General features: G+C 33.9%; 53 protein-coding genes and 4 pseudogenes. 15 read left to right on the forward strand and 42 right to left on the reverse strand.

Annotation, left to right across the window (positions count from 1 at the left end; translation table 11 throughout):
* Positions 1–294 precede the first annotated feature (294 nt).
* From DS031_RS17580 to DS031_RS17635, 11 genes and pseudogenes are all read right to left on the reverse strand, one after another.
* Positions 295–897, reverse strand: a complete 603-nt coding sequence (locus DS031_RS17580) for a MerR family transcriptional regulator (protein WP_113807372.1) — start codon at positions 895–897, stop codon at positions 295–297.
* Between the two features lie 243 nt (positions 898–1,140).
* Positions 1,141–2,100: a class II fructose-bisphosphatase gene (glpX, locus tag DS031_RS17585; protein ID WP_113807373.1), complete on the reverse strand. Its 960-nt coding sequence runs from the start codon at positions 2,098–2,100 to the stop codon at positions 1,141–1,143.
* 182 nt (positions 2,101–2,282) lie between these two features.
* A complete protein-coding gene (dhaL, locus tag DS031_RS17590) occupies positions 2,283–2,930 on the reverse strand; it encodes a dihydroxyacetone kinase subunit DhaL (RefSeq protein WP_113807374.1) in 648 nt (215 codons plus the stop codon).
* A 31-nt stretch (positions 2,931–2,961) separates the two neighbouring features.
* A complete protein-coding gene (locus DS031_RS17595; RefSeq protein ID WP_113807442.1) occupies positions 2,962–3,963 on the reverse strand; it encodes a dihydroxyacetone kinase subunit DhaK in 1,002 nt (333 codons plus the stop codon).
* 52 nt (positions 3,964–4,015) lie between these two features.
* The gene (locus DS031_RS17600; protein WP_245947519.1) at positions 4,016–5,044 is read right to left on the reverse strand and encodes an ABC transporter permease; all 1,029 of its coding nucleotides are present in this window, start codon (positions 5,042–5,044) and stop codon (positions 4,016–4,018) included.
* Positions 5,045–5,047: 3 nt separating this feature from the next.
* Positions 5,048–6,541, reverse strand: coding sequence for a sugar ABC transporter ATP-binding protein (locus DS031_RS17605; protein ID WP_113807375.1), 1,494 nt, complete (start codon positions 6,539–6,541; stop codon positions 5,048–5,050).
* Between the two features lie 65 nt (positions 6,542–6,606).
* Complete coding sequence (locus DS031_RS17610) at positions 6,607–7,632, reverse strand: substrate-binding domain-containing protein (RefSeq protein ID WP_113807376.1); 1,026 nt, start codon at positions 7,630–7,632, stop codon at positions 6,607–6,609.
* Between the two features lie 130 nt (positions 7,633–7,762).
* Positions 7,763–8,785 (reverse strand): LacI family DNA-binding transcriptional regulator, encoded by a 1,023-nt coding sequence (locus tag DS031_RS17615; RefSeq protein WP_342767264.1) that lies wholly within the window; start codon positions 8,783–8,785, stop codon positions 7,763–7,765.
* Between the two features lie 486 nt (positions 8,786–9,271).
* Positions 9,272–9,441, reverse strand: a pseudogene (locus DS031_RS24280) (IS6 family transposase); the annotation flags it as partial.
* A 207-nt stretch (positions 9,442–9,648) separates the two neighbouring features.
* Positions 9,649–10,989, reverse strand: a complete 1,341-nt coding sequence (locus DS031_RS17630; protein WP_113807378.1) for a GntP family permease — start codon at positions 10,987–10,989, stop codon at positions 9,649–9,651.
* A gap of 27 nt (positions 10,990–11,016) precedes the next feature.
* A complete protein-coding gene (locus tag DS031_RS17635) occupies positions 11,017–12,171 on the reverse strand; it encodes a glycerate kinase family protein (RefSeq protein WP_113807379.1) in 1,155 nt (384 codons plus the stop codon).
* 164 nt (positions 12,172–12,335) lie between these two features.
* Here DS031_RS17635 and DS031_RS17640 point away from each other — a divergent pair, with 164 nt between their 5' ends.
* Entirely contained in the window at positions 12,336–13,442 is a 1,107-nt protein-coding gene (locus DS031_RS17640; RefSeq protein ID WP_113807380.1) for a CdaR family transcriptional regulator, read from the forward strand.
* A gap of 116 nt (positions 13,443–13,558) precedes the next feature.
* On the opposite strand, the gene DS031_RS23810 is transcribed toward DS031_RS17640, so the two are convergent.
* The 8 genes and pseudogenes from DS031_RS23810 to hxlA form a co-directional block, all read right to left on the reverse strand.
* Positions 13,559–13,720, reverse strand: coding sequence for a hypothetical protein (locus DS031_RS23810; protein WP_181833220.1), 162 nt, complete (start codon positions 13,718–13,720; stop codon positions 13,559–13,561).
* 92 nt (positions 13,721–13,812) lie between these two features.
* Complete coding sequence (locus DS031_RS17645; protein WP_181833221.1) at positions 13,813–14,514, reverse strand: SDR family oxidoreductase; 702 nt, start codon at positions 14,512–14,514, stop codon at positions 13,813–13,815.
* Between the two features lie 55 nt (positions 14,515–14,569).
* A complete protein-coding gene (locus DS031_RS17650; RefSeq protein ID WP_113807382.1) occupies positions 14,570–15,490 on the reverse strand; it encodes an aldo/keto reductase in 921 nt (306 codons plus the stop codon).
* A 46-nt stretch (positions 15,491–15,536) separates the two neighbouring features.
* Positions 15,537–16,544 (reverse strand): LacI family DNA-binding transcriptional regulator, encoded by a 1,008-nt coding sequence (locus tag DS031_RS17655; protein WP_113807383.1) that lies wholly within the window; start codon positions 16,542–16,544, stop codon positions 15,537–15,539.
* A 14-nt stretch (positions 16,545–16,558) separates the two neighbouring features.
* Complete coding sequence (locus tag DS031_RS17660) at positions 16,559–17,773, reverse strand: Gfo/Idh/MocA family protein (protein WP_113807384.1); 1,215 nt, start codon at positions 17,771–17,773, stop codon at positions 16,559–16,561.
* 525 nt (positions 17,774–18,298) lie between these two features.
* A pseudogene (locus DS031_RS17665) lies at positions 18,299–18,517 on the reverse strand (SDR family NAD(P)-dependent oxidoreductase); the annotation flags it as partial.
* An 87-nt stretch (positions 18,518–18,604) separates the two neighbouring features.
* Positions 18,605–19,162, reverse strand: coding sequence for a 6-phospho-3-hexuloisomerase (hxlB, locus tag DS031_RS17670; RefSeq protein WP_113807386.1), 558 nt, complete (start codon positions 19,160–19,162; stop codon positions 18,605–18,607).
* Positions 19,159–19,806, reverse strand: a complete 648-nt coding sequence (gene hxlA / locus DS031_RS17675) for a 3-hexulose-6-phosphate synthase (protein ID WP_113807387.1) — start codon at positions 19,804–19,806, stop codon at positions 19,159–19,161. The genes hxlB and hxlA overlap by 4 nt, the downstream gene beginning before the upstream one ends.
* Positions 19,807–20,031: 225 nt before the next feature.
* On the opposite strand from hxlA, the pseudogene hxlR reads away from it, so the two are divergent.
* Positions 20,032–20,393 (forward strand): annotated as a pseudogene (hxlR, locus tag DS031_RS17680) (transcriptional activator HxlR).
* Between the two features lie 258 nt (positions 20,394–20,651).
* Here hxlR and DS031_RS17685 read toward each other — a convergent pair.
* The 6 genes and pseudogenes from DS031_RS17685 to DS031_RS17710 all read right to left on the reverse strand — a co-directional run bounded on the left by DS031_RS17685 (position 20,652) and on the right by DS031_RS17710 (position 26,268).
* The gene (locus DS031_RS17685; RefSeq protein ID WP_342767265.1) at positions 20,652–20,846 is read right to left on the reverse strand and encodes a YIEGIA domain-containing protein; all 195 of its coding nucleotides are present in this window, start codon (positions 20,844–20,846) and stop codon (positions 20,652–20,654) included.
* A 559-nt stretch (positions 20,847–21,405) separates the two neighbouring features.
* Positions 21,406–23,979 (reverse strand): heavy metal translocating P-type ATPase, encoded by a 2,574-nt coding sequence (locus DS031_RS17690; protein WP_113807389.1) that lies wholly within the window; start codon positions 23,977–23,979, stop codon positions 21,406–21,408.
* Between the two features lie 13 nt (positions 23,980–23,992).
* Complete coding sequence (locus DS031_RS17695) at positions 23,993–24,313, reverse strand: ArsR/SmtB family transcription factor (protein ID WP_113807390.1); 321 nt, start codon at positions 24,311–24,313, stop codon at positions 23,993–23,995.
* A gap of 530 nt (positions 24,314–24,843) precedes the next feature.
* Positions 24,844–25,110: an HU family DNA-binding protein gene (locus tag DS031_RS17700; RefSeq protein WP_113807391.1), complete on the reverse strand. Its 267-nt coding sequence runs from the start codon at positions 25,108–25,110 to the stop codon at positions 24,844–24,846.
* A 292-nt stretch (positions 25,111–25,402) separates the two neighbouring features.
* Positions 25,403–25,555 (reverse strand): annotated as a pseudogene (locus tag DS031_RS17705) (helix-turn-helix domain-containing protein); the annotation flags it as partial.
* 119 nt (positions 25,556–25,674) lie between these two features.
* The gene (locus DS031_RS17710; protein WP_113807392.1) at positions 25,675–26,268 is read right to left on the reverse strand and encodes a recombinase family protein; all 594 of its coding nucleotides are present in this window, start codon (positions 26,266–26,268) and stop codon (positions 25,675–25,677) included.
* Between the two features lie 488 nt (positions 26,269–26,756).
* Between DS031_RS17710 and DS031_RS17715 the strand changes: the two genes are divergently transcribed.
* Complete coding sequence (locus tag DS031_RS17715; protein ID WP_113807393.1) at positions 26,757–26,945, forward strand: hypothetical protein; 189 nt, start codon at positions 26,757–26,759, stop codon at positions 26,943–26,945.
* 518 nt (positions 26,946–27,463) lie between these two features.
* Here DS031_RS17715 and DS031_RS17720 read toward each other — a convergent pair.
* From DS031_RS17720 to DS031_RS17740, 5 genes are all read right to left on the reverse strand, one after another.
* The gene (locus tag DS031_RS17720; RefSeq protein WP_113807394.1) at positions 27,464–30,568 is read right to left on the reverse strand and encodes an AAA family ATPase; all 3,105 of its coding nucleotides are present in this window, start codon (positions 30,566–30,568) and stop codon (positions 27,464–27,466) included.
* Positions 30,565–31,101: an ABC-three component system middle component 1 gene (locus DS031_RS17725; RefSeq protein ID WP_113807395.1), complete on the reverse strand. Its 537-nt coding sequence runs from the start codon at positions 31,099–31,101 to the stop codon at positions 30,565–30,567. Before DS031_RS17725 ends, DS031_RS17720 begins: the two co-directional genes overlap by 4 nt.
* Entirely contained in the window at positions 31,091–32,422 is a 1,332-nt protein-coding gene (locus DS031_RS17730; protein ID WP_113807396.1) for an ABC-three component system protein, read from the reverse strand. The genes DS031_RS17725 and DS031_RS17730 overlap by 11 nt, the downstream gene beginning before the upstream one ends.
* Complete coding sequence (locus DS031_RS17735) at positions 32,422–33,486, reverse strand: ComEC/Rec2 family competence protein (RefSeq protein ID WP_113807397.1); 1,065 nt, start codon at positions 33,484–33,486, stop codon at positions 32,422–32,424. The genes DS031_RS17730 and DS031_RS17735 overlap by 1 nt, the downstream gene beginning before the upstream one ends.
* Before the next feature lie 401 nt (positions 33,487–33,887).
* On the reverse strand, positions 33,888–34,088 hold the full coding sequence (locus tag DS031_RS17740) for a hypothetical protein (protein WP_113807398.1): 201 nt from the start codon (positions 34,086–34,088) through the stop codon (positions 33,888–33,890).
* Positions 34,089–34,715: 627 nt separating this feature from the next.
* Here DS031_RS17740 and DS031_RS17745 point away from each other — a divergent pair.
* Together DS031_RS17745 and DS031_RS17750 are read left to right on the forward strand one after the other, a co-directional pair.
* A complete protein-coding gene (locus DS031_RS17745) occupies positions 34,716–35,144 on the forward strand; it encodes a hypothetical protein (protein ID WP_142675793.1) in 429 nt (142 codons plus the stop codon).
* A complete protein-coding gene (locus DS031_RS17750) occupies positions 35,137–36,738 on the forward strand; it encodes a restriction endonuclease (protein ID WP_113807400.1) in 1,602 nt (533 codons plus the stop codon). Before DS031_RS17745 ends, DS031_RS17750 begins: the two co-directional genes overlap by 8 nt.
* 64 nt (positions 36,739–36,802) lie before the next feature.
* Here the strand turns inward: DS031_RS17750 and DS031_RS17755 are convergent, their stop codons facing one another.
* Positions 36,803–37,225 (reverse strand): very short patch repair endonuclease, encoded by a 423-nt coding sequence (locus DS031_RS17755; protein WP_113807401.1) that lies wholly within the window; start codon positions 37,223–37,225, stop codon positions 36,803–36,805.
* 213 nt (positions 37,226–37,438) lie between these two features.
* Here DS031_RS17755 and DS031_RS17760 point away from each other — a divergent pair, with 213 nt between their 5' ends.
* On the forward strand, positions 37,439–38,608 hold the full coding sequence (locus tag DS031_RS17760) for a DNA cytosine methyltransferase (protein WP_113807402.1): 1,170 nt from the start codon (positions 37,439–37,441) through the stop codon (positions 38,606–38,608).
* A gap of 92 nt (positions 38,609–38,700) precedes the next feature.
* Here DS031_RS17760 and DS031_RS17765 read toward each other — a convergent pair whose 3' ends face one another.
* The 7 genes from DS031_RS17765 to DS031_RS17795 all read right to left on the reverse strand — a co-directional run bounded on the left by DS031_RS17765 (position 38,701) and on the right by DS031_RS17795 (position 46,479).
* Entirely contained in the window at positions 38,701–38,922 is a 222-nt protein-coding gene (locus DS031_RS17765) for a hypothetical protein (RefSeq protein ID WP_113807403.1), read from the reverse strand.
* Between the two features lie 726 nt (positions 38,923–39,648).
* Positions 39,649–40,128 (reverse strand): hypothetical protein, encoded by a 480-nt coding sequence (locus DS031_RS17770; protein ID WP_113807404.1) that lies wholly within the window; start codon positions 40,126–40,128, stop codon positions 39,649–39,651.
* Positions 40,129–40,357: 229 nt separating this feature from the next.
* Complete coding sequence (locus tag DS031_RS17775) at positions 40,358–41,248, reverse strand: hypothetical protein (protein ID WP_113807405.1); 891 nt, start codon at positions 41,246–41,248, stop codon at positions 40,358–40,360.
* A gap of 138 nt (positions 41,249–41,386) precedes the next feature.
* A complete protein-coding gene (locus DS031_RS24730) occupies positions 41,387–41,491 on the reverse strand; it encodes a helix-turn-helix domain-containing protein (RefSeq protein ID WP_113807406.1) in 105 nt (34 codons plus the stop codon).
* Between the two features lie 310 nt (positions 41,492–41,801).
* A complete protein-coding gene (locus DS031_RS17785) occupies positions 41,802–42,167 on the reverse strand; it encodes a hypothetical protein (protein ID WP_113807407.1) in 366 nt (121 codons plus the stop codon).
* Between the two features lie 43 nt (positions 42,168–42,210).
* On the reverse strand, positions 42,211–44,439 hold the full coding sequence (locus tag DS031_RS17790) for a VirD4-like conjugal transfer protein, CD1115 family (protein ID WP_113807408.1): 2,229 nt from the start codon (positions 44,437–44,439) through the stop codon (positions 42,211–42,213).
* A 15-nt stretch (positions 44,440–44,454) separates the two neighbouring features.
* Positions 44,455–46,479: a MobA/MobL family protein gene (locus DS031_RS17795; RefSeq protein ID WP_113807409.1), complete on the reverse strand. Its 2,025-nt coding sequence runs from the start codon at positions 46,477–46,479 to the stop codon at positions 44,455–44,457.
* 226 nt (positions 46,480–46,705) lie between these two features.
* Between DS031_RS17795 and DS031_RS17800 the strand changes: the two genes are divergently transcribed.
* From DS031_RS17800 to DS031_RS17825, 6 genes are read left to right on the forward strand one after another with little or no spacing between them, the layout of a single operon-like run.
* On the forward strand, positions 46,706–47,008 hold the full coding sequence (locus tag DS031_RS17800; RefSeq protein WP_113807410.1) for a hypothetical protein: 303 nt from the start codon (positions 46,706–46,708) through the stop codon (positions 47,006–47,008).
* Between the two features lie 30 nt (positions 47,009–47,038).
* Complete coding sequence (locus tag DS031_RS17805) at positions 47,039–47,299, forward strand: hypothetical protein (protein WP_245947523.1); 261 nt, start codon at positions 47,039–47,041, stop codon at positions 47,297–47,299.
* Between the two features lie 22 nt (positions 47,300–47,321).
* Complete coding sequence (locus DS031_RS17810; protein ID WP_113807411.1) at positions 47,322–48,545, forward strand: hypothetical protein; 1,224 nt, start codon at positions 47,322–47,324, stop codon at positions 48,543–48,545.
* 26 nt (positions 48,546–48,571) lie between these two features.
* A complete protein-coding gene (locus DS031_RS17815; protein ID WP_113807412.1) occupies positions 48,572–48,934 on the forward strand; it encodes a hypothetical protein in 363 nt (120 codons plus the stop codon).
* Between the two features lie 16 nt (positions 48,935–48,950).
* A complete protein-coding gene (locus tag DS031_RS17820; protein WP_113807413.1) occupies positions 48,951–49,190 on the forward strand; it encodes a hypothetical protein in 240 nt (79 codons plus the stop codon).
* The gene (locus DS031_RS17825) at positions 49,187–50,449 is read left to right on the forward strand and encodes a conjugal transfer protein TrbL family protein (RefSeq protein WP_113807414.1); all 1,263 of its coding nucleotides are present in this window, start codon (positions 49,187–49,189) and stop codon (positions 50,447–50,449) included. The genes DS031_RS17820 and DS031_RS17825 overlap by 4 nt, the downstream gene beginning before the upstream one ends.
* A 42-nt stretch (positions 50,450–50,491) precedes the next feature.
* Here the strand turns inward: DS031_RS17825 and DS031_RS17830 are convergent, their stop codons facing one another.
* Positions 50,492–51,028: a MerR family transcriptional regulator gene (locus DS031_RS17830; protein ID WP_245947525.1), complete on the reverse strand. Its 537-nt coding sequence runs from the start codon at positions 51,026–51,028 to the stop codon at positions 50,492–50,494.
* A gap of 282 nt (positions 51,029–51,310) precedes the next feature.
* On the opposite strand from DS031_RS17830, the gene DS031_RS17835 reads away from it, so the two are divergent.
* Both DS031_RS17835 and DS031_RS17840 read left to right on the forward strand, forming a co-directional pair.
* Positions 51,311–52,399, forward strand: a complete 1,089-nt coding sequence (locus DS031_RS17835) for a ParM/StbA family protein (protein ID WP_113807415.1) — start codon at positions 51,311–51,313, stop codon at positions 52,397–52,399.
* 5 nt (positions 52,400–52,404) lie between these two features.
* Positions 52,405–52,701 carry a hypothetical protein gene (locus DS031_RS17840; RefSeq protein WP_113807416.1) on the forward strand — a complete coding sequence of 99 codons (297 nt, stop codon included), beginning with the start codon at positions 52,405–52,407 and terminating at the stop codon, positions 52,699–52,701.
* Between the two features lie 516 nt (positions 52,702–53,217).
* Here the strand turns inward: DS031_RS17840 and DS031_RS17845 are convergent.
* From DS031_RS17845 to DS031_RS17855, 3 genes are all read right to left on the reverse strand, one after another.
* Positions 53,218–53,940, reverse strand: coding sequence for a hypothetical protein (locus tag DS031_RS17845; RefSeq protein ID WP_113807417.1), 723 nt, complete (start codon positions 53,938–53,940; stop codon positions 53,218–53,220).
* A gap of 415 nt (positions 53,941–54,355) precedes the next feature.
* On the reverse strand, positions 54,356–55,069 hold the full coding sequence (locus tag DS031_RS17850) for a hypothetical protein (protein ID WP_113807418.1): 714 nt from the start codon (positions 55,067–55,069) through the stop codon (positions 54,356–54,358).
* 273 nt (positions 55,070–55,342) lie between these two features.
* The gene (locus tag DS031_RS17855) at positions 55,343–56,494 is read right to left on the reverse strand and encodes a hypothetical protein (protein WP_113807419.1); all 1,152 of its coding nucleotides are present in this window, start codon (positions 56,492–56,494) and stop codon (positions 55,343–55,345) included.
* 367 nt (positions 56,495–56,861) lie between these two features.
* Between DS031_RS17855 and DS031_RS17860 the strand changes: the two genes are divergently transcribed.
* Positions 56,862–57,488, forward strand: a complete 627-nt coding sequence (locus DS031_RS17860) for a hypothetical protein (RefSeq protein ID WP_113807420.1) — start codon at positions 56,862–56,864, stop codon at positions 57,486–57,488.
* The last annotated feature ends 183 nt before the right edge of the window (positions 57,489–57,671 follow it).

Raw genomic sequence — 57,671 nt, forward strand, 5'->3', positions numbered from 1 at the left:
GACTAATTGGAGATCCATCAAACAATTTTAAAATTCTCCTTTTATCGGACAAACAGCCTCCATGTAAAGTGGAGGCTGTTTGTTATTCATCATTCAATATGTCAAACTAAACAAAACAATCAGGTTCAAAATGTTAAATTAAAAATTATATTTCGGAATATTAAAAAGCTAAACCCTTGTTTTGATAAGTGTTTGGATGCTTTCTGATGGAATTGATAAGTTTAACAAAGTAGCCTTTTTGTTAAACTCATCCCAACATTAAGATGAAACTCTATATACTATCATTGTTGTATATTATCTCATACCGTTTCGAAGGTCCTGTTGAATAACTTCGATCATACGTGCAGCGACTTTCTCCTCAATCAAACTGTAATCCTCATGGAGTGCTAAACGCTGGCCTTTATAGGGGAAGTATCCGTGTAAATAATACACACGCTTTTTCCGACCTTTTTCAACGTCTTGAAAAAATTGATCAAGGATTTTTTTCTGGTAAAGCCGGTCATACCTTCGCGCCTTCAACAGGTCGGTCACCGTTTGTTTTCCAATCTCCACATAGTCCTCAAAAATAAATTTTTGAACAAGCTCCCACCACAGTTGAGCACGGGCTTCTTCTTTGGCCTCTTCCAAGGCTTTTTCATCTACTTTCTCATTTACTACTTTTATTGTATATAAATCATTTGAGTTCCCTGCAGCATGAATGACATCTATCAATCCTGGAGCTTTTGAAATCAAAAATGAACGCAGATCCTCTTCTTCAATACGCCAACCATCGCGACGCTTTTTAGGAGGGATTCCTTTTAACCTGCCTTGGCGCAGCCACCTGCGAATAACCTCAATGTTATCGGTAATTCCATAACGCTGTAAGACTTGAAAAGCTTCCTCAACCGTATAAGGCATCGCTCTTCTCCTTTCTTTAATACTACGAATGTTGTATATATCCATTATACTACTTTAGTAGTATATGTCCAATGAAAAATGCCAGCACAAGCTGGCATAATAAATCAGATTAACATAATAACCATTTTGTTTAACTCATGAATTCAATTTTTCTTTTCATTAATCCCAGTAAAGATTAGAACCGATTAATCATTTCTTTTTTCCATTATCCATTATATTAAAAGAGGTCATATTATTGCTTAACTATACTTTCTCTGCTAGTTCCACCTTATCATGAGTTGATTCTATAAAATAGGCACGTCCAGCATTTCCGTACGTAAATAAAGAGTGTGTACTCACTTTATCCTTATTTTTATTTCTGACCCCTCTAAGTAATGCCCCTTCTGTTATACCAGTTGCTGAAAAGAAACACTGGTTAGACTTTACAAGATCGTCCATTTTTAATGAAACTTCTGGATTGGAAATTCCCATTTTCAAACATCTATTATATTCATCATCATTATTTGGCAACAGTTGTCCTTGAAGTTCTCCTCCTAGACACTTTAAAGCCACTGCAGAAACAACACCTTCAGGTGCCCCTCCAATTCCTACAAACATATCAATTCCGGTTCCTTCTATCGCAGTCGCAATTGCACAAGTTACGTCAACATCACTAAATAAACAAATACGAGCACCTGCTTCCTGTACTTCCTTGATGATTTTTTTATGTCTTTCTCTATCTTGAACCATTACTGTAAGGTCTGAAACTTTTTTCCCGTTAGCTTCTGCCACAATTTTCATATTTTCTAAAAGAGGAGCATCTATATTGATTTTTCCGGCTGCATTCCTTCCTACTGCAATTTTTTTCATATACATATCAGGTGCATGTAAAAGACTTCCTCTAGACGCAGCTGCAATAACTGATATGGAATTCCCCTGACCACTTGCAATTAAATTTGTTCCATCTAATGGATCCACTGCTATATCTAATTTAGGACCATTTTTCGTCCCGACCTCTTCACCAATATATAACATTGGAGCTTCATCTAATTCTCCTTCTCCTATAACAACAACAGCATTTATATCAAGAGCATTTAACCTTGAACGCATCGCCGTAGTAGCTGCAGCATCTGCCTCATTTTTCTGTCCCCGTCCAACCCATGGCATTGACGCAACGGCTGCATATTCTGTAACACTTAAAAAATCAAATAGCAAATGATCCATAATAACCTCTCCCTTTTTCAAAATAACTAATAAAGAAAACCCTTGTTGACTTTACTTTAAGGATATTAATAAGGAAATTGATCATGGAGATTTTCTCTAACCAATCAATTAATTACTCCTTTATCCGTCGTGTAATCTAACAAGGGTTGACAAATATTAAATAATAAAATAATTATTAACTTTTACTTTACTAATGTATTGATATAATCTGAAAATCCTCTAAAAAACAATGCACCGACAGTTGCACCAGGATCTTGATGCCCAATGGATTTCTCTAAATAACGTCCAGCTCTTCCATGTTGTGATTGCATTTGTTTAGTATTAGTCATTCCTTCTTCAGCTGCTTTATAAGCTTCTGTAATCGCTTCCTCTAAAGAACTTCCATTTTTATTTGCATTTTCAATAGCTGCATATGCCGGATGGAGAGAATCAAGTATTGTTTTATCACCTACTTCAGCTTTTCCTCGTTCTCTAATACCATCGACCATTGCCTTTACAGCAGTTGATAAATCTTCAAGTGTTAGCTCTGTTTTACCTTGTGATATTTTACCAGATCTCATAAGCGCAGTTGCAACCAATGTTCCCATTGTGGAAGCAGCAGCATTTGCCATTTCTAATCCACTTTGCATAAGTAATACGCCAATATCTTCCTCAGGTACATTTGGCAAATGATTTTTTATTGCTTTAAACCCTTTAGACATCGTTAGCCCTATATCACCATCCCCCAAAGCACCGTCCAACTTACATAAATAATCTTTATTTTCATCCATGATTTCACTAATTTTTGAAAGTATGTTTTTAATATCATCAATCGTTAACACCGTTTTCATTGACAACCACTCCTATATAATAATTTTTTATTTAATTTTGAGAAAAAAATGGCGTATCAAATGGCGCATCAAGTAATTCTTGAAGTTCATCATCCAACTTTAAAATAGAGACTGAAAGTCCTACCATTTCTAAAGAAGTTGCAAATTCACCAATATAACGGCTGTATACATGAATCCCTTTTTCTTCTAAGAGTTTGTGAACTTTTCGATACACGATGTATAATTCTTCAAGTGGTGTTGCACCTAATCCATTTATTAAAACAGAAACATCATTACCTGCAGAAACTGGCATATCTGCTAAAATAGAATTTACAAGTGTTTCAGCAATTGAATCAGCCGATTCTAATTCTCCTGTCTTGACCCCAGGCTCCCCATGAATACCCATACCAATCTCCATTTTACCTTCTTCTATATGAAATGTCGGACGACCAACAGCAGGTAATGTACAAGGTGATAATGCAACACCCATTGTTCGAATGGACTTATTTGCTTTTTCAGCAATCCTTTTTACTTCTTCTAAACTCGCACCAGTTTCAGCTTTTGCCCCTGCTAATTTATACATATAAAACATTCCTGCAACACCGCGACGTTTCTCTTCCTGTCCTTTAGGCATCGAAGCGACATCATCAGTTGAAACAACACTTTCTACTTGTATCCCTTCCATATCGGCTAATTCCGAAGCCATATCAAAATTCATCACATCTCCACCATAATTACCAAATAAATTTAATACCCCTTTACCACTATTAACAGCACGAATTACATCAAGCATTTGTTGAGAACTAGGAGATTGAAAGATATCTCCTACTGCAACCCCATCAAGCATTCCCTTCCCAACATACCCTAGAAACAAAGGTAAATGGCCTGATCCTCCTCCAGTAACAATACCAACTTTATCCTTAACAGGTGCATCAACGCGAATAAGTGACCGGTTATCTTTACGAATACTCTTAAGCTTGTTTGAATGTGCTAAAAGTAACCCTTCAAGCATTTCATCAACAACATTTTCCGGATTGTTCATAATTTTTTTCATTGTATAAGTTTGTTCTGACATAAAATCTCCTCCTAGTACTAATTAAATATTTTTATTTCTTGTTTCCATAAGAATCAATTAACGCTGCTAAAAGAATAACAGCCCCCATAATCAGTCCCTGATAATGAGCAGAAATATTCATTAAATTCATTCCTGTATTAATTACATTAATTAAAAGTACGCCAATCACCGTACCAAAGATAGTTCCACGTCCACCCATTAAACTTGAGCCACCGATAACAACAGCAGCAATCGCCATTAACTCTAAATTTGTTCCGGCTAATGGTGAACCTGATCCTAGCCTAGCAGTCATCAGAATGCCAGCGATTCCCGATAAAAGACCCGCAATGATATATACCATCATTTCAATACGCTTGACATTAATACCAGATAATTCAGCTGCTTTCTTGTTGTTTCCAATTGCATACACTTGTCTCCCAAAGAGTGTATATTGTAAAACATAGTGACCAATAATAAAAACAATAATCGGAATTATTATCATTATCGGAATACCAATAACTTCACCTGTACGTAAGAATTTGAAAAACGCATTATCATAAATAGAAATTGTTTGCGCATCTGTATAGACTAGTGCAACTGATCTTGCTGCCGCCATCATACCCAAAGTGACAATAAAAGGAGCCATTTTAAATTTTGTAATAAAAAATCCGTTAATCCCACCACTTAGTGCCCCTATTACTACACCAGCTAATAAAACAATTACTAACGGAAAACCATTGCTTACCAATCCCGCTACAATAACACTTGAAAGTCCCAACACCGAACCTACCCCAAGATCAATTCCTGCTGTAATAATAACGTAAGTCATACCAATTGCAACTACACCCATGATCGCACTTTGAAGAAAGATATTTTTAATATTCTCAATATCTAAAAAACGTTCTGTTGTAAGTGATAAAATCGCACAAACAATAACCAATGCTAGTAATACTTTGTTTTTTAACAAAGCTTGTAATGCACTTTTTCCAACACTCATTCCACTTAAATTTCTCCCAACTGATCGTTCACTTACGACTTCGACCTGATCAGTATAAATATGCGCCTCTTTTTTTCTTTCCATCCGTCACACTCCTTTCGTTGAAGCAATCATAATTTTTTCAGAAGTTGCTTCTTCTTTCTTAAAGTCCCCCGTAATTTTCCCATGTGCCATAACAATCACACGGTCACTTAAACCTAAAACCTCTGGTAGCTCAGAAGAGACAATAATAATTGAAGTACCACTTGTCGCTAATTCATTAATAATTTTATAGATTTCTTTTTTTGCTCGGATATCAATTCCTCTTGTCGGCTCGTCTAATATTAAAATTTCTGGCTTCGTTTCTAACCATTTCCCAATAATGGCTTTTTGTTGATTTCCACCACTTAAATTTGACAAATCAACTTTTGAATTTGGTGCTTTAATTTCCAATTTCCGAATGTAATTGTTAGCGATTTCATTTTCCTTTTTAAAGCGAATATTTTTTAAAAACCCAACAATATCTTTTAATGTAACAATGGAAATATTTTGAGCCACTGAAAAACCGCTAATCATTCCTTCATACCTTCGGTCCTCTGGTACAAAACCAATCTTTAATTTAATTGCGTCTCTTGTTGATTGAATATTTACTGTTTTTCCATGTACGAAAATTTCACCTTTATCTTTTTTTCGATAACCAAAAATTGTTTGCATTACCTCCGTTCTGCCTGCTCCCATTAATCCTGAAAACCCCAATATTTCCCCTTTGTGAAGCTTAAAAGAAACATTTTCTATATGATCTTTTACTGTTAAATTCTTCACTTCTAAAATTACGTCTTCACTATTTTCTCCAATTCTTTCAGGATAAACTTGTGTGAGTTCTCTTCCAACTAGCATTTTCACAATATCAGCTGGAGTAAGTTTATCAGCTGCGCCTTGTCCTGCATTTTGACCATCTCGAAGAACAACAACACGATCACAAATTTCATAAATCTCTTCCATACGGTGTGAAATATAAATGATAGCTATTCCTTTTTTCTTTAGTGATCGAATAATTTCAAATAGTTTCTCAGTTTCATTTTCTGTAATTGCAGAAGTTGGTTCATCCATAATAAGAATTTTTGAATTAAAAGATAAAGATTTAGCAATTTCAACTAATTGCTGTGAAGCAACACTTAAATCTTCAACAATTGCCCTTGGATTAATATCGAATCCTAGATCTTGAAGTAATATTTCAGCATCATGAAACAATTTTTTCCTATCAAGATTTATCCCTTTACGTGGCAAAGAATGTATAAATATATTTTCAGCAACTGTTAAATAAGGTAAAAGATTAAGTTCCTGATGAATGATACTAATGCCAACATTTTGTGAATCTTTCGTGCTAGTTAATACTATTTTATTTCCTTCAAACCAAATTTCCCCTTGATCAGGTGTATAGATTCCACTAAGCACCTTCATAAGTGTTGATTTTCCTGCACCGTTCTCTCCTAAAAGACCTATTATTTCGCCACTATGAATTTCAAAATTGACAGAATCTAAAGCTTTTACACCTGGAAACTCTTTCGATATATTTTTCATAGATAATAAAGCGTTTGACATTTAGATCACCCCCTATATGGTTTGAGAAGGGGATAAGTTACATCCCCTTTCAATTTACAAATAAATTATTTAGCTTTTAATTCTTTAGCCCATAGTTCTTCAGTATCGATATTTTCCTTTGTTACAAGAAAGTTTCTCGTATAAGTATGATCCTCTACCTCTTCACCATTTAAGTATTGTTTCACATAATCTACACCCATCTCACCCATTTTAATAGGAATTTGTGAGATCGTAGCATCTATTCTACCGTTTTCAATTGCTTGAATTGCTTGGCGATTACCATCAATTCCAATAATTATAATGTGCTCCTTATCATCAATTGGCTTAAATCTTCCAGCCTGTTCAATTGCATTGGCAGCACCTACAGAATTGTCATCGTTATGCCCAAATACTGCATCAATTTCACCATGTGCTTGCAATATATTTGTCATTACATTCAGCGCTTTTTCTTGATTAAAATCTGCTGGTTGACGAGCAATAATTTCAATATTAGGATACTTTGATTCCATTTGTTCATTAAATCCTTGTCCACGATCTCTAGCAGCCGTTGTACCTTGTAAACCTTGAAGTTCAACTACTTTTCCTTTATATTCGCCGTAACGTTCCTTTAACTTTTCAGCAATAAAATCTGCTGACTTACGTCCCATTTCCACATTGTCTGTCTCTAGAAATGACAGCAATTCACCGGCACTAGATCCTCTATCTAATGCTATTACAGGAATATTAGCTTCATTAGCCTTCTCAATAGCCGGAACAATCGCTTCAGCATCTTGAGGGTTTACCAATATAGCACGAACACCTTGTTGAATTAAATCTTCGATATCTGCAATTTGTTTTGCGGTATCATTATTTGCATTAGCACTAATTAGTTCAAATCCATTCTGTTCAGCACCTTGTTCAACACCTTGGTTTAATGCCACAAAGAAGTCAATGTTCTGCGTTGAATTAGATAAACCAATCTTGATCTTTCCATCATCCGAAGAAGAGCCATTATCATTTGTATTACTACTTGACGTTTCTTCACTGGAACTACATGCAGCAGCAAACATAACTAAAGCTAACATCATGACAGATAGTAAAATTTTTTTCATTTTGAAAATCCCCCCAATTTACTGAATGTTTACATATGAATGAAGAAATGAAGCGATCTTAACAGTTAAACAATGAAACGTCTGACAATCACCTCCTCAAATTTCATAAACATCATGAACATGTAGTCTATTAAATAGTTAACTTATTACTCGAATTACCAATTATAATTTCAGGTTGAATGATATATTTCCTAGGTTCATTTTGGAATTGTTTTTTAATTTTACTAAAAAGAACATCTACTGCAACTTGTCCTATTTTATCCGGATTTTCCTTAGCTATAGTAACTTTAGGTCGGAATATATCAAACGGATCAACCTCTCCAAAACCAATAATATCTATGTCTTCTGATATTTGTAATCCCAGTTGCCATGCGGCTCTAACTGCACCGGCCAAGAAGTTGGGATTAGTTGCAAAAATACCTTCTGGTTTTTTCACCTGTAAAAAACCAGCTATTTTTTCTGTTATTTTATTAATATCCCATCTATTATTTAGTTCTAATAAAGTTTGCTTACTACGATCAAGACCAAGGGAAGTGATTGCCAGCTTTATACCATTTAAACGCTCTTCTTCTATCGAATTAGCAGAAGAACCATGTATAAAAAAGAGTTTACGATGACCTTTATCGTATAAATGTTGGACAAGTTGGGTAGCAGTATCTTTGTTTTCATGCATCACTATATCAAAATTAGCTCCTTCAATTTTTCTCTCTATTAATACCACTGGAATTGAAGTTGGTATTTCTACATCGTCAAGATTATTACCTGTAGGATACATGATAATGCCGTCTACCCTTTTTTCAATTAACCACTGCAATGTAGGGACTTCACGTTTTGAATCATAATGGTTGAAACAAAAAATAATTTTATATCCCATCATTGAAGTTACCCGTTCAATGGACTTCATAATTTTCATTAAATAAATTTCTTCCGTATCAGGAAGAATTACTCCTATAATGTTTGTTTTGGAGTTTTTTAAACTTCTAGCAATACCATTTGGTTTGTAGTTTAATAAAGAAATTGCTAATAAAACACGTTCTCTAATTTGATCACTTACATATCCTGATTTATTAATTACTTTTGATACTGTCCCTACTGATACACCTGCTGCCTTTGCTACATCTTTTATTGTTGTATTAATAAGATCACCCCTCAGTGAAACGTTTCATTCTATTTTCAAAAAAATTTATTTTAAAATTGATGTTATAATTCCTAATGAAACGTTTCATTCTTGTTGAAATGAAAATATATTTGTTACTAAACAAATATTATACCGATACATGAATCATTTTATTTGAAGTTAACCCTATTATTTAAAGCGTTTTCATAAATATTCTTTAAAAAAGTCTTTGATTAATAATTAAAAACTTAATGAAACGTTTCATTCCATAAGGAATATGTTTCCTTTGTTAGAATATACTACATTAAATAAAAAATATCAACATTATTTTCTTAATTTTCAAAAAATATTTAATCTGTTAATTTTACTATTTTTCAGATTCAAAAATGTACGCGTTCTATTATGTAATACCTGTTTTTATATTCAATTCAACTGTATTAATTGTAAAGTAAATTCAAGGGTTCTGGTGCAAACATAATGTGAACTTGAAAAAACTAATAGGATTCCTAACGAAATACTAATTTATGCTGTTAATCCAAACAGTTCATGGATACAATTCACTTGATTTTGGACAGACTTCCTCCTTGGAACGTTTGTCCTTTTTTGATCATGTGCATAACTTCAACCCCCGCAATAATCCGTTTGGCATTCTGAAAGGATTTTAAACCAAGCATCGTTCGAATACGCTTTTTAGGCGGTATTCCCTTTAATTTCCCCTGAAGTAGCCACCTGCGAACGACCTCGATGTTATCGGTAATTCCATAATAATGTAAGCCCTTAATTAAATGCTTCTTCGACCGTATAAGGAATGCCAAGCCTCCTCTATTATATACTACGATAGTTGTATATATTCAATGAGAAGGTTGATCTCCTATTATCGGATCAACCTTCTTATTCTATCAGACTAGTATTATCCATAAGAACATTGTCACAATGATCGTGGTTATACCTTGTAAAAGTGTTGCTGCTGTTTGTGCTTTATAAGCATCTGTTACTTTCATTCCACTAAATTCCGTAATAACCCAGAAGAAACTATCATTTACATGACTTACCGTCATTGCACCAGCTCCAACAGCCATTACGACTAATGCTAGAGGAACTGCTCCTTCAATACCCATAGCTGGTAGCATTGGTGCAATAAGAGAAGACGTAATAACGAGTGCTGCTGTAGAAGAACCTTGAGCCGTTTTTAGGGCTGCTGCAATGATGAATGGAACAAGGAGGAACATCACACCAGTAAACAAATCTCCCGTTGCCCAGCCTTGAATTATGTCTGCAATCGACGTGTTTTTAATGACTCCACCAAATGCACCACCTGCACCTGTAATTAATAAAATAGGCGCTGAATCCGCTATACCCTTACCGATCCAGCCTGTTAATGTTTCCTCATCAAACTTTGGAAGAAGAGCAAAAGACGCAAAAATACCGATAATTAAAGCAACAACAGGAGATCCTAGGAAAATGAAAATTTTTCCAATTCCCCCTTCCATACCCATGAATTTCACGAAAGAGCCAACTGCGATTAACACAATCGGGAAGACAATCGGGAAAAAGGATTTGAAGGCAGAAGGCATTTCACCGAATGATTTTATGATTTCATCATAATTTAGTTCTTCGCCGTCTTCTTCAACTTCAATTTTAGCCCCTACTTTCGTTGCCCAAAGATACCCAACGATTACAGCAGGAATAGCAACGAAGAGGCCAATTAAAATGATCGTTCCTAGGAAATCACTAGCCCCAATATTTCCCGCTGCAGCAATCGGCCCGGGTGTTGGAGGAACCAAGGTATGCGTCGCATATAATCCTGTCGCAAGTGCTACTGACATGGAAGCAACTGCAACCTTTGCACGCTTAGCTAATGCTTTTTTCAAACTTGACAGAATCACGAAAGCAGAATCACAAAAAACCGGAATCGAAACAATATAGCCGATTAAAGACATTGCAAGTTGTGGCCTTTTTGGACCAACAACCCGTAGGACAACTTCAGCCATACGAAGCGCTGCTCCAGACTTTTCAAGAATTGTACCAATAATGGTACCAGCAACAATGACTATACCGATATACCCCATTAATCCGCCAAAACCATTGTTTACATTTTCAACAACCTTATCTAGCGGCATTCCTGATGCAATTCCGATAAAAAATGCACCTAACAAAAGTGATAAGAATGGATGAAGCTTCAATTTTGCTGTTGCCACTACTACTAGAACAACACCTACTATTAAAATAGCAAATAACATTACATTCCCCCCTAGTCATTAATCTTACTATTTCTTTGTCTCTACCGGACTAACAGAAGCCAAATACGCACGCAATACTTGCTCAGCACTAGACGTAAGCAGTTCAGCTCCCTTCTCCATCGCTTCCTGCAATGAAATTGGAGCGCTTACAATACTGTGTATACTGTTGATACCATATTGATAGAGTGTGTCAATCCCTTTCCCAATAGAACCTGCTAGAACAAAAACAGGAATTCCGTACTTCTGTGCCTCCTGTGCCACACCCATCGGTGTTTTTCCAGAAGCTGTTTGAAAATCGATTTGACCTTCTCCTGTAAAAACAAGATCAGCTCCAGCCAGCCTTTCCCCAAGTTTCGTATACTCGATCACAATATCAATACCACGTCTTGTCACCGCAGGGAAAAAGGCCTGAAATGCCCCGCCTATTCCACCAGCTGCACCAGCTCCCGGTTTGTCGTGTAGACGCACTCCTGTTTTTGATTCGACAAGATTAGCCCAGCCTGTCAAGTATGTGTCCAAGATTTCCACTGTCTCTGGAGTAGCCCCTTTTTGCGGACCAAACACATATGATGAACCATGGGGACCAATTAATGGATTCTGAACATCAGATGCGATCACAAATTTGGTATCGGAAACACGCGGATCAAAATCACAATCATTTATCTCAGCAATACGCTGGAGTTCACGCGCTCCAAGTCCGACTGGATTTCCTTCTGCATCCAACAGCTTCATTCCAAGCGCCTGAAGCATACCGATTCCACCATCATTCGTCGCACTTCCCCCAACAGCTAAAATAATTCTCCTACACCCATCATCTAGTGCTTTTTTAATCAGTTCACCAGTCCCGTATGTTGTTGTGATCATTGGATCCCTCTGCTCAGATGGAATTAGACATAACCCAGAAGCACTGGCCATCTCAATAACACACGTTTTCTGGTCACCTAAAATTCCGTACTCTGCTTTTACCGGTGCATGTAGAGGTCCAGTCACTGAAAATTCAACCTTTTTTCCGCTGGTCGCCAAAACCAAGCTATTCATTGTTCCTTCTCCACCATCTCCAACCGGTATCAAATGCGTATCCGCTTTCGGTAGCACTTTTTTGATCCCTTGTTCAATAGCGACTGAAGCTTGCCAAGCGGACAAACTCCCCTTAAATGAATCAGGTGCAATCACAATTTTCATAATACCCACCCCTATTTAAAGCGCTTACATACTTGTACTTAAATTATACTCAGAGAACAGCAGAAAATCATCGTTTACAGTATATAAAAAACTTGTATAATTTTTCATTATTTTTGTTTACTATATACATATACTTACCATTTTATTTTTTAAGGACGGTTGAAATGATGCTTACAAAAGAAATTGCGATTGAGATAGTAAAGGAAACAATGATGCGGTTAAACAGAAATATCAATATTATGGATCATATGGGGAAAATTATTGCTTCAGGGGATCCTGACCGTGTTGAACAGCTGCATGAAGGGGCTTTGGAAGTGCTTCGTACCGGAAAAACGATAATCCTAAGAGAGAACAATCTTCATCAATGGGAAAAATCATTACCAGGAATTAACCTCCCAATTGAATTCCAAAACCAAATAATTGGTGTAATTGGTATAACTGGGGAACCAGAAGAAATTATGGAGTTTGGCGAACTTGTCAAAATGATTACGGAAATGATGATAAGTCAATCTTTTTTGGCTTCCAGACTAGAATCAAAACAGAGAATGAAAGAGCTTGTTTTTGAAAGTATAATTCAACCGAAACCAAACCAAGAAGTCATTCAACAAAGACTGAATCTACTGGGTATCCATTTACAACCCCCATACCAAGTAGGATTATTGGAGATTGGCGAAACCCGAGTTGAAAAATTGAACCTCATTAAAATGCTGGAAGAAATCCTTGGCTGGAAAGACTCACTAATTGGTTTTTTTAGTGTTAATCGGCTGTTTATTCTATTTTCAGGAAAAACAGAAACGGGATTAAAACGGAGATTGGAAGAAATGCAAGCTGTTCTGAAAAGTAAAAGCATCCCTTTCCGTATAGGACTTGGAACACCCGTATTAGAGCAAGGAAATATCCATAATTCCCTCGAAGAGTCAAAATGCGCATTATTGATTGGGGGAGATTTGGACCAGAAGCTTATTTCTTATGAAGAGATTGAAATAAGAGCCCTTATAGGTACGCTCGACAAACATGCCAAGCATAAATTTATCAACCGTTTATTAAACCATGTACCCGATAAGATGATTGAGACATTAGAAGCTTTTTTTTCCAACAACCTAAACATTGGAGAAAGTGCGAATAAACTGTATATTCATCGTAATACTTTCATTTATCGAATCAAAAAGATTAAGGAGGATACAGGATATGATCCACAAGTATTCGAAGATGCTGTAGCCCTGCAACTGGCGATATGGATCCACCAGATGAGCAAGACAGAAACCCATTAGATATTATGACGTCTCCATGAATTAAGCATTTCGCTAAGGCTTTTCCGAGAGTTTCGCCATAGAAACTGAAACATTCATACTAAACAATATGGCGACAAAAGCAAAGTCAATTGGTGCTAAGGTTGAAATCGTCCAATCGCTAATATCCAACCAATATCCGATGCTGAGAGTTCTTTTTCTTTTAAAAAGATTGGTAGGAAACTAACAATTATAATAGCGGTAGAATGAAAGAAAAATAGAAGAGTTCGTAAAATATGAATAGATTGTGGTTGAATCATACTTTGTTCTCCTTACTACATTGTATTGAAGGTCATTATCAGCAAATAGTTCATAAAAAAAGAGAGGGATGATCCCCTCTTTTATGTAATCATCAAGGATAGACTCGTTCCACAACAGGTGATATGACAGCTTCATTTACAACAAAGCGAGGATCCTGTGTAACCATGTGGAGGAGAAATTGCCCACAATCTTCTGGATCTAAAAATTCCAAATTTCGTTCTGCATGCCAATTCGTATCCATTCCACCAGGATAAATAACAGAACAACGAATATTGTGCGGCTTTCCTTCTCCATTTAACGCTTGTGTAAATCCTGTTAAGGCAAATTTTGAAGCACAATATGCTGTCGCATTCGGCCATCCTTTTCTTCCTGCCACTGAAGAAATATTGATGATATATCCTGAATTCTGCTGCTTCATATGCGGAAACACAGCTTTTGATGTATAAAACACCCCATTTAAATTAACACCAATCACTTTATTCCATTGTTCTGCTGTTAATTCTTCTATTGAACCTGGGTAATCGATGCCGGCACTATTAATAAGAACATCCACTTTTCCAAATGTTTCAATCGTTTGTTCAACTAAATACTGTACTTGTTCATGATCAGAAACATCTGTTGCAACTGCAAGTACATCTCCTTCTGCATCCTGCAATTCACTTGCTACTTTTTCAAGATTTTCTTTCGTACGGGCAGCAATGACAACATTCCATCCGTTATGGGCAAAAACTTTAGCTGTTCCTTTACCAAGTCCGTCACTTGCCCCAGTAATAATCGCGACTTTCCTCTCCACTACTATCACCTCTTTTTTATTTAGAACACTGACTAACAAAATCTTTTATTTTTTATCATCTCACTGTTTGTGGATGATCACTGCTTATCATTTCTAAATCGGCAGCCTTTGCATTTAACTCCACCTGTTCAACATTTTTACATCCTGGAATGACACTTGTTACGGCAGGGTGCTGCAAGCACCAAGCAAGGGCCCATTGTGCCATATTAACGCCTTCTGGTACTTCTTGACGTTGAATCTCTTCTACAAGCTGGAGCTTTTCTGCTAGTTCCTTCTGATCCTGATTATAACGAACATCATTTTTTCCAAAGACTGTACCTGGTTTATATTTACCACTTAAATACCCGCTTGCAAGTGGTACACGGACAAGAACACCGAGGTTTTGACGCTCACATGATGGGAAGACTCGCTCTTCAGGGATATGATCCAACCGATTATAGACAGCTTGAATGACATCCGCATTCACCTGTGATGCTAAATCTGTTTGATGAATGTTGTCATTACTGCCAATAGAAATTCCTAGATGACGAATTTTTCCTGCTTGCACTTGTTTATCGAGTACTGTCCACAATTCGTCGTTGTTAAACACCTCATCACTACCGGAATGAAATTGATATAGATCAACATAATCTGTACGAAGCGCTTTCAACGAATCGTCTAACTGTTTTAATACTTCTTTCGGTGTCCAATGATCTGTTCGTTCTAGATGACCATGAAAATGGTGACCAAATTTCGTTCCTACAATCCAATCCTCTCTATTCTTCTGAATATAATTCCCAATTAGTGATTCTGATAAATGATCTCCATAGCATTCTGCTGTATCAATAAGATTGATACCTAATTCTTTCGCTCTTTCTAAAATCTCATCAACTTCTTTTTGGGTAAATTCCTTTCCCCATTCACCACCAAACTGCCACGTCCCTACCCCAATCACGGATATGTTTAAATTCGTTCTTCCAAGCTTACGATACTTCATAATATACCTCTCCTCTCAAAAAATGGTCGATTATCGAAAAGTAAAATTAATTCTTATTCTCCTTCATACCGCATGATTCTCTTATAAGTAATGTTGTTTCAAGTACTGTTCGTTTTGAGACTTCTTGTTTTTCTTGCAAAATATCAATGATGAGCGCTGCAGCTTTTTCTCCTAACTGTTCAATTGGCTGCTTAACTGTCGTTAAATTAGGTTCAATAACGGTTGCCATTTCTTGATCATCAAAACCCACAACCGCTAAATCTTTCGGAACCTCAAGCCCCTGTTTTTTTGCTTCTTGAATAACCCCAACCGCTAGTTCATCATTTCCTGCAAAAACAGCTGTTGGATAATCATTCGTATTTAGTAACTCTTTCATATAACGTTTCCCTTGTTGAATCCCAAAAGAATCAAATAAAACCCATTTTTCATTAACTGGTATGTCATAAAACTCTAATGCTTCGCGAAAACCTTTCTCACGATCCCTAGAAATAACCGATTCTTTAGGACCATTGATCATTCCTATCTTCTTATGACCAAGCTTAATTAAATGTTCAACAGCTTGATAGGCGGCTTCTTGATGGTTCACGCTGACAGAAAAAAATAAATTTCCATCATGATATTCTCCTACTAGAATAATGGGCCCAAACGCTGCAAACTTTTTTACTGTTTCGTTAGGATTTCGAAATGTAGTTAATACAATTCCATCTACTTGATTGTTTTCAAGCATTTTAAGATATTGAAGTTCTTTTTTAGAATCATTTTCTGTATTGCACAAGATCACTTGATAATCATGTCCAGCCACTTCACGCTCCATTCCCTGCAGAAGCGCAGCATAATAATTATTGGATATACGTGGTACTAACACAGCAATAAGCTTTGTTTTATTGTTTCGAAGTGTCTGTGCAGCACGACTAGGCTTATAACCAAGCTCTTTCATAGCTGCTAAAATTCTTTGTTTTGTTTCAGGGTCTACTCGTTTACTATTAGTAAGCACCCTTGAAACCGTTGATCTAGATACACCAGCTTTTTTTGCGACGTCTAAAATCGTTGCCATTATTTTCACTCCTGTTACAATCGGGCCTTTAAAGCCTCCATTTCTTTGATGACTGTGTCTTCATAGGTATGTTTTTTACCATCTAAAATGTCTTGTACTTTAACAGGTTGACCGATTGTTGCTGACTCAAGTGCCGCGAAAACAACAGATAACGCTTCCAATCCTTTTTCTGCACTTGAAATAGGCTTTTTTCCATCCATAATAGCTTCTGCTAATTCCACATAGGAATGAGCAAATGGATTTTCTACAACGTCCTGAGCATATTTTTCTACAAGCTCTCTCATTGTTATTACTTTACCACCGTCTAACGAAACGTGTTTACCTGGACGAAGGCATCCTTTCCCACCATAAAACCATGTGCCATTTGTTCGTTCACCATGAACTGCAGATGCACACATCCAGTGTCCTAACCCACCGTTTTCAAATCGAAATACAGTTACAGCTGTATCTTCTCCTGTTGGCTGAATTGTTACCTTTCCATCCGTTAATTCTTTTTCAAAGATTTCTGTATAAGCAAAAATTTCTTTAATGGAACCATTGATTTCTGTAAACATGTGCGCATGATGGACACCATGATCATTGATCCAACCTGCCCCCGCCTTTCCTTTCATATGACGCCAAGGGGTTCCACCAAAAAATCCTCGTTCTGTTACTTCTGTTGTTGCCGCATAGTCGATCGTCAAATGTACTGGTCCAATTAAACCATCTTTTACTGCACGCGCAACGGCTACTGCTTCTGCTCCAAGGACAATCGGCTCCGATACCGTTAAAACCCGGTTGTATTTTTCAGCATCCGCAAGCATTTTTCGTCCAAATGATGGTGAAATCGCTAACGGCTTTTGCATCTGAACATGAACACCTGCAGCAAAGCAATCTTCTGTAATCGTATGATGTAAGTCGTGACTAAGTAAAACCGATACAGCAGTCAGCTCTTCTTTCTCTAACATCTCTCGATAGTCTGTGTAAATCCTAGGGATAGTGCCAAATCTACTTTCTACTTCTTTTGAAAAATTCTCTGCCCTTTCTCTTTGAATATCGCAAACTGCAGTTAATTCAAAGGGGTTTCTTCCTAATTGTTTTAATTCAAATAATCCTTGTAAATGATCCACAGAAATATTTCCACACCCAATAAACGCTAAATTCACCATATTCACTCCCATCATATATTTAACTAAAATAGCTTCCACACGTATTAATACGGTTTCATGGGATCGATCCCACGAAACCATATTAATACACTTACTAATTTATGTCAACAATAAGACCTTGCTGTTCCCTGCTAAAATCACATCTCTTACCCTAATGAATTATTTTTAAAATTTTACAAAACATTCAGCTAATAATTATCTATTATTACAAGAGGCCGATCCTTCGATTATTCAATGAATAAAGACTTTTAATAACTATTGGAGAGTGACACTACACAATAAACTTTCTCTATATGAAATAAAAACACTTAATATCTTACATCCTTCTGTTTATGAAAAAGATGTTATTTCTGAGGAAAAAGCAAGCTTAAGCTGACTCAGTCAACAGAAAATTTTTACACCCATTCATATTTGATTGAATAGGTCAACCTCTGCATTAGCATTAGAATTAGTATAATAACGTGGACACGTCTTAATTAAGTTCTAATCATCAAAATGTGATTAAAATAAAATGGATCAAGATTACCCTTTGATTGCAAAGTTTGAAACCATATTTAAATTATTTATCCAGTCATTTTATATATTTTAAAAAACAAATCCATTATTAGCATGATGAACGACATCAACGTCAGCTACATCCGCCTCCGCTGCTGAAATTTTTACATTAAATTACTCTAGTTCAGCCGAAACTTTTTCAAGATTAGACATAGTTAATCCAACTAATCCGACATTCACGCCTTCTGTTGCTAAAGCAATTGCAGTAACACGTCCAATTCCTCTTCCTGCCCCAGTTATTAAAGTCGTTTTTCCGTTTATTGAAGCCATGTTATCACTCCTCGTAAAAATTGAAAAACAAATCGCTCCTTATTAATAAAGAGCGATTTGTCCTATTTGTTAAATATTTTTTAGAGTCTATTCAAGGTTTGAATGTCTACCATACATTTTCGTAGTATCTATTCCCTTTTTCTCCATGAATCTTAAGATGATTGCATCATAAAAAAGCAACAGCGTTTGCTCAAATAATGAGCCCATTGGTTGTATCGTTTTATAGTCGCCTTCAGACTGATCTTTCGGTGATCCAGGCAGTTTAATTGTGAGATCTGCTAATTTTCCTATCGTAGACTCTGACGAGAGCGTGACCGCTGCAACTTTACCGCCAATGCTTTTTGCTTTTTCAGCTAGGGAAACTAAACTTTTTGTTTCACCAGACCCTGATCCGATGATGAGTATATCATCTTTTTCAAAGTTTGGGGTTACCGTTTCACCTGTTACATACGAATCAATCCCCATATGCATCATTCGCATCGCAAATGATTTTGCCATAAATCCAGATCTGCCAGCACCAGCTACAAAGACCTTTTTTGATGTAAGAATTTCATTAACTAGCTTTTCAGCTTCTTCATCAACGATCAAATCCACTGAATAGCTTAACTCTTTTATGATTTCCTCTAAATAGTGGATTGTATTCATTTTTGCACGAACTTCGACTCATTAATCATTGTTTTCATTTCTTTTGCAGCAGCTTTTTTATTTTCTTGTCCAGTAATACCGCCGCCGACAATAACAAGGTCTGGTTGAGCTTTAATCACTTCTGGCAGTGTTTCTAATTTAATGCCGCCTGCGATTGCAGTTTTCGCATGTTTTACAACACTTTTAATAGTTTGTAAATCTTCAAAAGAGTTTTTTCCAACTGCTTGAAGGTCGTATCCAGTATGCACGCAAATATAGTCTACTCCCATTGCGTCAACTTCTTTAGCGCGTGCAGCAAGGTCTTTTACAGCAATCATATCAACGAGGATCTTTTTGCCTTGTTTTTTTGCTTCTTCAACAGCACCTTTGATTGACATGTCTTCAGCTGCTCCAAGAATTGTTACAATATCAGCACCTGCTTCAGAAGCTTTTATTACTTCATATCCAGCAGCATCCATAATTTTTAAATCTGCTAATACGTTTAAGTTAGGGAATGCTTTCTTCATTTCTTTTACAGCACGAAGACCTTCATTAATCACAACTGGTGTACCGATTTCTACGATATCAATGTGCTCCTCAACTTCTTTTACTAATTCAATCGCCTCAGGGATATTTACTAAATCTAATGCTAATTGTAATTTCATCTATGTTTCACTCCTAATTGTTTTTTTATTTTGCTGCATAGTAAGTAGATAATATGCTTAGTTGTGCAGCTTATATTTCCCGCAGCAATTACTAAATTTTTTTAAAAAAACTGCTACAGTTGTTAGTATAATCTCTACAATAACCTTATGGAAGTACGCACTTTATTTTTACATAGTGTTAAAAAGTATACTATGTGATAAACTATGGAAGCGGAGGTGAAACAAATGGCGAGATTGCACGACAAAACATTTAACTGTGAAAAAGAATTGACCCTTTCTGTTATTGGCGGTAAATGGAAAATGATTATTTTATGGCATTTAGGTAAAGAGGGCACTAAACGATTTAGTGAATTAAAGGCGCTCATACCGGACATTACCCAAAGAATGCTCGTGAACCAATTGCGAGAGCTGGAAGAAGACCGTATTGTTCATCGGGAGGTTTATCCTGTAGTTCCGCCAAAAGTAGAATATTCTTTGACAGAGCATGGAGAAAGTATCATGCCTATACTCGACTCAATGTATCAATGGGGAAAAACTATATGGAGAATGTAATCGGGGACTCTAAAGAAGAAAGTTCCTCCTTATAAAAGAAATATTAGGTGCTTAAAAAAGGTGAGACATCGAAATATGATGTACTCACCTTTTAAATTGAAAATGGCTATTTATTTCTAGCATTAGCTTACTAAAGTAATGGGTACACTTCGGAAACAACAGTTGAAAAAAGTGTATAACAATAATATAAAGTTAACTCTATATACATGATGCTAGACTAAAAAGTGATGCTAGACTAAAAAGTGGACACAGATTGTTATAATAAAATAAATAACAATTTGTGAGGTGTGCCTCTATGGTAAAAGGGAAACAGCAACAAAGTTTTTACTCATAAGCGCTGGTACTGCTACAGATCCAAGTGCCGCTGCAACAAAGCCAGTAATCAAATGAATGATATATCCATTTGGATAGCTTGGGTATTGACGATAATCTTCTTTCAAAGTAAAAAAGCGAGCAAATGTGCCTACAATAATTGCCGTAATGATAATGCGAAGGTCCGCAGCTTGTAATAGTTATTCTCCATCCATAATATCCCCTCATGTCTTTAATTTACCTATTAGTTTGTACCAAGTTATAAAGATTATCCATAGAATGGTATCGTAGTCTCTCCTTCCACATACATAAAAAGTTTTGAAAATCTTAATATAGAATCAGAAAAAACAGCCCCAGAATAACTGGTGCTGCAAACTAATTAATATGATAGAAAACATGATTTATGAAAAAACTCATTAATCCTGTACCAACCTTTGTTTTTCTATAAAGTTAATGTTTTAGAATAAAGTGTAGTCCTATTGGTACGCCAATAACCAATATTATTACTGCAACAGATAAAAGAAAAAACTGCCGCAAGACTAACTTATCGTTTTTAAATTCCTCTTTAAATTCTGAGAAATGATGAAATATATGAAAAAAGGGTAAAAATTTTAAAAACTTCATTTATTAATATTCTCCTTTTGTAAATACTGCAGCCCTAATTGAGTTTTAGTAAAGTGTGTAAAATAGTTCTAATAGTATTAATAGCAATAAAAATGACCTAAAGAAACTTGATTATCCTTTGACTTTTAAAAGACGTAAAGCATTTAATATTACGATAATAGCAGCCCCTGTATCGCTCAAAACTGCTAACCAAAGTGTAAGCCATCCAGGAAATATAAGAGCTAATGCAATAGATTTCACAATTAAAGAAAACCAGATGTTTTGTTTGATAATTGCTAATGCTTTTCTACTTAATTTGATCGTATGTGGCAGTTTTTCTAAATTATCTGCCATTAAAACGATATCAGCAGTTTCCATTGCTGTATCAGTTCCTGCGCCACCCATAGCAATTCCCAAATTAGCTGTGGCCAGTGCTGGCGCATCGTTTATCCCGTCGCCAACCATTGCTACTTTATGCCCTTCATTTTGCAATTGTTTGATTGCATCTACTTTATCTTCTGGCAATAGTTCAGCAAAATATCGATTGACATTCGCTTCTTTTGAAATCATTTTTGCTGTACCTTCATTATCACCCGTTAACATGACAACTTGATTTACACCTACTTGTTTTAATCCGTCCAATGCCTTAACAGTCATTGTTCGAATGGTATCAGAAACAGAAATAATACCCATTATTTCTTGTTGTGTACCGATTATCACTACTGTTTTTCCTTGACTTTGTATTTTGTCGACTTTGGCCTTAACATCACCCAAAAATATATTCATTTCTTCAAATAGTTTTAGATTACCAGCATAATGAACTTCTCCATCGATTGTTGCTTGAACACCTTTACCGACTATACTTTTAAACAACTCACCGTTTTTAGCCTGAACTCCCTTGTTTTTCGCATAGTCAACAATTGTTTTTGCTATGGGGTGTGTAGAGTAATCTTCTAATGTTAGTGCTATAGAAATTAAGTCGTCTTTTGACATAGCTAACGCATCAATTTCAAAAACTTTTGGCTTTCCTTCTGTTAAGGTCCCTGTTTTATCAAATGCAATGGCATTTATGGAGCCTGCTGTTTCTAGGAACGTACCACCTTTTATTAAGACACCATTCTTTGCTGCGTTTCCGATAGCTGAAACAATCGCAACAGGTGTAGAAATAACTAATGCACAAGGGCAAGCAACAACTAATAGTGCAAGTCCTTTATAAATCCATTCTCCCCAAGTACCAAAACCAAATAGTGGTGGTAGAACAATTACAATTAATGCCAAAACAAATACAATAGGTGTATAAATGCTGGCAAACTTATCGATAAATGCTTGAGTAGGAGCTTTCTGTTCTTGTGCTTCTTCAACCAAATGAATGATCTTTGATATTGTCGTATCTTCGACTAGCTTGGTGACTCTTATTTCAATAGAACCACTCTCATTAATTGTACCCGCATATACAGTATCTCCGATTATTTTATCGACTGGGATGGATTCTCCCGTAATAGGGGCTTGATTAACACTTGTTTCACCTTGAATAATTTCACCGTCTAATGGAACTCTATCACCGGGTTTAATAACAACGATCTCTCCAACTGAAACATCATCTACCGGCTTTTTAACTAACTCTGATCCAACTTTAATCCAAGCTTCTGAGGGTGCCAGGTCCATTAGGTTACGGATAGACTTTCTTGTTTGTTCAATCGACCTATTTTGAAGTGCAGTACCCAATGCAAATAACCATACTACTGTTGCACCTTCAAACCATTCTCCAATTATAGCAGCTCCAATTGCGGCAGCTGACATAAGAACATTCATATCTAGCGAACGGCTTTTTATAGCATAATAAGCGCTTTTTACGGGTTTATAGCCATTTATAACGATAGCAGTAGCATATAACATCGTTGTCAATAAGGGGGATATTCCATTATAAGAGCTAATAAAACCAAGAGCAATTAAAATACCAGAGAAAGTTATTAAACCATATCCTTCTTTGTTATTCGTAATTTCTGTAGGTTTGTTACTATTCGTAAGCAGCGAAGCTTTAAAACCAATTTTAGATACTTCTGAAATAATATTATCGACACTATTTTCGTGTTCCACTTTCATCTTTCCAGTTGAAAAATTAACACTTACACTTTTAACTGTTGGAATGGTATTTAGATGGGTTTCAATACTTTTAGCACAACTCCCACAATCCATTCCTTCAACATTGTAAGTTTTTAAATTTTTATTTTGTTTAAATGGTTCAATTGTATAACCGAGCTTTTTAACTTCATTTTCTACATTGTCAAAAGAAGAGCTATTCTTACCAACTACTTGCAATTTTGCAGTATTATAATTCACCTTTACTTCTTGAATGTCATTTAACCCACTTAAACCCTTCTCTATAGATAAAGCACAAGATGGGCAATCCATTCCGTATATGCGATATTCAATCTTTTCGCCTTTAATAGACGCTGTAGTATTATGAGGTATTTCTTCAACTTTATTGCTGCAACAACTTGATGTCTCCGTAATGGTTTCATCTTCTTTTTCGCTGCAACAAGACTTTATCTCTAATCCTTTAAGTGATTCTTTACTGCTACAACAGCTGTCCGTTTCTTTCACATTTGTTGCATTGACTTTTTCATCCTGAATATTGCAACAATCTTTATTATTATCAATCGTTAAAAGTTCTTTTTCATTTGAGTTGCAGCATTTGTCTGACATTGAATTCACCTTCCTAGCCTATATGATTTTCACAATAAGCAACATCATTTTTGACACCTTCAAGAACCACATCAAACATCGTTAATAAATCACGTACTTGTTGGTTCCGTAGGCCGTAATACACGTATTTCCCTTCTTGTCTTCCTACTATAATCCCACAGCCTTTTAAACATGCTAGGTGCTGTGAAATATTCGATTGATTTCCTCGTATGTCTTCCACTATTTGCGATACAGTCTTTTCATTATCTTTTATACATTCAAGTATTTGAATTCGTGTTTTATGCGAAAAGCCATGCAGGAATTTCACCTTCGTATCAAGATCCACTTTTAACATATAAGTACCCTCCTATTATATTAGATATCACTAATATGTTTTGTTGTTATCATATTAACAATCACTAATATGTGTGTCAAATATTAATACAGAGAAATTAAAATTTTCTATTGATAATAATTCAGAAATTAACGAAGTAAATAAGGACACAGAATTCGAGGTACAACTTACACCAACTATAATGGTAAACGAAACAATGATTGAGGACCCCTTTGACTGTCACTTTAGGCGATAATTTGCGCTTATTTTAAGTGTTATTTTGCACATCTAACTTTAAAAACCCAGCTACCTTCACATGGGAAGATTAGCTGGGTTTCTTAATTATTTACATCAAATCATTTAGAACTATTCTGATCGGTTTAGTAAAAAAGTGACTGCTCATTGTTCCGCAATAGGGAACTTTTATGGAATAACACGAATATTGTTTTTAAACAAATTATTTTCTTTCGACATTAATACGAACCAAAAAGAAAAACCTGTTTTAAAACAGGTTTTTAATCAAACTTTTTACAAGACAATCTTATATACATTTATTTAACAGCTTCTTTTAATTCCTTACCTGGTTTAAAAGCTGGAACCTTCGAAGCAGGAATCTGAATTTCTTCACCTGTTTGCGGGTTGCGGCCTGTTCGAGCTGCACGTTCACGTGTCTCAAATGTGCCAAAGCCCACTAGCTGAATTTTTTCCTCTTTAGACAGTGTATTCGAGATTGTTTCTAACAATGCCTCTACTGCTTTAGCAGCATCCTTTTTGCTTAACTCAGATTTCTCAGCAACAGCATCATAACAGATCCTTATACGTTTGTCATTTGCTAAAATTCGATAAAATGGCGGTAAACTCCTGTTTTTTGATTATATAACATGCAGAGATTCGCTCTCTGGTGAAATGAACGATATTTTTTATGTAACAGCCCTACTTTCAGTTTAAAGTTCCACACAATTATTTTTTAAAAATAATTGTATATAAATCTATCAAACTGGCAAAACTGATAACATATTCCCCTTTTTTGAAAAAGCATCTTCCTCTTTTTGTGGAGGTAGATGCTTTTTTTTTGACGTGTTTCTTCCTATTATATAGGTTTACTATCATCTACGATTCTTTCTTTAAAGCATCTAGTCTCCTATATAAAGCTGATCGGGATACATTTGTGATCTCACATATTTGTTTCACCGTCATGTTCCCCTCTTGATAAAGCTTGACTGCATGATTCATTCCAGCATGTTTGCCATGATACTTTCTTAATCACCCTTTCGTATAGGTTTAATGACTTCATAGTTTGCATCGCCCGTTTTCGTGATTCTTCAGAGTAGAATATGATTTCATGATTATCGCTGCCCATTATACCTCTCCCAAGAATTATTTTATTGTGTAGATCTATTCAGCTCACTTTTCAGTTTCTGATACTCCCTCCATCGACGATAAAAGGTGGCTTCGCTTATATTCGTAATTTTACAGATTTCTTTTACAGGTTTAGTGGTGGTTTCATGTAACTCCATCGCATGTTTGACCCCATCATGCTTTAAAGTAAATTTCTGTTTTTTTCCTTTGTATGTACCTTTTCTTTTCGCAATGGCAATTCCAGCTTGTTGCTTTTCTTTGATCATGGTTCGATCAAGTTCACTAAATGCAGACATGACGGTTAGAATAAATTTCCCTGAAGGAGTTCTTGTATCAATTCCTAGATTTAATATCACTAAATGAATACCACGTTCTTCTAATTCTTCAATTAACTCTAATAATTGTTTGGTGTTTCTTCCCAGACGATCCATTCTCGTCACGATGAGGGTGTCGCCCTTCACTAATTGATGGAGCAGTTGATTTAATTCTTCTTTTTGGTTTTGTATTCCCGATACTTTTTCTTGAACAATGCGATCGACTTTTGCCTCTCTCAATTGTTCGATTTGAGAATCTAAATTTTGATCAAAAGCAGACACACGTGCATACCCAAAAATCATAAAATTCCCCCTAAAACAGATAATCAAAAGACAAATGTATATGATAGTCAAATTATACAGTAAAATCAACACTCGGACAAACTATCAATAAGGTATACCCTATTGATAGTTTAGTAAACAACGATCCATCCATTCTCTTTCTATTTATTTATAAGGTCGTGCAAATCATCGCGTCAAAAATATGCAAAATAAGATGCGAAATAACAAATATTTATAATTAGATAGTGGTCCCTGTCACATAAAATGGTCATTTTTATGATAGTAAAGATAGATCGGGGTCCCTTTCAAGTAAAGTAAACTTGAGGAGATTATCTCATGCATCTAAGTTATTTTGTATGCGGGGACAGTTTGACGCTTACAAATAAGATGTAAAATAACAAAATAAAACGCTGTTTTCGTAAACTTTGTTGTTTTTTAAACTTCTTTTAAAGGATATGGTATTTTATGTTAAAATTAAAAAGAGTTAAAGATTTGGAGGATAGATATTTATGAGTGAACAAACGGCTAAAAGATTAAAAATCGGCTATCATACTTTTATAACTTTATTTGCGATAGGGGTTATTTTATCTTCAGTCTTAGGATACGAAGAAATGGAAAGAGCAACAATGTATATAATATTAGGTATATTTATTGGTTGGAGTAGCTTATTCCAGATTTTCAAAACTCTTAGGAAGTAATAACTACCTTACGAAACACTTCGCAATGTTTCAACTGTTGTATAATTTGATTTTTGACATGCACTGAATATTGCAGATAAATTGAGCCACTTATGCATAGTTTTGAGCCACCGATTGCGGAGCTGCTTGCCATTGACTGTAACGCCCGATTCTTTGCATTTGCTGGAAGGGGTTGGGGACCCACCAGCGAATGCTTAGAATCGGATTGTCCGTGTTATCATACTTGAGCAGGTGTGCCTCTTTGACATTATTTATTACAGACCTGCAATTGTTCCTCAACACGGACAAAAGTTAAGTCAATGGTGGCGGACAATAGTATCTGCGCTAATTATGGCAAAACATTGGCGGTGATTCTCCCTTCCGCAATTACTGGCTCAAACATCCGCATACAGTGGCTCAAACTGTCCGCATGTAACTGCTAAACTAAAACCACTTGACGGTGACATCTAGCCTTTGTGACCGTCAAGTTGTATCTTATCTGTCAGTCACACGTGATAAAAAGTCAAATCTCTTTCACCTTATACCTTTACTTTTCCAAAAGATTCAAGCTCTATAAACTTAGAACTAGTATAGTTTGGATCCATTTTCCGTTTTATTAATTTATAGAAATTTTCATTATGTGTTGAAATAATTATTTGCTTATTTAAGTCAGTTGTTATTGTCCTTAACAAATCGATAAACGATAATATATTTAGATTATCTAAATGTTGTATTGGGTCATCCATGAAAATAGAATCAACACCACTATTATCTTTTATTAGAGATCTAGCTAGAAAAATACTAAGTGATAGTATATTAACTTGGGCAGAACTAAAATATAATATTGGTGCTAATACATCTTTCTCATTCAAGGTTTTAATATGAAGTTCTGGTTTATCTTTCGTAAGATCAGACTCAAATTTAATATTATTAAAATCTGGGTGAGGGTCTATTCTTTGATAAACACTATTAATTGAGTCTAAATTAAATGCACTATTTATTTTTTCTTCGATACTTTTAACAATGGCATCCTTTATATTGGATAGTTCATCATTCGCCGTAACTAATTTTGATAATTTGCTTTCTAATTTTTCTTTTTTTGATTCCTTCTCTTTTAGCAGTATATTATTTTCAATATAATTATTATATTGATCTAATATCCCCAAAATATTGAATCCTTTGTCTATCTTTTCTTTATGGTTAAGAACTCTATTATATTCTGATTCAATTACTTCTCTTTCAACAGATTGTGAAGGAAATCTTTTAGTATAAACTTTATTATATTCATTAATAATCCCCTCGCAATCCTTAACAGACTGTAGCAAGCTCTGCTGATTATCTAGAACTTCAGTCTTATCATATCCTTTAAGTTCTTCAACTAAGATTTCATTTTCTTTATCAAGTTTATCTTTTATAATAAGGAACTTTGTAATTTCCTTTTTGATATCACTGATTTCCTCATTAATAAATTTAAGATCATAGTCAATATTTAATTCGTTTAATTTTTGATTAACTTCTTCTATAACTGGGTCATTTTTTATTTCTCTTTTGGTATTGTTGTTCGTGACGATTTGTTTTTCCGAATTACTAATTTGTAAGTCTAATTCCTCAAGTTTATTTTCATATACTTTTAATTGCTTTTTATTAGCATTTGTAACTTGATCATAATTTTTTAGTTCTTCTTTTAATTTAACTTTAATGCCATCTAACGAATCTACATCTCTATTATGAATATCAACTTTTAGGCGTCCAAAAAAAGTATTAATTTCTTTTATTTTTAAATTAGTATTTTCTTGACTATTATTTAATTTTCCCATTAACAATCTATTTAAGCTATTTTGTGTATCATTTTTTGCAATCCTTTTAGACAATGCTGTTATTTTATTTGATAAATGACCTTGAAACATTTGAAAAATCTCTGATATTTCTGATTCAATTAATGTAATTTCTTCTTTTAATAAATTTATTTTCTTTGTAATTTTTTCAAGACCAAAAGTATCATTAATATTTTGATTAACCTTCTTTACTAAGTCACTGTAATTATCATACTTTTTATTACATAACGGACATGATGATGTTCTTGTTTCTTGTATTATTTTTTTCCCGTGTTTTATTATTTTATTTAAGTCATCATTTAATTTTCCAAATTCTATATATTCCTTTTCAAGTAACTCTAATTCTTCTTTTTTAATATCAAGGTGTCTTGTTTTATTTTTTAATTTTTGAGTGTATTTAAGTATATCCTCTTCTTCCAAACTTTCGTTTATTATCGATTGAAGTTTATAATTACTTAAAGCTTCATATTTTTCCTTAGTTCTATTTAAAATCTTTACTTTCTGATTACGCTTTTCGATTATGTTTGATAATTTAGTTATTTTTCTGTTATTTTTGCCTTTCCTATCAATTAAGTTTTTGTATAAGGAAAAATTGGTATCCAAATCTTTAAAATCATTTTGTAATATCTCTTTTTCTTGTTGGGCAGTATTTAGTTGATTACTTAAGTCTTTTTTTAAATGTGTATAATCAGCTACCTGAATTTTCAAATTAGATATATGTTGAACTATTTTGTAGTTTGCTTTTTCTATTTCTTTTAACTGTTTATAAATGGCTGTATATTTTTCGTGATTTTTTTGAAGGAATCTATAATTTGAAAGTCGCTTATTTTGATTATGAATCTCAACAAGAATTATTTTATTTCTCTCTTCATTTTCGTTAGTTTTAGTATACTTTGCTAAAACAGAAGATAAGTGTTCAAGTTCCTTATTCATTTCTAATATGCTTCGTTTTTTTTCATTAACTAAATCAAATTTTCGTAATAAATAATCGTAATTAGTTAACTCCTCTTCATTTTTCGCCTCCATATTTTGTATATCTGACCTAAAATTTATTAATTTAGATATAAAATCTTCACTATTGGCTTGTTCTAAGTTTTTTAATTTTTTGTTTTTTAATGCTAAGTTATTTAATTTTTTTACTTGTTCATTAACTTCTTTAATTATATTTGGTCTCATAACCAAATTTTTAATCTCATTATCTACTTCTTCTATACTGTTATTAATATACTTTATTTCTTTCTCTGATTCTCTATGTAAAGAAAGTATTGTCTTATATAAAGTTGAATCATTAGATTCATCCCAGAAATTCGAAAGTGTATCAAACCGTTCCCTTGGATTTGAAAAACGCAAAAATGAGTCGATTTTATCTTGACCTAAAATATATTTTGTTGAAAAAGTAGATAAATCGTAATCATTAAAGATTGACGATCTAAAAGTTATATCACCTTCAGAGTAATCTGATTTTCTACCAAATTTACCAAGTTCCTTCGTAATTTTCTCAAAAACATAATCGTTTTCGGTTATTACCTTTACTCTTCCCACTTTTTTTTCACTGTTTATGTTCTTTAATATATTTCCTTGTTCACTATCAGCGGTATTTTTTACTACACTATTATTAGAAATCCTATTGATTTTTCCAGTAAACAGCCATTCTACTGCATCATAAAAAGAAGTCTTACCATAACCATTTGGTGCGTATAATACAATTAGATTGGCAACCTCACCTTGTTTGTCAGTAAAGTTAAAAAACTGTCTTTCCTTATATGCTCTAAAAGCTTCTAACTCAATCCCTTTTATTTTAAGGTTCATTTTAACACCTCTAAATATTTATTAAACAAATCAGAAGGTTTATCATTGTATTCAGTTATTATTCTATACACTTCTTTGTGTTTTTCCCTTAAAAAGGCATGAATACTCTCTTCGTTTTTATCCCTTTTATCTTTTTCTAATTTGAGATAGAAAAGTTTTTCAAAAACTATTTTTTCAATATCTTTCTCAGAGAGAGAATCAGCAATTTTATCAACAATTAATTTTCTAGAAGAAAACTTATTTTGCTCAAGGAAGTATCTATACTCATTATTTACTTGTTCTCTAACAATAAATAATATATATATATTCCATATTTCTATATCTATCTCAAGGTTACTCTGAAAATAAAGCGCTATATCGCTACTAACTCTTTCCCAAACTTTTTCTAATTCTTCTTGATCCTTGCAGACAATAGTAAAAATATGAATCTTATAACCCTCCTCCTTTTTAATCCAGCAATCAACAATATCAAAGATTCCATTACTGCTTTGAATTTTAATGCTATCTACAACTCCCTTATCCTTAAGGAACATTATTAAACACCTCCTTGATACAATTCTTTAAGTTTTCCTCTAATTCAGGGATATTTTCTATATCATCAAATTCCGCAAATTTGTCCAGGAATAAATCGATATGTATTATTTCTATGTCTTTTGAGTGTTCAGGATTATCGATATCTATACCATCTTCAATTAACTGGTCTCTTTCCCCACTATCTATGTGCCTTAGGACCTTTTTAGTTCTTTCTTTATTATGACTTTTTCTTCCTGGAGCACTATTTTTTGTGTTAACTACGATGATGTCATTACTTTCTAAATCATCATAATTATTAACAAATAGTTCCATTATACATTCGGATAAATTATTAAAAGGTGTAAAAAACATTTTTACTTTATGTTGTACCTGCTCTTTAGCTCTGGTTAGATCAATTCTGTCCTTAGTAGGTATGAGTGTAGTATCCATGTAATAGTAAGTTAGGAGAGAAATCCATCCTTCCCATAGTATTGGATTTAAAAGTTCTTCTTCTATAAATTTGTTGTTAGGGAGGTATAATTTTTGATTGTATCTATCAATAATATTTCTTGGTGTAAGATCTAGTAATTGTTTAGCATTCCTTTTTAATAAGGGCTTAATTCTTCCTTCATTTCTATTAAACGCAGTACCGATATATTTTTCAAAACTTAGTATTTCTTCAGGAACTAGTAATGGAAGCCCCTTTTCCTTTAATAATTCATTAATTAATGAAATACCTAATCCTAACAGACTTTTGTAAGCACCGCTTCCTTCTTTTAGCTCCGTAAAGATACCTGTTAGATATAATCTATTATTTCTTTCTATATAAATACCAGATCCTGATAAGCCAACAATTGTTTCTGAAGTAGTGTTAAATACATCACTTATCTCAGTATGAGGTATGAATTCTATTATTTTATGAATTTTATGATAAAAATTAAGAGAACAACTTAACTTTTGTCCCATCCACTTAGTATCTGGATCTTCTAGAATATTAGGAAATCCATACACTCCAAGGTTACTATTTTCTATCGGTTTAGATACTAGGATAATTGGCACTTCTTCAATGTATTCTATTTTTATAACAGCTAAATCATAGGAGTCATGTAAGTAATAGTCTAATACTTTAAGTTGAATTTCATTGTCACCATTAAATTGAAAAATTTTAATATCTTTCAAGTTAAATTCTTGCGGTACGTCTTCTTTTCCTTCAAGACAATGTTTAGCAGTTAAGACATAAGAATAATCATTAGTATGTGGTTGAAATAAGCAGCCTGACCCACAAGAATCTATACAATGGATTTGAACAGCTAGTTTTTCATAATTTGAGTAAATATCCATTATTTAACCTCCACTGTATAATCATTTTCCTCAGATAAAAAGAAACAATTTATATTAAAGTGTTCACACTCTTCTTGAGAGAAAATTTTTCTCATATTGCTATAATTAAAATAGAAATTAATTGGTTGATTCATAGTACAAATAATTTTAGCTAGACTTTCTTTATTCGGTAACCCATGTTTACTACCGTCTGTACTTATTAAATAATTTGTACAATCTAACATATTTAACAACTCAGTATTAGTGTTCCTTTTACTTCCATGATGAGATACTTTTACTAAATCAACTTTTAATTTATTACTTTCTGAATACCCTAGATTCTTTAAGCTTGATATTATTATAGAAGGATGGGAGTCTCCTAACATAAGCAAACTATGTCTTTCATACTCAAGTAATATTGCTATACTACTTTTATTAAATATTGAAGTATCTTCTTGGAAGGATAACTCATTTAATTCTAAAATCGATTTGTGATAGTCTGTTATAAATGACATCTTTCTTTCTTTACTTTTTTGTTTTCTTAACCTTAAGAGTTCTCTTTCCCACTTGTCATTCAAGTCGTTAATTGTTTCTAAGTCAGGTGATAAAACTTTAATTTTCATATCACCTATTTCCTTTATTTGATCAGATATGACTACATCTTTACTCCAATGATTATTTTTTTCAATTTCTTTCTCTAATGTCATCCCCTGTCTTACACTCATTTTTCTTGAAATAGGAGTTATTACTATCCCCCTTGAGCCCTTACCACAATTATCCTTAAGATAGTTAGAAATTATTTCTCCCGAATTAAACCAAACATCCTTAATTATGGATTTATCAATTTTTTCATCTTGATATAACCTTATAATTCCAGATATATGGTCGTCATCAATATGTGTAAGTATTAACAAATCTATATTTGAATTATTATCTTTTAATTCTTTAAACTCTTCCTTTAATTGATGATGGCAAACAATACCCTTTCCACCATCAATTAATATATTTCTATCTTTTTGGTCTTTAATTTTGATTAAGAAACAATCACCATTTGCTGCTGGTAACATTTTCACAAAAATAGACATTAAATCATCCGCCTTGGAAATTTACTTATATTGGTAATGTTTATATTATAATATATTTAATAACACAATTTAAGACCAAGAGTTTTGTAACAAGTTTCTGTTTGTATCAATATGGTCTACTTTATTGAGAATAAATCTGTTTAAGGTTTTACAACGGTTTGGAACGCCTCATATACATGTATCAAAATAGAAATTATCATTTTATCGTTGTTAAAACATCAACAGCTCTCAATCAAAATTGCTTAACTTTGTAAATCCGCATTTTCCTGACCCTTCCCCTACTTTAAAGAGGTTTTACGAGGCTAGGGATATCTAAAAATTCAATTCATATACCATAGTTTTCAGACTTATCTAGAAGTTATACAATTCGATCTAGTCAACCCTTATATCGAAATATCAACTTACTGTAAACGTTTTGTTTTTTTAACTTCATTTATCTTTGTTCCATAGTCATAGGGCTGTGAATACTGTTTTTTTCCACACTTTTGACATTCAACATCGCAAACCCGATTATAAATTAGCTTCTCTTCTTTTGACAAATGCTCTGGTGGTTCTTCAATTCCGACAACTATCATAATACCTCCGCATTCGCATACAAACATTCTTCATTCTCCTTAATTGTTTCTATTTATAGTTTGATTATAAAGTATTGTCTTTTCAATATACTAACAAACCGTTTTATAAATTGTAGTTCTAGAAAATTGCTTCAAGACAAGTTCATTAACTAAAACATTTTTATTTACATTACTTGCTACCGAATGATCTCCAGACATGTTCTTCTACTTCTAAATAAATTCCAATTTTACCCTTTAATCATACAGTATATTTTGCCATCCTGATTCAGCAATTTATTTATCCTAACAGCTACATTATCATGTTTAATTAATTTTTAAATATTTTTTAGATGAACTTTCTGTATTCCAGAACTAAAGAAAGTTCCAGTGAACTTCAAATTGAACTTTGTAAATTTCGAACTATAGTGAATACTTGATGATTAGTATGAGATCGATGCACGATCTCCATAGGTAGATTCCTTTCAAATCCACCTATGGAGCAAGAATTTATTTTAATAAAAATAAATCAAAAGGTAAATATCACCTTTAAAGGTGATATCCCTTTTTTGTTTTGATTTTATACTTATCTTAATCCTAATTTATCCAGAAAGGAAGATTCTTATCGATATTGCTTCAATTCAAAAGTTACTTCGAAAAGCATTACTTTACCGACTTATGACCAATGTGGAAAAAATAGTTTCTAATGCTGGTCTTTCACACCAAGAAGTAAGCTCCCGTACAGGCAGAAAAGGAAACTGGTTTAATGATGCTTATAACAATAATGAAGATATACATATATCTTCATTGGCAAAAGTATTGTCTGTCATTAATGCCCACACGGAAATTAAACAGTACCAACTCTCTGACCTTTTTGATAAAAAAGTTTTGCGAATTTCTAGTGTCATGTCAAGTTTAGCTGATGAGAATTTTGCTACAATCAACAATTTTATCACTTCAGAAATCGACTTATTCATGGATCTTATAGGAGATTGGGGTTCATTAGATTCGAAAAAAAAGCTTTCTAATGATGAACGCTCCTATTTTAAAGAACTACAAAAATTGATAAAGCATTTAGCTGATAAGGGGGATAAATCTAATGCCTGAAAGAAAAGTATGGTTCATTACAAGACCAGAACGAGATCCTAAGTTTCATGTTGATGCACTTCGGGCACTGCAAAAGGCAACAGACAATTTTCAAATCATTTGGTCAAGAAACCGGGATGCGCATAAAAGATATGAAGAGGTACTAGCATCTGAAGAGCTTAAGCGTGATAACATTAGTCTAGATGGATCAGGAGGAAGAACATGGGCTGCTATGCTCCGCACATTTGGATATGTCTATATCACACCATCTGGAACACTTTCTCTTACTAAAGTCGGGGCTTCATTGCTTGCAGGAAAAAAGATTCGTGAAAACACATCAAAGCAAATATTGACTCTGCAAATCCCAAATTCATATTTTTTAGAAAGTGGTTTTCGTCCAAAATTTGAAGAAGACTTTCAAATTCGTCCTGCTAGATTTCTAATTAGACTTGCAAATCAACGAGAACTAGACTGCTTCGTGACTAAAGAAGAAATTACTTTTTTTGCACTTACCGCAAAAAGAGATGACGAATTACGTACTGTTACGCAAAATATCCTTAAATACAGAAGGGTTGCCGAAGAAGAAAAAAAAGAAATGAAGGAAAGGGTTGCCAGCACGTACGATCATCGGGAACGCTCAGATAAAGGTGCACGTGATTTTGCTGCCGCACATGGAGATGTTGCACATACGTTTATGATGCTCTGCGATTATACCGGACTTGCAGATTATGTTCGAGGCGATGCCTTAAGAGTTCCATCCGAAAAGCATCAAACAACCTCTGAAGAACTTATAAATCTGGAATCAAGATATCCCTTCAATAAGCGTTACTTGATATCCTTACAGCGCTTTTCTGAAAATGCCGGATTAGATGTAGACAGTTATAAGGCAAGCTCTTTCGGATCGATTGGTCCAGCGACAAATCGAAATAAAAGTATTAAAAAGGTTCAACGACTTCTATCTTCATATCCATTGCTGCAAACCCTTTCTGTTGAAGAAATTATAACTATTCTTGAACAGGAACTTTCTCACAACGAAGCAAAGCAATATGCTTCTTTATTAAATGATTATCAATACACTTCGTTAAATGAGGACTTTGTTGAATCTTATTTATATGAAGAAAATGATCTAGTCTTTGAAGATAAAACTGCTGAACTTCTAAAAGCGATTGGATTTGAAGTCGAGTTGCGGCCTAAACCGGTGAATGAAGACGTGCGCACTGAAATTGAAATATTATTACACGTTGATCAAAATACCATTTGCATTATTGATGCAAAGAATTATAAAAAGAAATTTACTCTCTCAGCTAATCTTGCATCTCATATGGGATCTGAATATATTCCAAACTATAATGGATACGATAGAAAATCGGTCGCATATTTTGGTTATGTTACAGCCAGTGAATGGGGAGGCGAACGGAATTTAGAAAAAATCACAGATAAAGCGAATATAGTAATCCCCGATTTAAATGCCCAAGGAGCAATCTTTTCAGCAAAAGCTTTATTAGGATTCCTGGACTATTGCTTAGACAATGACATCAATCAAAATGATCGCAAACAGAAATTTATATCTAATTTTATCAACAAAGGTTATAACAATGTTTCTGAAATGATTTAAATAGCAATCTTTAATAAACCTCAGAAAATGCTCTTTTCATGTTACGATCAAGGAGGCGCCTAAATCAGAAGCCTCCTTTTTTAGCATATTCAATAAAATCAATTAGATTGTCTACCACTTCATCCAGGTCCTCTTTTATTTCATGTTCCCATACTCTCTTCAAGTGCCAATGATTTTTTTTATAATATTCATTTACTTCGATGTCCCGATTTTTATTTCGTTCTAACTTTTTATCCCAGTACTCTTGATTGCTTTTAGGCCTGTTTCCATGTTGTTCACACGCATGCCAAAAACAGGAGTCAATAAAAATTACGACTTTATATTTCTTAATAGAAATATCAGGCTTTCCAAATAATGATTTATCATTCTTTCTAAAACGCATTCCTCTTTTCCATAGTTCTCGGGAAACCCGGTTCTCTAATTTCGATTGGGAACCAATGGCCTGCATATTTTTTCTGCGCTGTTCTTTGGAAAATAAATCTCCCATATAAATCCCTCACTATTCCCTGTTTTCTTGCTGTGAGAATTCATAATTGTTTCCATCACAAGTTTAACTTATATAATACCCAATAATAAAATTGTTTAAAATTGAACTTAGGGGCTGCTTTTTTCATCTTAAAAGTGTAAAATGAATAGCATATAAGTATGCTAGAACATATTTTCTATTATTGAATCATACTGCTAAGGAGCGATATTGAATATGATATTTAAAAAAGGAGAACTCTTTAACGGTCCTGGCGGCTTAAGCTTAGGAGCCAAAAACGCAGGTTTTGTGCATCCAGAGACTGGCGAAGAATGGCGTATTGATCACTTGTGGGCAAATGACTATGATCCTGCTGCCTGCGAGACTTATCGATTAAATATTTGTGGCGATATTAATGATCAATCTGTTCACTGCGGACCCGTGGAACAACTTCCAATTGGAGACAGAACAATACTTGGTGATATTGATTGTTTGGCATTTGGCTTTCCATGTAATGACTATAGTCAAGTAGGGGAAAAGCATGGTCTTAACGGTACCTTTGGCCCGTTATATTCTTACGGTGTTAAAGTGTTGAAAGATTACCAGCCTAAATTCTTTGTTGCTGAAAATGTTGGCGGCCTTCAAAGCGCTAATGAAGGACAAGCATTTATTAAAATTCTCACAGAACTTGAGGAATGCGGATATCAATTGACTCCTCACCTATACAAATTTGAAGAATACGGAGTTCCGCAGGCTAGACACCGTATTATTATTGTGGGAATTAGAAATGATTATGCATCTCAAGGAATTGAGTTCAAAGTTCCAGCACCCACAACTCCGAAGGAATATAAAACTTGCTATGAAGCTATTACAAGTCCGCCTATTCCAGAAGATGCACCAAACAATGAATTGACAAAACATACTCAGAAGGTAAAGGAAATGCTCAGTCATATTCCAGCTGGCGAAAATGCCTGGTATCTCGGCATTCCCGAACATTTGCGTCTGAAAGTAAAAGGAGCAAGACTAAGTTCGATTTACAAACGATTAGATCCAGAACGACCTGCCTATACAGTTACTGGAAGTGGCGGCGGAGGTACTCATATGTATCATTGGGAAGAGTTACGAGCATTAACAAATCGCGAACGTGCAAGACTCCAGACATTTCCGGATGATTTTGCTTTTTGTGGAAACAAAGAAGCTGTACGAAAACAGATAGGAATGGCAGTTCCTGCTCATGGAGCACAAATTGTATTTGAAGCTATACTTAAATCCTTTGCAGGCATGGAATATCCTTCTGTACCACCTGCACCGAAATTACAACTCGAAAATCTACGTGGAAAACGGAAGATCACAATAGAAGAAATTCAAGAACAACATTCTAATGAAAAGGAAGCTATTCCTAACTAGAGATACTTTCTCTTTTTTATCCAATTTTTCAAAAGTCTTAATACAAGATAACAAAAAACCGATTTCCTGTTGCCAGGTATCGGCTTTTTTTGTTATTCATAAATTTTTATAATGGCTTTATCTTCTAAGATCTCATATTCAAAATTACATTTCATTCCCTTTAAGGTCGAAGCTACAAATTCTCCAACCTCATCAAAATCCATATACTCATCTTCTGTAAACTCAACAACCGTAACCTCTTCATCTTCCAGAATCGCATGAGCTAATTTTTGAAAAACATCAGCCATTCCTATTATTGTAAATCCTTGCTTCATTTTTTCACTCCCCTTTATCAGAATAAAATATTTACATCCATATAATACAATGTGAAAATGCATCTGAACTATAGTTTAATAATTGATTCAACTAATCGTGCTGTCATTTTCGACAACTCCTTTCTTTGTTTGACATCTCCAAATCTTTGCGAAAAGGACTGTCAAGGGGCTTGAAGTTTGTGAAGTTTTTTGAACGATCTCCTCAAAAAACTTCACAAACTTTGCTGAGCAAAGCGAAGCACCCCTTTACTGTCCTAATGAGCAAATGATTATACTTAGGAGAACAAAGAAGGAAAGGGACTCGCAACAAAAAGCAAAGCGATGATTCCAAACTGCTGCATTGGCAGCGTGCTGGAATCGAAGCGTACTGAATCATTGCGTAGCATTGATTCAGTCGTCTTGCAAAGGCTCGATGCCTACAGCAAGGCGTATAGCATTTCTTTCAATTTTTAGTAGCGATTACTCTCTTCAAATATTGCGACCGATTTCCGGAAAACACTGTACTTATATTAGCTGGTATTGTTGAAGAATATAAAACTTCTATATAATAGCTCCTATTATAGTTTTATTTTTGGCGCTAAGTTCTGATACCTTTCAACACATTGATAATTCAACACTTCCAAAATAGTGTCAAAACTTTTAAGTTATAACACAGAGAAAGCATAAAAAAAGAGCCGATTCCTATCAACTCTCTATCTCCAATCGAAAATACTTATGCATAATGTTTTATAACTCGTAAGGCTCTGTAGGGGTCTCGATCTTTTTCTCCCCAATACCGAGACGACGCTCAATAGCTACTTTCATCATTTCGTATTGATGGATAAGACTGATTTGATTTTGCTTTGGTGTATAACATGAAACAGTCCTGATTTTTCCGTCTTTATTCGTAAAAGTAATATGTAACTCTCCGTAATGGCGAGTGACTCCTATACCTCCACTACCTCTAATCGTTTGAACTTTCTTATGAGCCCTTACATCATTAACACGACCAATCGGTATAATTGCGAGTTCATTAATAGTAATCTGATCTCCGCTCACTTTAATAGTCGATACTTTATTAGGGTCAATTCCCTCGGCTCCTGTTATCTTTCCATAAGCACTAATTTTACCTTTAGGAGACTTTTGATAGTCGTCCATTTTCTTAACTGCATAAAAACAGAGAGAAGCCAAGACCATTAAACTTACTATTATTAAAAATGAAAGCATAACATCTCCCCCTTGATTTAGAGACCCCTCACGCCTGACACTCTTCCAGCGTATGAAACGAAATTATATAACTGCTCCTATTTGCAAATATACAAACCGCTGTCTATTATCGTATAGCCTAGTGTATACGTGCAAACGTTGATATTACAGTATTTTACGTTCCTTTTGTCTATGATTTTTCTATATTTACATTTTTTAAACAAAAACAATCTTTCGTTTAAAAAAGGGGTTAATTATCTTCTTCGGAATACGTAAGTTTGTACATAGCAATACCTAAATAAATGAATAATGCTAATAATTGGCTGAAAAACAAGAAAAGAATGAAACGTTTAGTTAAACTGTCATCATAAGTATCTATCGGATAAGGTAGAAGGGTACTAGGATAAACAATGCCGACAATACTAGCGTAAACCAATACAGCAAGACCACTCCATATCCATTTAGGTTTTCCATAATCATTAAGTATCTTTAATTGTTCCTTTTTTTGAAGTTCCAAAATTTTAACATCATCTTTCAAGCGATTACGTTCCTTCTTTTTATCTTTATAATCTGTATTTGAAACAAGGTTACCTGGATTTATTGATTGATAAATGCCTCCTGGAGAAAAACCAAAGACATCAGTCGTTTTTGGTTGAGTTAATTCATCAATTACTTCAAAAGCCCTTTCGTACCATTCTTTTCGATTGGGATATTTAAAATCATCGAATTCTTTATTAAAATCACTAAAAGTATCATATATTTTGTCCATACTTCCCATCTTCTCAAACATTTCATTAGTAATACCGCTTAATTCTTCAAAATGAGGTTCTAATTCTTCTTTGGATAAATATGTGTAGTCATCCTCTTTAATAATGTCTTCCAAGGACTTACCTTCAATGATTCTTTTGATATTTTCCTTCGTCACAAAATCATCTAAATCATCTTCGAATAAATAGTTTTCAATGTTGTTAATAATTTCTTGTTTTGCAAATATATCATTGTTAATTTCTCTAATTTTTCTTTTTATTCCATTCTGCTCACTAGATATTGATATAACCCTACTGACCAAGAACCCTCCAATAATAGCTACTAAAGCAGCAGTCGAAGTAGTGATAGTTGTTATTAAAGTGTTTAAATCCATAGTTCTTCTCCCCTAAATACATAAACAGTTTTTAATTCTTTAAAGTCCTTAAATAAGTAAATAAATGCGGGATAAAAGATTGTTTAAAAACCCTTGTCCATTTAAATAAGTGTTTATAGGGACACACCCTGCATATTTTTATATTTTCTTTAAAAGACGACTAATTGTCGATTGATTTAACTCTAATTTCTCGGCTATCTCTTTTTGAGTATCGTTAGGATATCGTTCTAAAGCTTTACGCAATAGAAATAGCTTATCCTCGGTCTTTTCTCGCTCCTACTCTAGATAATCCTCACAAGACATAAAGCCCTTTTCTCTACGCTCCTCTCTCTTCCTTTCAAGTACAGCTATAAAAATTAGATAAATGGGGTATTTTTGAAGCGTGGCCCTTGAAACCCCGAATCGTTTCCGTACCCCTTAATGAATCCAAAATGTTATCTAATAATTCAAATCTCATAATGTCCCCCCCATAGTTACTTCAATTTATCTAATACGATGTATCACCAGCATTTCGTTGTGTGCTCATTTTTACACCCCCTACACTTTGCCCCCCTTAAAATTCATTTCTTATCAGGCTTGATTTATAGTTTATCAATCTATAAAGTAACGCAATGATATGAATAAGTAAAAAAATCGGTGCAAATTGAATTGAAATAGCTAATTTGATACTCCACCACACAATATATATAATTCCGGGAATAATCCAAAATCCTTTTGTCAATCGTGACATCATGTATTCGATTGTTCGAAATCCAAAAGGAACACAAAACATCCAAAAACCGATAACAATGGACACTAACAGTAATTGGTCTTGAGTTAAGGTAGAACCACCAAAACGAAAACAAACAATGCCTGATACTATTCCTAGCAGCAAGGGAAACCGAAAAGTCCTCCAAACTTCCGTCCTAGCATAGCTCATGTTTCATGCCCTCCTTTTTGATTTTCAAAAGCGAAACCTACTCTCAACTTCTAACATGGCTGCTATGGCTGCTATGACTGTTCATTAACTCCATTTCCTTTTTTAAATGATTCACGGTTTGCGAAGTATCCGTTAGCATCTCAACAGCTTCAAAATCCGCCTCAAATTCATCTAACATGTCATCATGGCTCCTAGTTTCTTTGCGTTTTTCTTCTTCTTTTTTCACATTTTCAGTGGTATTCTTAAAATCTTGTACGGCATTTTTATCAATCTGAATATCCTTCAATTCATTTGGAAGTTTGCTGGTCGCTTCCTCTTCAACACTTTCTGCAGCTTCATTTTCTCCTTGATTTTCAAGAGAACTTCCATCTTTCACTTCCGATTGCTGTTCCTTCGTTTCAGCTTCTTGTTCGATCGAGGACAATCCGTAATGTTGTTTTTGGTATTCTTCAAAAGAAAAATCTTTCTTTTTATTACTTGCATCTTCTGTGAATAATGGATCTTTATAGCCTAATTTTTTTCTAGAATGATGATAATTATATTCTCTGTTCTTTGTGAGTAAATCACCATAAACCTCATACTGATAGGCTTTTTCTATTTCCATCACATCATGACCTGCAATAAGGAGATAAGCCTGATTCTTCTTCATCTTCAACAGTTCACCAGCTGTAACAAGATCACGCTCGACAAATTGATCATTTTTGCTAACACTTCTGCTGCCTTTAGAAATGGTGATCGATTCAGCTTTATGTTTGACTGTGGTTTTGCCAAAACGTTCAGAAATGATTTTTGCTGTTTCTTTCTCATTGACCCTCAAAATCAGTTGACTATCATGTGTAGAAATAATTCCTCTTGCACCTTTTTCTCCATAAAGCTTGTCATCTTGCAGTTGTGAAATATCTTGAATGATGGTGTGCATATACATGAGAAGTCCCCTGCAAGTACTTAGAACCTCTTTATACGCATCGATCTTTCCGATATTCGGGAATTCATCCCAAATAAAGTTGACCGGTGTGTGGAGTGTATTGGATTCATTCTGGGCAGCCAGCATATAAAATCGATCAATCATCTGGTTAAAGAAAACGCTCGTCAAGGCTCTGTATGGATTTGATGGCACTTGAATTTTTACATACAAAATACTTTTGCCGTCTTGGAATTGATCAAAGGTGAAATCACTTTTCTTCGTCATTTCTTTAATTCTGCTTAATTGGAAGATTCCAATGGCACTGTCAAACGACGCAATCACAGAAGCTCTTGTATTTCCGGCTAAACCATCTAAAACCGATGTTAACAAGCCATATGCAGGATGATCTTTTGGCAGCAATTCTAAGAATTTTTCACATTTTTCCGGGTCTTTGACACTCGTATTGTAAACAGTGATAAGGGTTGCCATATTAGCTTCTACCTTTGGATAGGTAGCTTTGATATAAACCATCAGTGCAGCTAACAGTTTTTGAGCACGTTCTGAGAAGAAATCTTCTTTACCATCTTTTGTACTGCTGCTGACAATGTTTTTACTAACCTTTTGAGCGTCTTCATCAGTGAGGATTAAATCGAGTGGATTATAGGAAGCTTCAGAAAAATGAACAAAATCAATCGTATAGACTTTATATCCTTGATCTCGCTTTAGTTGGTGAGTTAACGTGTAGTTTTCCCCCTTTGGATCAATCGCAATTAATGATTGCGTACGAATATTGATGATGTTCGTAATCACATAACTTTGACCCTTCCCACTACCTGGTGAACCCACAACTAAAACATTCTTATTATCAATTTCAGTACCGTCATGAATAATCAATAGTTTATTTTCATTGGGTACTTTTCCTAGCACAATGCCTTCTTCAACGTTCTTTAAACTATTTTTAAAGTCACCTGGAATATATTCATTTTTATTCGATAAGACTTGGCCATTTATAGCGTTAGTTGGATCTTCCAATTTGTTCGTGCCATGCAAACCAAACTCCGAAGCATCATCATATTGTTTCTCAAATAAACTTTCTCTTCTCAAATAGAGAAAAAAAGCAAAGAATAAGATCGGTACAATAATACCAATCATCTTCAAATTTGGATCTCCGTAAGTGAAAGTTAAAATATCGGATACCCTACTATAATTCTGCACAAAATCTTCAAATTTAAATTCAAGTGATTTTACATTCATCATATGAAACAGGAAAGCAAACACACTATAAGAAATGAAAATAGACAAAACCGCACAAACAGATACAAGAGGTTTCCAGCTCTTTTTAAGCTTTCTCTTTTTTCTAATTGTCACGATTAACACGCTCCTTTATTCAAGGTATAAATCATCATCTCTATGTCTCTTTTTACGATTCTTCTTAGCTTTTTTCTCTTTCGTTTTCGCCTGTTCACTGTTTTGAATGTGACCCACAGCACCTAAAATACCTGACACAATATCTTGTTGTGGAGAACCAAAAATATTTAATTTTTCACTAGCAAAGTCATGATCCCTATCCATTCTTTCCTCCGTATCATTCACAACCTTCCTTCCTTGATTAAAGTTTTTGTCACGCTGCTTTTCAATCATGGATTCATCATTGTAGTAATAAGAAATTAATTCTTCGTATGACATTTTCTCAAGATCATGTTGAGAAACCATTTGATTGTTTCCTGCAAAATCACGTTGAATTTGCTGAACCATTGAAGGTTCGATTTGACTTAATAACTCGTTATAATGATCACGAATCTTTTCAGACTTTAACAAGTGAATGTATCGATCAGCATTTGGATTAGACTCATTTTGCTTAATCTCTCTTTGCACCTTTTGAATGGATCTTTCAGTAATAATAAGCGATTGATGATATTTTTTAGCTAATGACATGTAATCAATATCAGCGTATGAAACAGCAGATTTTTGATAGTCACCTTTGATCTGATCCATTCTGATATAACGATGATGAAGAGCTGAATCAACCGCAAAACCTTTTTCATCAGAAGTGAATTGATCGGCTGCTTCTTTTCCATATACTTCTTCAAAGGTGCGATTCACAATGTCCTTTTGAGTGTTATAAACAAAATTTGCACTCTCTTTTTCCTTCACAAAAGCATGAAACTGTGAATTGAATTTTTCGCTATTTGCTTTTAAATCGGCTAACTTTTCGCTAATGATCGTTTTAAATTCATTCGCTTCTTTTGGTAAACCATACATGGTGACAAAAGAAGGATCTTCTTTATATTTTTTAACCATTAATTGATAGAAATTTTTCTGAGTATCTAGATTGATTTTTTCTCGCTGCAAGTAATCATTCCATTTTGAATTCACCTCTACCATCGAGTTATTCACTTCTTTAGCAGCCTGATACGTTAGATTCGATAAAAACTGTCCATGAACATTTTTTGCTTTTCGCAATACGGTCTTTATGGATTGTTTTTGAATATCATTCAAATGATTTTCAATGTGTTGAACATACTTTTTGTAAATGGATTGAATACTAGTGATTTGCTGAGATTCCATCTCTTTTTTGTATTGGATGGCTTCATTTTCTTTTCTGATTTCCTCGTTATATTCGCCCCATTTTGTAACAGGTTTATAAGGAATACCAAGAGCTTTAGCCTTTTCTTTTTCTTGTTTTTCCAATTCATAATTTCTTCTGGATAAACGTTTTGTTGCTTCTTTATCTAAACCTTGTTTTTCATAAGAACGATGATCAAAATATTTATGAATCTTATTTAATTCAGCATATTTATTATGGATTCTAGCCCAAGAACTTCGTTGATTTTCTAAAAATTCTTTTGAATCCCAATTCGTTAAAGGAACCGTTTTATATACCTTCCAACCTTTTTCATTTCTCATTTCATTCCCGTTCTTGTCTAGCTTAGGAATGTTTTTCTTTTTATCTCCCCATGTCCCATCTTCGTTAAAAGGACGAACGGTACAAAGAATATGTACGTGAGGATTATGTTCACGATCGAAATGAATATGAACATCTGCCACCATGCCTTGATCGGTTAAATTTTCTTTCACAAATTCTTTTGTCATTTCTACGTAATGATCTTTCGGAAAACCAAGAGGCAGTGATAGTTTTAAATCTCTATGCGTTCTCCAGTTTGATCCCTTTTCATTCTTTTTAACTTCATTCCAAAGTCTTTCACGATTGAGAGTCCATTCAGGAGCATGTGAAGGTTTCATAATAAAAGACAAAGGTTTGATTTCATGGTCCTTAAAATTATGATGACGATCTTCTGCTTCATCAAATAATTTTTCATCTGCACAATAGGCAGCATACGCCACACAGTTTTGATCTGATTTCTTTTTTGGTTGACTTGAAAACATGAAATAGCCTTGTTCACTCATTATGATTCACCTCACTTGTTTTTTATTTTTCTCCCGAAGGGTAATCGCCAAAGGCGAAAGGGGTTTACCCATTTACACGATGATTTTTATCGTGCGTAAATGGGCGTTGCTCTTACCAACGATTTCATTATATCAAAAATTTCATAAAATTACCACTTGATAGTTGAATTATTTTATGCATTGACTTACAATTAAAGTAAGAAATAAAAATGAAGGAGATGAAATAATGGCAAGAAGAAACACAAAGGCATTAGAAAAAGCCAGTGAAATTGATAAAAAAATTCAAGAGTATATGAAGCAGAAAGAAGAACTTTTGCAAAAAGCTCAAGCTGAAATTGGATCTTACATTTTAGAGAAATGGAATGTAGAAGGTGATTTAGAAAAGGTTTATGAAGCAATTGATTTATTAACAAAGGATGCTTTAAAAATAATTGAAGGAGAGTATAAAAAAGAAAATAGTGTTGATAAAAAGGAACATTCAAATGATGTCATGGAACCATCTTCAAAAAAAGAATTTGAAAAAATTTAGACATCAGAACGATTGAAGGAGTCGATATGATTGTCCTATTATCACAGATTAAATACTGATGAAAAATTAAAAAAGCTTGATGGAATGATTGAACGATCAAAAATCAAAAAAATGAAAATGAAAGAAAAAGAACGCAAAGAAAGAACGAGGAGATTAATACAAAAAGGGGCTCTTCTAGAAAAGTATTTTGATAGTTATCATTTAGATGTTGAAGAAACAGAAGAATTATTAAAGATTTTTTCGGAGTATGTAAAACACAATACACCGCAAAAATTCAAAGAGCAAAAATAATAAAAAGAAGGAGTTGGTTTCATTGACGCAAGCTAATTATTCCCAAGATGAAATTACGGAAGTGATTGCAGCTCTTTTAGAAAAAACAACAAATCGAATGAAGTTAGAACAATTAAAAAAGAAGGAAGAAGACATAAAGAAACAAAGACAGAAAATGCAGGAGAAAGAAAGAAATACACAACAAGTAAATCCGGTTGAAAATCTCAGAAATAATCTTGAAGATGAAAAAAGAATGAATGACATTATAAACGAGTACAAAGGTAAATCTGACAAAAGTATGATGCAGCTGCTTAAAGATAAAATAAATAATCTTAGGAATTACTCCATCCAAATTGTCAACAAAAATAAAGAGATAAGCGAAAAAGAAACGTTAGGAAAGGCACTTCTTAAACTAGATAAAGACATCAAACTTATGCAAACAGCAAAAGATCATCTTGAAGATCAATTCAAGCAAGTATACAAAGATGAAATTAAAAAAATCTTTGGAGACCAGGAAAAAGATCACTTAAAAAATGACATCATCAAGGCATTTTCACGCAGCTATTATGCCCAACTAAATAACCAAAAAGAAAGTGATAAACAAATTTTAAAACATGTTAATGATTTGAAAGAATCGGATGTTGTAAACGATAAAGATATAGAAATATCGCGCCTAAAAGGGTTAAATACGGCCATTGACAAAGTAAGAGAAGAAAAAGAAATGACCGATGCCGAAAAAATTGATTTAAACATAAAGTATGATGCCATTCAATCTAAAATTGAAAAAGGTGAAACAGTATCTACAATACCCTTTATAAAAGAAAAGAATCTACAAACGAATAATGACTCCATTCAAAACCTCAACAAACACCTAGACGATCTTAACAAAAAAACAAATAAAATGATGGATAGACAAGAACAGTTAGACAAAATATTGCAGACAGATTTCTCTAAACAAATCGTGTCGCAAATTCAAAAAAATGAAGTTTTGCTCTCATCATTAGACCAATACGTTAAGAACGCTGCCACTTCTCAAATTCAAAACCTTCAAAAAGATGTAAGTTCATTCAAAAAAGCTTTAACACCTCAAGAATCACAAAAATACAACTCAAGAATCCAAAACATTGAAGATAATTTAAATAAGTCATACGAAAAAACGATGGACCTAAAAGAAGAATCTACAGAAAAGAAAATGGAAGAAAAAGATAAAGAAATGGAAAAGTCCCCTTCACGATCAAAAGCATATGATATGTCTTTAGAAAGGTAAAAATTAAGAAACGAGGATGTGCTAACGTGAAAAAAGAGATGATGATAGTGTTTTCTTCTCTAGTTTTGTTAACTGGATGTGGCGGAAACCAAGGAATTTCTTTAGAAGGAAATTGGGTGAAAAAACAAGAGTATCTTGAGGGAAATCCACAAAATAACGATCGATGTTTAAGTAAATATGATAATGTAACGTTCGATTCAAAAACAGTTATAATGGAAGATTTCGAATACTCTTATGAAGTTGAAAATCAAGAAGATGTAATTCAATTGAAATTAGTTGATGAAACGATTAATGAAGTTAAATATTATACGGTAAAAAAATTAAAAAATGGAAATATTCTTATGCAGGAAAAAGATTCTGATTTGGGTTGTGAGCTAGAGAAAAAATAATGAGGGTGAACACAAGATGAAAAAGTTTTTACACCATCTAGCAAAAGGCCTTCTTTTTATTGAAAGGTGGTTAGGGAAAGTCATGAAGTTTTGTCTCGAAAAACCGATGGAAAATAGAAAAGAAGATTATTATGAAAAATATGGGAAGGAAATGCCTAAAAAACTTTATGAAAAAGAACGATTCTATCTGTTTGTGTTTTACTGTCTGATGGGTTTTGTCGTTTACTTTGCAGTAAGGGGGTGGCTATTCCCATGAAAAACCTAGCCAGTTTGATCAAGATAGCCCTTGCCCTTACCATTTTTATTGTACTACAATCAATGTTTATTTTGAATCCTGCCTATGCTGACGAGAAAGAAAGTATTATACAAGAGATTCCTTCAGGACGGAACGATATAGGGGTACCAGAAGGACAAAAAGGGATATTTAATAAGAATATGGAAAATGCCACAATAGACGAGGAACAACTCAACCAAGAATTGAACAAAGAAATCAATAACACCCCTACGCAGACTAGAGAAATTGAAACAGGATCGGAAGGGTTTTATAAGGCTTATAAAAAAGAGATTGATAATTTAGTCAATCAGTATGAAAAAAGGTACGGAAAAGACTCAGCAAAACTTTATTTAGAAAGGGTTAAACAACTCGATTATCAAAAAGGGACATTTGATTGTGGAAGATTCGATGTAGGGTGTCATGTTGACTCTTGGATATTATCTATGGGGAAACAAACTATAGAATACGCTTTATCTCCGTTATCCAAATTAGCAATCAAACCATCAGAAATTCTTGATGATGCAGTTTTAACAAAATTTAAAGATAGTTTTGATCGGTTGCCACAAACGTTACTTGGATTGATTTTGATATTTCAAATATTAAAAATGATAGTCGTTCGCTTCACAGACGTAAGTGATGTACCGCAAGTTTTAAACGAAAAATTAGCGAAAACAGTAATAGCTGCAGCACTTTTATTCACCTACACACATTTCTTTAAGTTACTTTTGGATATCCAATACGGATTTAATGCACCAATATTCTATCAATTAACGGGCACTGGAAATTTGAAAACCGATATCATGGCAGCATTTTTATTAGCACCCAATAGCGCTATGATGGTCATTTTCTTAATTATTTATGCTCTCGTCATCTTAGCCATGTTTTTAATGATGGTATATTCTTTTTGTTTAATAGCTGTACTATTTGTAGTGGGACCACTAGCAATTGTGACATTACCAAATGACACATATAACCTATTTAACTTATGGTTAAAAACTTATGTATCAAGAGCGTTAACGCTGTTTATACAAGGATTATGCGTGGTATTAAGCATTAGCTTTCTTACAAACTTTGATAATATCCTTTCACTTTCAAAACAACCGTTTGTTTTTGCTGCATCCATCGGCTTTTTAATTGTCGGTTTAATGACTCCTACTTTATTACAGCATTTCGGAAGCAGCTCAGGTAGTGGCCGTATGGTCATTTCTACAATTAGAACAATATCTCAGGTTAGAAAATAAAATAGACGCCTTATGCGTCTTATAGGCGTCTATGATTCTTGTTTAGTCAAAATTATTCTCTCTTTTTTTGGAGAAAATTGAAAAGATTGACCAAAATGATGATTGATTCTGCTTTTCTTTTTCTTCCTGAATAGTTCTAAGGCTAGTCATGAGCGCTCGATCTCGCTCTTCTAGTTTGTTTGTAATATAGCTTTTCTGATCTTCAAATTGTTTAGCCAAGGTGAGATTGACTTCAATCAAACGGTTTTGATTCTTTTCAAGTGCTTCAATTCTGTCACATAGCTCCTTAAATGGAGATGGTGACTGTTCTTCTATAGTAGCAGAGGTTGCTACTGTGTTTTCTGTATTCATTGCTACAGCTAGTTTTATGGCTTGCTCTAGTGACATGTTCTGGTTTGTAATAGCTGCTATTAATCGCTGGATCACGAGTACATCTTTTTGATAAAAAACCCTTGAATTATTAATTCCACGATCGAAGTTATATCCCTGTTCTTCTAATGCTAAAGCATACTTACGAAGTGTACTTGCCCCAATTCCTAAGCTCTTTGCCACTTCTGAACTAAAATAAGCAGCTTCCATCGTGTTCCTCCCTGTTCTGACGTGTTCTGTATTGATTTCCACATGTTTAGAGAAATGCCCTTCCTCTAAACATGTCGTTTAATAAGAACCTTTGTCGTTTACTTTATAACGTTGGATTTACGAAATAACAATATATATTACAGTATATAAACATTTATATACTGTAATATATACTACATTGCAAAATAGTTGTTTTATGCATTGTAGTATATACTGTAGTATGATATCATTAATTTATAGAAGTCAGTATATACTATAATATATAATAAGAGGTGGATATTGATGAAAACATTTGTGTTCGATGTCGGCAATGGTTTTGTTAAAGGAAAAAGTGTAAAAAAAACCTTCATTGCGCCTAGTTCAATCGTAAAAGAAACGTCTTTAGGGGATTCTAGTATTTCCGGTCTCTCATCTGAACTGAATTCAGAAACACAGTACCATACCTTTCAATCTCCATTAGACGAAGGAGAATCTTATGTATGGGGAGAAGGCATAAAATATGCTGTAGAAGCTTCTGATCTCATTACGACTTATACTCACAATAACCGTTATGAAAGCAAGCGTTTTAAGCTGCTATGTGAGTTTATCCTTGCGGAATTAGCAAGTGATTTTGAGGAAGAGATACTCGATGTCATTGTCGTGACTGGATTACCTTCTAAAGAAGTAAAAACAGAAGATGATAAAAAGTTAAAGAATTTCTTAAAAGGGAAGCACCTTGTAACAAGAGACGGCGTTGAGAAAGTCATTAATGTCAAGGATGTTCGCATAATAGAGCAGCCACTTGGAACACTTCTAAACCTCTATATGAATGATGACAGCCAGCTGCACAAAAATCTTAAGACCAATACAATTTCCGTTATTGACTTTGGAGCTGGGACAACCATTCTAGATACATTTAAAAACTTAAAACGACTTGATACGGAATCTGATACGTATTATGAGGGTATGATTGATATATACAAATCGATTACAAATGATCTAGTTCGGAAACATAACATAAAAGGTTTAGATATCTCGTTGGTTGAAGAAGGGTATCAAAATGATTGTACAGCTAAACTATCTGAACGTATTCGCTATCCATTCCATGACGAAGCAGACAAGGCTGTTAAAAACTTTGTTGAGAAAATCATTTCAAACATTGACCGTACTTTATCGAGACGAGATCATATCGATGAATTTATCGTAACCGGTGGTGGAGCTCATATCATCAAAGATGAATTTAAAAAAGCCTTTGGAGAGGAGTCTTTAATCATTGTGAAAGACGCGCAGCTGGCAAACGTTGAAGGATACTTCAAATTTGCTCAAGCTATTGTAAAATCTCAAAAAGCCAAAAAAGCCACTACTGCTACTGTTACTGCTAAAAGAGGGTGAGGTAATTGAGCACGACAGAACGAAAGTTGTTTTCTTATGACAGGGTAGTTGATGCGGACATCCATAACTTTTTAGGATCTTTGCCGTCTAGGCAGCAATCAAAATATATTCGAATGGCTATCCGGTTGTTACGTCAACACCTGGAAAATGGAGAAGGAGAAGTAGCAAACTTCTCTTTTCCTACTACGCCTGAAAAAAAGACCTTAAAAGAAGAAACAAACGATCATTTAGAACCTGAAACAAAAGAAAAGCCAGATGATTTTGAAGACATTCATGATGATTTCTTGGATATTGGAAGATAAATCAATTCTAAGCATGCATAGCAGCCCTCTGAGGCTGCTTTTTATTTGAAATATAAATAGCAGGGATTGCTTGCTAGAAATCTTCTACAGAGCATGTATGCCGTTTAAAAGGGCGCTTTATTGCTCACCTCTTTTAGAGATTGAATATTTTAACCATTAATCTGTTTAAAGAATCTAATCAATATAAAGCAACATGACATATAACGAAGCATGGTTGCTACAATATCCATGTAACACCATATCAACCCCGTATCAGGGTTTTATTTACCTTGGAAGGAATAATAGCAGGGGTTGCTACTAAAAAACGCCTAGAGAGCGAAAATAGAGCCTTCTGAGAATGATCTATTGCTATCCTTTAAATCTCTGTTGAGGTAACTTTAGCTGACCATGAAAGATTCAAAAGAAATTACTAATAATCACTTGCCCCATACCCCCTGAAAACAAGGTGAATAGAGTAATCAATTATAGAGCAGAACAACTTGAAATAAGGTCATAGTAACAGAAAATAGAGGGTTGCTATTTTTTATCTTGAAAATATTTTTTCAACTTCACATAATTCTTTTTGAACTGTTTCGTTGTCAGTTCGTACGAAAAAACATAGTACGGAGGTTTTTGTCCTTTTCGAAAGTTAGGGTAAGGATGAAACTTTGAGACACCAATATCCCCTATAAACCGTCTTAATTGAGGCAAATCTTCTACATCCTCTTGGATTTTATCTTTTAGGATTAAGTAAGGTGTATGAAACAGAAAAAATGTTTTTGTATCCTCATGCTTAATTCTAATCGCGTACAAAGAATAGAAGTGTCTGTCTCCTTTCTGACAGTTCGGACACTCCTTAAATTGCTCATGATTTTCTAAGCTATAATAAATCGGTTTATTTCCATCATTTTCGAAACACCACTTCCTATGCGTACTACAAAGTTTATGATGCATCTTTGGGATAAAAGCTTTTAATTTTGCATACTTACTTCGTAGCAATAAAAGGAATGCCAAGTTTTTAAACTGATATAATTCTTCTCTCTGATTTATAAGCTCAATACGTTGCTCTTTAGTCAAATTTGGTCTTTTTATTCTAAATGTAATGTAATCAATATGAAGCGAAACCCAATGCGTCCAATACGCTAATCTGCTGGTATATAACAGTTCTCGATCTACTTCCATCCACTGTTTTTGATGGAATAAATATTGATCTTTAAAATATTGTTGAAGTCTGTTTTCTTGCTTTGTTGCTGTAACCATTATTCATCCATCCTTTCATTCAAATTTCTTTGCAAATCAATTTTAAGCACCTATAGCAGCCCTGTAGAGAGCTATTTTTTATTTCGAATAAGAAAGCAGAGGTTGCTTTCTAAAAGTCTCATACGGAGCCTATATGCCGTTTTAAAAGGTGTTCTATTGCTCATCTCTCCTAGAACTCAAATATTTTAGTCATTAAGAAATCTATCAAAAGAAAGCAACACAAACATAACCAAGTGTGGCTGCTATAATACCCGTATAACGTCATAGCAAGCCCGTAGAGAAGTTTTATTTACCTTGAAAGGAAAAAGCAGGGGTTGCTATCAAAAAACGGCTAGAGAACGAAAATAAAGTCTCTGAAGGATACTTTTCTAATTTATGCTTGATTTATCTATTAATTTAGAAAACAATCGACCTATTAAGCATATTTAATAATTTGCATAATTCTGGTATCCAATTTTTCTAAATCAAAATATTTTTTATAATCTTTTTCATGTATCCAATTCAAAACCTTATCTTTCGCAATTACCTTCATACAGCCTTCTGAACAAGCTCTTTCTGTTCTGCCTTCAAATGGCCAATACGGATTTATAGTAAAATACTCTCCACCGTCTTTACTTAACATTTTTATTGAACAATTTCCACAAGTACAACTCCAATTTTTAAGAGGATTAAATAGTTTTCTGTTAATATTTAGTTTATCGAATGGGATTAGATACTTTCCTTCATTTTCTGGATCAGATAAATAATGGTGACTTAAATATGTATCTATATTTTTTGATTTAACAAATTTATCTAGTCCATCTAATTCTAGCGTTTTAATCAATTCCCTTGCTATTAGATCCAGTTTGTTCGTACTTAACAAATAACCATTTCCATCCTGGAAAGTTAGAAATTCTTCTCCATCTGCTGTTGAAATAATTGATGGCATAATAGCTCTGTCTTGCATTGCATCTATAAATTTTTGGAGTTCATTAGGATTATATTCAGGTATATCTTCCAGACCATTCTCTTTTATGCAAAACAGGCACACATGAATATATTTATCAAATCTTTTAACAAAGTTTTCAGGTCGCTTAATCGTTTTGATGTTTACGGTTGATCTTCTACAGTATGCACACCATATCGCCATAGGATAAAACCCTCCTTTTTTAGAAATCCAGTTTCCCTTGACCATATTATTTTTATTATGACCTAGTGCTGGCATCCAATCAGGATATAGCAACCTTGTATTAACCAAACATCATCGTGAAAAGCCATAGCAGTCCCGTAGCAAGGTTTTATTCACCTTGAAAAGGAGAAAAGCATGGGTTGCTACCAAAAAACGCACAGAGAGCGAAAATAAGGTTTATTTAGGGTGATCCGTTGCTATCTTCTAAATGAAGAGTCCTTAATGGGCTCTATTTTAGCTTTCAATCCAGTTATAAAAAGGATATTCCCTTTTATAACTGTTTTCTCGATTTGACTCATGCTCACGAAGTTTTTTTCGATAATGATTGTTGCTTAGTAGTGTCTGCTCAGCTTTATGCTTAAGTCCATTAGCAAAATAAACTGGCCAAGAATTAATTGTTTCCCCATTACGTTCTTTATCCATCATCCAATCATATTGTTTTTGCACATCTTCCAAGGAAAACTCTATCACTCTATTATTCCAGCAAGTAAGTACTGTATCTCTAGCTTTATCGTGAGAAACGTCTTTATGTAATAACAAGTTGTACAGTGCTTCTAAGGCAATTCCATCATGAGATGAAATAATTTGATTTAATTTTTTATCATCATCTTCTTTTCTATTTTTGGTTTCTTTATAAACTTTAGTATTATTTCTATTTATAGATGATGATGAATAATAAGTATTCTTTTTAGAAGTATTCTCTTTAAAGGTACTCTCTTTATATAAAGGACGTGTTGATTCAACATTTCCTGGAATTGTCGATTCAACATTTCCTATGGGAATTGTTGATTCAACATTTCCCAACGGGGACAAGGGCTCATCCGGAATTGTTGATTCAACATTTCCCAACGGGGACAAGGATTCAGCGTTCATTTGCTCCTCAATATATTCATTAAAATCTTCGTCATCAACGTCATGAACATCTGACTCAAGAGCAGCCAAAATTAATCCTAAACGTTTCATGAATTCTGGAATATTCAAACGAATATGGGTGGCTGTTTTTTGATGATCACGGTCAAATGGATCTTTCATTGATTTTTTGATAACTAAATCTTCTTCTTCTAAACGTTTCATTGCAGTTCGATAATTAGCAGGCGTTAAACGAATTTCGTCATACCATTCATCTATTTTCTTGACTATCCAATGGTGTCCATGTTTTTTTACTTTTAACTTAGACTCACCGTTTTTGTTTGGAAGATACCAATATACAATTTGGGAAAGTAGGAGACCTGATATGATATCTCCATTTTCAATTTCACCTTTTTTATTTTTTTTGTTGCCGACAAGACCACGTTTTCCAACAACATCGACATAGATCGTTTTAAAATCAATAGTATCGTGAGAAGCTTTTTCCCATGTTAGAAATTGTTTCCATGTTTTGAACATAAAAAATACCTCCATTTTTTCCGTGCACCCAAAAAATTACAGGAAAAGAATAGAGGTTTCTTCTTCACAATTAAGTATGTACATGGTATAATTTAAACACAAATGTATATATTAATAGTGAATAAGAATTCTCTGTTCTATCCTTGGGGAGTTTTATTTGGTATCCGTCGCCAAACTTTTACCAAATAAAACTGTGTGGGTAACAGGGAATTTTTTCATTTTTTTAGAATTATATTTGCAATTCAAAGCAGTTACATGCTATCTTTTACATATAAATTAATCCAATTCCATTTTTCTTTAATTTAAATTATAGCAAAATTTTCAATTAAAGAAAATAGGTAATTTAGTTAGATAAGGGGGACATGTCTTGAAATTAAATATCCTCATAAATAAAGAAATTAATCATCTTATACAAATATCAGCGAAAAAGATGGGTACTAGTAAAAGAAATATTATCTCGATTGCCTTATCTGATATTTTAAGTCGTGCTTATACTTTAGATGAAATTGAACAATTAAAAGTATCAATTCAGTTAAATTATGCAACCACCATAACAATCAATGATGCGTTTAATGATAAAATTAATCAAATAAATAGGTATGGACTTTCAAAAAGGGTGTTCTTGGGTTATTTGATTTGTGATTACTTTTATACTCACTACAATCATTTTATAACAAACAATGACATAAACGAAGATAAAGAATTTAACATAGAAAAAGATTACATTCAAATTAAGCTAGATAAAGAAATTAAAAGTAAGATTTCTACATATTGCGATGAAAATGCTATCTCTATAAATAGTCTGTTTGCTCACTATATTTTAAATAAAGAATTGACAGTTAAATCTTTTGAGATTGAAGAGAAAGAACTTCTATATTTAACCTTCGGCAAGGATCTAAAAAATATTATCAAAAAAAAATCTAGTGAAATGAATATATCATACCGTTTTTATTTAAATCTTATAGCTTCTCAGATTTGCCAGGATCTAAATTGATAAAAAAAGTAAAATTCAAATTGATTTATTAAATGTACTTGGTAAAAATGCTTATTTTATCTTGTTTTCGTGTTTTTCTATTGGAGTTGGAAATGGTTACCTGTAATGTAGTTTTTAAAAATTGAGTAGTTGAGTGAGAAGGTAAAAAAGTTTGATTACACAAAATGAAAAATTGACCACCTT

The organism is Bacillus taeanensis (genome assembly GCF_003318295.1).
Lineage (GTDB): Bacteria > Bacillota > Bacilli > Bacillales > UBA6769 > Maribacillus > Maribacillus taeanensis.

Excerpts from the sequence above, each read along its gene's own strand:
- DS031_RS17725 (WP_113807395.1), bottom strand. The coding sequence starts at position 31,101 with ATGTTCCTTAAGGATAAGGGAGTTGTAGATAGCATTAAAATTCAAAGC.
- DS031_RS23810 (WP_181833220.1), bottom strand. The coding sequence starts at position 13,720 with ATGATTCAACCACAATCTATTCATATTTTACGAACTCTTCTATTTTTC.
- DS031_RS17820 (WP_113807413.1), top strand. The coding sequence starts at position 48,951 with ATGAAAAAGTTTTTACACCATCTAGCAAAAGGCCTTCTTTTTATTGAA.
- DS031_RS17710 (WP_113807392.1), bottom strand. The coding sequence starts at position 26,268 with ATGATTTTTGGGTATGCACGTGTGTCTGCTTTTGATCAAAATTTAGAT.
- dhaL (WP_113807374.1), bottom strand. The coding sequence starts at position 2,930 with ATGAAAACGGTGTTAACGATTGATGATATTAAAAACATACTTTCAAAA.
- DS031_RS17745 (WP_142675793.1), top strand. The coding sequence starts at position 34,716 with ATGACCAATGTGGAAAAAATAGTTTCTAATGCTGGTCTTTCACACCAA.
- DS031_RS17605 (WP_113807375.1), bottom strand. The coding sequence starts at position 6,541 with ATGTCAAACGCTTTATTATCTATGAAAAATATATCGAAAGAGTTTCCA.
- DS031_RS17630 (WP_113807378.1), bottom strand. The coding sequence starts at position 10,989 with ATGTTATTTGCTATTTTAATAGTAGGTGTTGTTCTAGTAGTAGTGGCA.
- DS031_RS17720 (WP_113807394.1), bottom strand. The coding sequence starts at position 30,568 with ATGAACCTTAAAATAAAAGGGATTGAGTTAGAAGCTTTTAGAGCATAT.
- hxlB (WP_113807386.1), bottom strand. The coding sequence starts at position 19,162 with ATGAATACAATCCACTATTTAGAGGAAATCATAAAAGAGTTAAGCTAT.
- DS031_RS17800 (WP_113807410.1), top strand. The coding sequence starts at position 46,706 with ATGGCAAGAAGAAACACAAAGGCATTAGAAAAAGCCAGTGAAATTGAT.
- DS031_RS17640 (WP_113807380.1), top strand. The coding sequence starts at position 12,336 with ATGATGCTTACAAAAGAAATTGCGATTGAGATAGTAAAGGAAACAATG.
- DS031_RS17595 (WP_113807442.1), bottom strand. The coding sequence starts at position 3,963 with ATGAAAAAAATTATGAACAATCCGGAAAATGTTGTTGATGAAATGCTT.
- DS031_RS17750 (WP_113807400.1), top strand. The coding sequence starts at position 35,137 with ATGCCTGAAAGAAAAGTATGGTTCATTACAAGACCAGAACGAGATCCT.
- DS031_RS17660 (WP_113807384.1), bottom strand. The coding sequence starts at position 17,773 with ATGGTTTCGTGGGATCGATCCCATGAAACCGTATTAATACGTGTGGAA.
- DS031_RS17830 (WP_245947525.1), bottom strand. The coding sequence starts at position 51,028 with ATGGAAGCTGCTTATTTTAGTTCAGAAGTGGCAAAGAGCTTAGGAATT.
- DS031_RS17735 (WP_113807397.1), bottom strand. The coding sequence starts at position 33,486 with ATGTCTATTTTTGTGAAAATGTTACCAGCAGCAAATGGTGATTGTTTC.
- DS031_RS17690 (WP_113807389.1), bottom strand. The coding sequence starts at position 23,979 with ATGTCAGACAAATGCTGCAACTCAAATGAAAAAGAACTTTTAACGATT.
- DS031_RS17635 (WP_113807379.1), bottom strand. The coding sequence starts at position 12,171 with ATGAAAATTGTGATTGCACCTGATTCATTTAAGGGGAGTTTGTCCGCT.
- DS031_RS17695 (WP_113807390.1), bottom strand. The coding sequence starts at position 24,313 with ATGTTAAAAGTGGATCTTGATACGAAGGTGAAATTCCTGCATGGCTTT.
- DS031_RS17580 (WP_113807372.1), bottom strand. The coding sequence starts at position 897 with ATGCCTTATACGGTTGAGGAAGCTTTTCAAGTCTTACAGCGTTATGGA.
- glpX (WP_113807373.1), bottom strand. The coding sequence starts at position 2,100 with ATGGATCATTTGCTATTTGATTTTTTAAGTGTTACAGAATATGCAGCC.
- DS031_RS17855 (WP_113807419.1), bottom strand. The coding sequence starts at position 56,494 with ATGTTCAAAACATGGAAACAATTTCTAACATGGGAAAAAGCTTCTCAC.
- DS031_RS17770 (WP_113807404.1), bottom strand. The coding sequence starts at position 40,128 with ATGCTTTCATTTTTAATAATAGTAAGTTTAATGGTCTTGGCTTCTCTC.
- hxlA (WP_113807387.1), bottom strand. The coding sequence starts at position 19,806 with ATGAAATTACAATTAGCATTAGATTTAGTAAATATCCCTGAGGCGATT.
- DS031_RS17825 (WP_113807414.1), top strand. The coding sequence starts at position 49,187 with ATGAAAAACCTAGCCAGTTTGATCAAGATAGCCCTTGCCCTTACCATT.
- DS031_RS17845 (WP_113807417.1), bottom strand. The coding sequence starts at position 53,940 with ATGGTTACAGCAACAAAGCAAGAAAACAGACTTCAACAATATTTTAAA.
- DS031_RS17785 (WP_113807407.1), bottom strand. The coding sequence starts at position 42,167 with ATGAGCTATGCTAGGACGGAAGTTTGGAGGACTTTTCGGTTTCCCTTG.
- DS031_RS17715 (WP_113807393.1), top strand. The coding sequence starts at position 26,757 with ATGAGTGAACAAACGGCTAAAAGATTAAAAATCGGCTATCATACTTTT.
- DS031_RS17765 (WP_113807403.1), bottom strand. The coding sequence starts at position 38,922 with ATGAAGCAAGGATTTACAATAATAGGAATGGCTGATGTTTTTCAAAAA.
- DS031_RS17760 (WP_113807402.1), top strand. The coding sequence starts at position 37,439 with ATGATATTTAAAAAAGGAGAACTCTTTAACGGTCCTGGCGGCTTAAGC.
- DS031_RS17610 (WP_113807376.1), bottom strand. The coding sequence starts at position 7,632 with ATGAAAAAAATTTTACTATCTGTCATGATGTTAGCTTTAGTTATGTTT.
- DS031_RS17600 (WP_245947519.1), bottom strand. The coding sequence starts at position 5,044 with ATGGAAAGAAAAAAAGAGGCGCATATTTATACTGATCAGGTCGAAGTC.
- DS031_RS17730 (WP_113807396.1), bottom strand. The coding sequence starts at position 32,422 with ATGGATATTTACTCAAATTATGAAAAACTAGCTGTTCAAATCCATTGT.
- DS031_RS17775 (WP_113807405.1), bottom strand. The coding sequence starts at position 41,248 with ATGGATTTAAACACTTTAATAACAACTATCACTACTTCGACTGCTGCT.
- DS031_RS17655 (WP_113807383.1), bottom strand. The coding sequence starts at position 16,544 with ATGGCAACGATTTTAGACGTCGCAAAAAAAGCTGGTGTATCTAGATCA.
- DS031_RS17795 (WP_113807409.1), bottom strand. The coding sequence starts at position 46,479 with ATGAGTGAACAAGGCTATTTCATGTTTTCAAGTCAACCAAAAAAGAAA.
- DS031_RS17835 (WP_113807415.1), top strand. The coding sequence starts at position 51,311 with ATGAAAACATTTGTGTTCGATGTCGGCAATGGTTTTGTTAAAGGAAAA.
- DS031_RS17740 (WP_113807398.1), bottom strand. The coding sequence starts at position 34,088 with ATGTTTGTATGCGAATGCGGAGGTATTATGATAGTTGTCGGAATTGAA.
- DS031_RS17850 (WP_113807418.1), bottom strand. The coding sequence starts at position 55,069 with ATGGCGATATGGTGTGCATACTGTAGAAGATCAACCGTAAACATCAAA.
- DS031_RS17650 (WP_113807382.1), bottom strand. The coding sequence starts at position 15,490 with ATGAAGTATCGTAAGCTTGGAAGAACGAATTTAAACATATCCGTGATT.
- DS031_RS17755 (WP_113807401.1), bottom strand. The coding sequence starts at position 37,225 with ATGGGAGATTTATTTTCCAAAGAACAGCGCAGAAAAAATATGCAGGCC.